Source organism: Microbispora sp. CA-135349, from assembly GCF_050947365.1.
Classification (GTDB): Bacteria; Actinomycetota; Actinomycetes; order Streptosporangiales; family Streptosporangiaceae; genus Microbispora.
Genome location: NZ_CP192001.1, coordinates 1,575,385 through 1,633,055, shown reverse-complemented (window position 1 = coordinate 1,633,055; position 57,671 = coordinate 1,575,385). Strand labels below are relative to the sequence as shown.

The window sequence follows — 57,671 nt, the reverse complement described above, 5'->3', positions numbered from 1 at the left end:
CCACAGCGAGAGGGGAGGGATCAGTGGCCCAGATCGATCCGGACAGCCCGGTGCCCAAATATTTCCAGCTACGGGAGATCCTGCTCGACCTCGTCGAGAGCAACGAACTGCCGATCGGCGCGGCGATCCCCTCCGAACGTGAGCTCAGCCAGCGTTACGACCTGTCCCGAATGACGGTACGGCAGGCCGTCGACCACCTGGTGTCCGAGGGCCGGTTGCACCGCGTTCCCGGCAAGGGCACGTTCGTCGCCCGGCCGAAGATCGAGCTGGCGCTTCAACTCACCTCCTTCACCGACGACATGCGGGCGCGCGGCATGGAGCCGGGCTCCCGCGACCTGGACCGGCGGGTGGTCCGGGCCAGTGCCCACCTCGCGCGGCAGCTCGGCATCCAGCCGGGGGACGCCGTCCATTTCATCGAGCGGCTGCGCACGGCGGACGGGGAACCGCTGAGCATCGAGCGCGCTCACATCCCGGTCTCGCTCGCGCCCGATCTCGATACCTACGACCTGACCGGACGATCCCTGTACGCCCTGCTCGAGTCGCGCTACGGGCTCGTGATGGACGCCGGGGAGCTGACCATCGACGGCGGCCTCGCCGATCCGAGCGACGCCGACCTGCTCAAACTGCCCCGGGGCGGGGCCGTGCTGCTGCTGCAGCGCCGGTCCTTCGCCGGCGGGGTCTGCGCCGAACTCGGCGTCTCCACCTATCGCGCCGACCGCTACCAGCTCCGGACGCTCCTCGGAGCCCCGGCCAGACGACTCTGACACTCCTCCCTGTTCTCCCCCACCCCCTGGAGGAACACCCCGATGAGTTCCACATCCGCCGACGCGGGCCTGCCCGCCGCACCTTCCACCAGTTCGCGCGTGATGGGCGTGCTCCAGCGGCTGGGGCGCTCCCTCATGTTGCCCATCGCCGTGCTTCCCGCCGCCGCGCTCCTCCTGCGTTTCGGCCAGCCGGACATGCTCGGCTCCAACGGCCCGGATCCGGGCGGTCTGGCCGACGTCGCCGGGTTCGGCTGGATGGCCAACGTGGCGAAGGTCCTCGCGAACGCCGGTGACGTGCTCTTCGGCATGCTGCCGCTGTTGTTCGCGATCGGTGTGGCCGTGGGCTTCGCCCGCAAGTCCGACGGCTCGACAGCCGTCGCCGCCCTGGTCGGTTACCTGGTCTTCGACCGGGTCTCCAAAGGCCTGTTCTTCGACGCACCCGCGACGGACGCGGTGCACAAACGCGTCGCACAGCAGGTGCTCGGCGCCGACGGCAAGCCCGCCGAGGTGATCAACTGGGCGGCGGGCAACCCCACCGGCGTGCTCGGCGGCATCGTCATCGGCATCACGGCGGCCCTGCTCTGGCAGCGCTACTACCGCATCAAACTCCCCACCTGGCTGGCGTTCTTCGGCGGTCGCCGCTTCGTGCCGATCATCACGGCCTTCGCGGCGGTCATCCTCGGTGTCGTCTTCGGCCTCATCTGGCCGCCCGTCGGTGAGTGGATCAACAGCTTCGGCAGGTGGCTCGCGGACAACAACGCGGCCGGAGCGGGCGTCTACGGCGTGGCCAACCGCCTGCTGGTGCCGGTCGGCCTGCACCACATCATCAACTCGATCGTCTGGTTCCAGGTGCCCGACTGCACCGTCAACGGCACCCAGTTCGCCGGCGACCTCACCTGCTACCTCCAGGGCGCGGACGGCTCGGGCGCCTTCATGACCGGCTTCTTCCCGGTCATGATGTTCGGTCTCCCGGCCGCGGCCCTCGCGATGTGGCGGGCGGCTCCGGCGCACCGCCGGCCTGCGGTCGGCGGCATCATGATCTCGGCGGCCCTCGTCTCCTTCGTCACCGGGATCACCGAGCCGATCGAGTTCGCGTTCATCTTCGTGGCCCCGCTCCTGTTCGCGGTTCACGCGCTGCTCACCGGCGTCTCGATGGCTCTGATGAGCTTGCTCGGCGGCAAGCTCGGCTTCGGCTTCTCCGCGGGTGCCACCGACGCGCTGTTGAACATCGGCAAGTCCAACACGCACAACTTCTGGCTCATCATGGGCATAGGCGTGATCTACGCCCTCGTCTACTACTTCCTCTTCAGCTTCCTCATCAAGAAGCTGAACATCATGACGCCCGGCCGGGAACCGGAGCCCGACGTGGACTCCGGAGAAGGCGCCGACACGGCGCCCGCCCGCGCCTGACGCGTCACGTCCCCTCTCAGGGAGCAGGGGCGCCCGGCGATCCCGGGCGCCCCTGTCGTGTTTCCCGTCATTGCGGATGCCGCTAATCGCCGATCAGTCCGTGCGAAAATCCGGAACGACCACGCCAACCCGGATGGACTTTCCCGACAAACGGCGGCGAAGACCCTCGCGGGTCGGCAAAGTTGGCGTTCCCCGTATCAGGAGGGATGACCGCAACCTCTATTAGGCGTCAGGTTCACGGCGCACGAGAGCGGAGTCCCCGATGCCCAAGCCCGTCCCCCTGCCGCGGCTCGCGTCCGTCCCCCCGGCCGACCCGCCGTACGACGAGCACGACGCCGGTGCCGTCACACGTCCCGGCCCGCATCCCGGCACCTATCCCGGCCCCTATCCCGGCACGTACGGCGCGCTCGCCCTGGCCCCGCCCCCGCGGAGTACGGGCACGCCCACGGACGAGCGCCGCCTGCGGGGGCTCGGCCAGGCCCTCGCGGAGATCCTGGCGGGTCGCAGGCCGCCGGAGACCGTCGCCGGCCGGCTCACCGAGCGGGCCTACCGCGAACTGGTCCGGGCCGGGAAGATGATCGAGGCCGAACGGCCGCCCTTGACGGGCCTCCCCCACGTGCAGCGACCCCGCGAGGGGGTGATCGAGATGTGCCTGCTCGTCCACTGCGGGCCGCGCAGTCACGTGCTCGCCGTACGGCTGGAGCGGCAGGGCGTGCAGTGGCTGGTCACCGAGTTCGAGACCGCATGACCCGAGACCGCATGACCCCGGCCCCACGACGCGAAGGACCCCGCCGGGCAGGCCCGGCGGGGTCCGTCTCAGGTCACGCACCCGGTCGCGTCACGCCTGCTGGTTGCGCGGGTCACCATGGCAGCGCTTGTACTTCTTGCCCGAGCCGCAGGGGCAGGGCGCGTTGCGCTCGGTGTCGCCGTACGCGGCGCGCTGCTCGGGGGTCGACCGCACCCGGCTGACCTCCACGTCGCCGCTCTCGCCCGGCGCGCTGTAGACCATCTCGGCCGGCCGCGACGGCTGCCGCAGCGCCCTGGCGATGATCGAGCCGGTCTCGGAGAGCTCCGCGTCGTCCTCGGCGTTCTCCTCGACGATCGGGTTGGCCTGCACCTCGACCTCGAGGTTGAACAGGTAGCCGACCGACTCCTCCTTGATGCCCTCGAGCATCGCGGAGAACATCTCGTAGCCCTCGCGCTGGTACTCGATCAGCGGGTCCTTCTGGGCATAGGCGCGCATGCCGATGCCCTCCTGGAGGTAGTCCATCTCGTAGAGGTGCTCGCGCCACTTGCGGTCGAGCACCGAGAGGATGACCCGGCGCTCCAGCTCACGCATCGCCTCGGAGCCGAGCTGCTCCTCGCGGCGGTCGTAGGCCGCGAGCGCGTCCTCCTTGACCTTCTCGGCGATGAGCTCCGCCGTCAGCTCCTCCCGGTCGCCGCCGACCTGCTCGATGAGCTCGTCGACGGTGAAGGAGATCGGGTAGAGCTGGCCGAACGCCTTCCACAGCTTCTCGAGGTCCCATTCCTCGGCGAAGCCCTCGGCGGTGGCGCCCTTGACGTACTCGTCGATGACGTCGGTGACGAAGCTGCGGACCTGCTCGTGCAGGTCGGCGCCTTCCAGCACCCGCCGCCGCTCGGCGTAGATGACCGTGCGCTGCCGGTTCATCACCTCGTCGTACTTCAGGACGTTCTTGCGGATCTCGAAGTTCTGCTGCTCGACCTGGTGCTGCGCGGAGGCGATGGCCTTGGACACCATGCCCGACTCGATCGGCACGTCGTCCGGGATGTTGAGCCGCGTCATGATCATCTCGACCCTGGCCGAGTTGAACAGCCGCATGAGGTCGTCCTCGAGCGAGAGGTAGAAGCGCGACTCACCGGGGTCGCCCTGACGGCCGGAACGGCCGCGGAGCTGGTTGTCGATGCGCCGCGACTCGTGCCGCTCGGTGCCCAGCACGTAGAGGCCGCCGGACTCGGTGACCTCCTCGTGCTCGGCCTTGACGGCCTCCTTGGCCTTCTCCAGCGCCTCGGGCCAGGCCTTCTCGTACTCCTCCGGAGTCTCGGACGGCGACAGGCCGCGCTGCTGGAGCTCCAGGTCGGCGCGGAACTCGGGGTTGCCTCCGAGCATGATGTCGGTGCCTCGACCGGCCATGTTGGTCGCCACGGTGACCGCGCCCTTGCGGCCCGCCTCGGCGACGATCGCGGCCTCACGGGCGTGGTTCTTCGCGTTCAGCACCTCGTGCGGCACACCCTGGCGCTTGAGCATCCGCGAGAGCTTCTCGGACTTCTCGACGCTGGTGGTGCCGACGAGGACCGGCTGGCCCTTCTCGTAGCGCGCCTTGATGTCGTCGACGCACGCCTGGAACTTGGCGTCCTCGGTCTTGTAGACGACGTCGGGCTGGTCCATGCGGACCATCGGCCGGTTTGTCGGGATCGGGACGACACCCAGCTTGTAGGTCTGGTGGAACTCGTTGGCCTCGGTGGCGGCCGTACCGGTCATGCCGGAGAGCTTCTCGTAGAGGCGGAAGTAGTTCTGCAGCGTGATCGTGGCGAGAGTCTGGTTCTCGTCCTTGATCTTCACGCCTTCCTTGGCCTCGATGGCCTGGTGCATGCCCTCGTTGTAGCGGCGGCCGTGCAGGACGCGGCCGGTGAACTCGTCGACGATCAGGACCTCGCCGTCGACGACGATGTAGTCCTTGTCCTTCTTGAACAGTTCCTTCGCCTTGAGCGCGTTGTTCAGGAACTGCACGAGGTGGGTGTGCTCGGGCTTGTAGAGGTTGTCGATGCCGAGCCAGTCCTCGACCTTCTCCACGCCCGCCTCGAGGATGCCGACGGTGCGCTTCTTCTCGTCGACGACGTAGTCGCCGGTGCTCTCCTCGCCGTCCTTGCCCTCGGTGCCGCGCCGCAGCCTCGGCACGATCTTGGCGAACTCCTGATACCACTTGCCCGACTGCTCACCGGGACCGGAGATGATGAGCGGAGTCCTGGCCTCGTCGATCAGGATCGAGTCGACCTCGTCCACGATGGCGAAGTTGTGGCCGCGCTGGACGCACTCCTCCATCGACCACGCCATGTTGTCGCGGAGGTAGTCGAAGCCGAACTCGTTGTTCGTGCCGTACGTGATGTCGGCGTTGTACGCCTTGCGGCGCTCCTCCGGCGACATGTTGGCCAGGATGACGCCGACCTCCAGGCCGAGGAACCGGTGGACGCGGCCCATGGTCTCGGCGTCGCGCTTGGCCAGGTAGTCGTTGACCGTGACGACGTGGACGCCCTTGCCCGAGATCGCGTTGAGGTACGCGGGAAGCGTACAGGTGAGCGTCTTGCCCTCACCGGTGCGCATCTCGGAGATGTTGCCCATGTGCAGGTTGGCGCCACCCATGAGCTGCACGTCGAAGTGGCGCTGACCGAGGACCCGGCGAGCGGCCTCGCGGACGGTCGCGAACGCCTCGGGCAGCAGGTCGTCGAGAGACTCACCGTCGGCGTGGCGCTGCTTGTACTCGTCGGTCAGGGCGCGGAGCTCGGCGTCGGACAGGCTCTTGAAGTCCTCTTCGATGGAGTTGACCTGCTCGGCGATGCGCTTGAGCTTCCGCAGAGTCTTGCCTTCGCCGGCGCGAAGGATCTTGTCGAGAATGGCTGGCACTTTTAGTAAAGCTCCTCGCAGGTCTACCCCGGCCGATCACCGGGGTGTGAGGACGAGACATACTTCCCCGCTAGCCATCGTAGGCGGTTCCCGTACCAGACACACCCACCTGCAATCGACGGAGCGCCGCGGCACAATCGCGTATCCCATAAGGGAAAACCGCGCCCAAGGTTCCCCCGATGTTCGGACCACCTCCGTCATCAGGTAGAAAACGGGGTATGGCACAGAGCGGACACCAGGGCAGCCACGCGGGAAGCGCCAAATCATGGCTTGCCGTCATCGTCATCCTCATCGGCTTCACATGCGGGGGCGTGGCGCTGACCCTCGGCCCGAACTGGCTGTTCGTCTGGGTCGGCGTGGGCATCTGCGCCGTCGGCGGGCTGCTCGCGCTCGCGTTCGACATCTTCTCGGACGTGATCGTGGACGCTCCCCGGGAGATCCCGGTGCAGGAGCACCACTCTCCGTTCGAGCACCGGTCGATCAGCTCCTGAGGTCCGCGGCGCCTGCGACCGAACCGGCGTAGGCGTTTTGTCGGTCACCGCGTCTAGCATCTTCGGCTGTGACCGATCTGACCGCCGACCTCACCGCTGACGAGGCCCGCAGGATCATCCTCCGGGCCCAGGGTTTCCTCGGCGCCGCCGCCCGCGGCGGCGGCGTCCCCGCCATGTTGCGGCGCATCGGCGCCGTCCAGCTCGACACCATCTCCGTCCTCGCCCGCTCCCACGAGCTCGTCGCGTACGCGCGCCTCGGGCCGGTCGGTCGCGCCGCGGTCGAGCGGGCCTACTGGGACGACCCCGCCCGGGCCTTCGAGTACTGGTGCCATGCCGCCTGCGTCCTGCCCATCGAGCAGTGGCCGCTGTACGCCTTCCGCCGCCGCGCGTACCGGGAGCGGCGGTTCCGCTGGCACGAGGTGCCGCCGGTCGTCGACAAGGTCCTGGAGCAGGTGCGCTCGGACGGCCCGCTGACGACGGCCGACATCGGCGGCGCCAAGAATGGAGGCCCGTGGTGGGACTGGTCGGACACCAAGATCGCCATCGAGTTCCTGCTCGACATCGGTGAGGTCGTCTGCACCCGCCGCGTCGGCTGGCGGCGCGTCTACGAGCTGGCCGAGCGCGCGGTGCCGGCGGAACTGCTCGCCCAGGACCTGTCCGACGAGGAGTGCGTGACCCGGCTGACCGCGATCGCCGGACGGTCGCTCGGTGTGGCGACCAGAGCGGACCTGGTCGACTTCACCCGGGTCAAGGGAAGGCACGCCGCCCTGCTCGACGAGGCGCTGCTGAGCGGCGCCGCCGGCCTCGTGCCCGTCAGCGTGTCGGGCTGGCCCGCTCGGCGCGGCGCGGGCGCCGGCGGTCCCAGCGCGGCGCCGAACGCCTGGGCCGACCCCGCCGCGCTGGAGAGCGAGCCGCGCGGGCGCCACCGCACCACGCCGTTGTCGCCGTTCGACTCGCTCATCTGGGAGCGGTCGCGGGCCGAGCGCGTGTTCGGTCTCAACCACCGTCTGGAGGCGTACGTCCCGAAGGACAAGCGGGTGCACGGCTACTTCGCGATGCCGGTGCTCGCGGGCGGGCGGATCATCGGCCGGGTCGACCCGGCCCGCGAGGGCGCCACGCTGGTCGCCCGCCAGGTCGGATTCGAGCCGGGCGGCGGCCGCACGAGGGCCGTGGAAGCGATGAGCGAGGCCCTGTGGGAGGCCGCGAGCTGGGTCGGCTGCACCGACGTGCGGGTGGAGCGGGTCGGCACGCCGGACCTGGAGGCCCCGCTACGCGCCGCCATAGCCGCGCGGTAGCGTCAGGTGATCTCCAGCAGCCGCTCGCGAACGGCGTAGACCACGGCCTCCATGCGCGAGTGCAACTGGAGCTTCTCCAGGATGTTGCGGACGTGGTTCTTCACCGTGTTCTCGGAGATGAACAGGTCCTTGGCGATCTCGCGGTTGTTCATGCCCTTGGCGACGAGACGCAGGACCTCCATCTCCCGATCGGTCAGGCGGGGAACCGGGAGCTGAGGGGGCCGCTCGGCCTCCTTGCGGCTCATGTTCGCGAACTCGCTGATCAGCTTGGCCGCCATGGCGGGGTTGATCAGCGACTGGCCCTCGTGGACGCCGCGCACGGCGTCGGGCACCTCGTCGATCTGGACGTCCTTGAGCAGGTAACCGGTCGCACCCGCCTTGATCGCCTCGAAGAGGTCCTCCTCCTCGTCGCTGACCGTCAGCATGATGATCCGGGTGCTCGGCACCGATTCCTTGATCTTCCGGGTCGCCCCGATGCCGTCCAACCTCGGCATGCGCACATCCATCAGGACCACGTCCGGCATCAGGCGATCCGCGAGCTCGACGGCCTCCTGGCCGTCGCTCGCCTCGCCCACCACCTCGATGTCCGCCTCCGCGGCCAGCGCGAGCTCCAGGCTGCGGCGGATCAACGCGTGATCGTCGACGATCAGCACACGGATCGGCTCGCTTCGACCGGCTGCGCGGGCCGCCTCGTCGGGTCGGGTCACGGAACCTCCTTGCGGGGGTCAAGGACGCTGTCGTTCCGCCCCGGCGAACCGTGGCGGTCAGCGCGCTGACCGCCATCATGGCACGGTTCCGGACCCGATGCGGATCTTCGTCGCGGCGTTACTACCCCCGACACCAGGACATACCTGGGCGAACGACACCTCACATCGCACGCATGCGTACCGCCTCACGGTACGTGCCCGCACCCCCGGCTCACGCGCTCAGACTCGGCGTCATACGGCCAGGCTCCGTCAGAGGATGTCGTACCTGGCGAACACGTCCACGACGATGGGACCCACCGGACTTATCTGGCGGAGAACCTTCCTCAGCAGGTCCTGCCGGGACATCAGCGACTGCAGCGGGAGCTCCGGCGTGACCGTGTCGGTGACGGCCGCCGCGGCGCCCCTGAGCGCCGCGGCCCGCTCACGCAGGCTGCCGCTGACCGCTCCCGTGCCGCGCCGCATCGCCCCCAGCTCGGCCTGCACCCGGTCCCGATGCGGGCCCTTCCACTGCATCCGGTCCATCAGTGTGCCGACCGGCTGAAGCACCTCGTCAATGGCCTCGGCCAAATCCTCGTGTTCATGTGCCAACCGGATCAAATCATCACGCAGCGTCATCCCCGTTATTCCATCCGATTGAGTCGGGCGGTGTAAGAATACTTCCACATCGTGTAAAGACGAGCTAGGTTCTTGTCTCGTGGATCCGGAACGGGTGGCCGACGCCGACGAACTGGAAATGTTGGCCAAGCTGCTCACCGACAAACGACAACTCGCGGAGCAGTACTACACCCGGGCCTGCCACCTCGTCGGACAAGCCCAGGCCACCTCGCTGGCGGCCATGCTGCGATGGGCCCGGAACACCGCCACCGAGCTGGGCAACCGCGCCGCGATCGTCCGCGCCGGGGAAAAGGGTGGAGACCCGTTCGGCGCATTGTCGGCATTCGGCCTCACCACCGCGATCGGCACAGTTTCCGGCCAGGATCGAACACGGCTGGAAAAAGACCTCAAATCAGTCCTCGACCGCAATCCGACGGTCCGCCCGGAACAACGCGCGGAGGCGATCAGGAAATTCTTCGGGAAACTGACCGCGGCCGAGCGGGCCTCGCTCGCCATAGAGCAGCCCGAGATGGTCGGGCGACTGGACGGCGCGCCGGCCACGGTGCGCTACGCCGCCAACCGGCTCCTGATCGAGCGTGCCCTCGCGCATGACCAGAAGGACCTGACCGCGTTGAAGGCCACCGACCCCAAAAATGCGCAAGTGGCACTCCTGGAGAAGCGGGTGGCCCGGATGACGGAGTTTCTGCAACCCCGGGTGACCGGCGACGGCCGATCGGTGCCGCGCCAGTTCCTGCTGTTCGATCCGGCCGGCGACGGCCGCGTCGCGGAGGTCTTCGGCGACCTCGCCAAGGCCAAGCACGTCGCCGTCATGGTGCCCGGCATCACCAACAGGCTCGACAACTACGACAGCATCGCGAAAGACGCCAGGTGGCTCGTCATGGACCCCAACACCAAGAAGGATCTGCCGGAGACCGCGGTGATCACCTGGCTGGGGTACGACACACCTGAGTTCGGCGACTCTGTATTGCCCAGCAAAGCCGAAGCAGGGGCTCCCGCTCTCCATTCGTTCCGGGCGGGGCTCGATGCGGCCAAGGGGGCGAAATTCGCGTTGTTCGCTCACAGTTACGGCACACTGCTGTCCAGCAAGGCCCTGCAGGAGGGGACTCCGTTCGACTCGGTCGTTTTCATGGGGAGCCCCGGACTCGGCCCCACCATCAATAGCGCGGCCGATCTCAAGCTGGAGTCCGGCACTCAGGTGTTCGCCATGCGCGCTCCGGGCGACTGGGTCTCCTACACCGAAGCGCACGGCAGGGACCCCGCGGACATGACTGACATCCGACGCTTGGCCACCGGCCAGTCGTCCGGTCACTCCCAGTACTACATGCAGAAGAACACGGGCTTGCAGAACTTACAGACCGTCCTCACCGGCGATGGGTGTGTGCAGACCTTCATGGGGTCGCCGAAGCTGGATGACGAGCAGTTCGGCGCCGGCAACGTACGGGTTCTGGTGAAGGAACTGCAGAGCAGGGTTCCGCAGTGGAAGGCCGGCGAACTCGCCACGGCGTTCGAGCCGATAATCAAAGGGGCGATGGACGGTAGCGCCGACGTATCCACGCTCACGGCCCTGACAGCGACAACGCTCGCCGATTCCGGTCTCGGTGGTTACTTCACCAAGCAGGACATCGCACAGATCGTCGTCAGGTCCCTCAAGGAATCCGGACTCGGCCAGAGATGACCTCTCCACTCAGGCTCCGCCTCCTCGCCACAGTGTTGGCCTCGTCCGCGCTTGTGAGCGCCTGCACACGTGAACCGGAGATGAAAATGACTCCTGAAGAATCCCGTCAAGTTCTCATCACCGAGGCCAAGGCCATCATTCAGGCCGTCTTTCCCGATGCGAATGCCAAGACCGTCGTGATGGTGAAGGACGCACCCTGTGGTGGGCCGGTCGGCACCGAACACACCAGCGTCACAAGTGCCCTCACAGTCCGCAGCGACGCGACCGACAAAGAGCTGAACCCGGACGACGTGTTCCAGAAAGTCCTCACAGTGCTGCGCCAACGAGGCTGGACCATCAATTACGCGGCAAACCACGTAGCCGGCGCCGAGCGCAAGGGTGTGGGTGGCATTAGCGTAGGGGTGCCGGATTCGCCTGTCGGCATCAGCATCGGGGGCGACACGGAATGCGTGAAGAACCCCGACGAGTGACCTGACGGCGGCTGGCCGTCGAAGCGACCGTGCGGCGACCCCCGATTCCGCCTCCAGGGACCGGGGAAGAGACGCCGGACGCCGGATCCAACCGGGCGCCGGGGGCGGGAAGCGTTCCGCCGGCCGAACGGTCCGGCTCACGCGGGAGTACGGGACGTGGGCCGGGCCCCGCTGGCGCGAGGTCCGGCCCACGAAGGGTGAGGTGTCAGCTCTCGACGAGCCTGAGGACTCCGTAGTCGTAGCCGCGCCGCCGGTAGACGACGCTCGGCTGGCCGCCTTCCTTGTCCCGGAAGAGGTAGAAGTCGTGCCCCACCAGCTCCATCTCCAGGAGCGCCTGGTCGATCGTCATGGGGTCGGCCTTGTGGAACTTCTCGCGTACGATCAGCGGTCCTTCGCCGTCCATCTCGATCGGCACGATGGGCTCGGAGCCTTCGCTCATCTCCGCGGCGGACTCCTCCGGAATCTCGGCGACCGGCGACGGCTCCGGTTCCACCCGGAGGGTCTTGAGCTCCCCCTCCTGGACCTCCGCCACCGCGGTGTACGAGGCCACCGAGCGAGGATAGTTCTTCCCATGGTGAATCTTGCGGCGGTCGGCGAGGCGCCGAAGCCGCTCCTCCAGCTTGCCGATGGCGATGTCCAGCGCCGAGAACCGGTCGTCCGCACAGGCCTCGGCGCGGATGGCGGGGCCCCGCGAGTGGATCGTCAGCTCCACCCGTTCGCGCTGCCCGCTCTGCCGGTGATTGGGCTCCTTCGAGACCTCTACGTCGATCTGGATGAGCTTGTTGTTGAGCTTCTGGATCCTGGCCAGCTTGGACGTCACTTGATCGCGGAACCGGTCACCCACAGTGGTGTGCCGCCCCTTGACGATGATTTCCACGCAAAGCCCCCCTTCGCACATCGACGGTGGTACACGTGCTCGATGGACACCCGTCCGGCCGACCTGGTCTTCGTCCCCACATCCGCCTGCTGAGGGGTTCGCAGCTCACTCGCCACTACTGCCCTTCTCCTCTTGCGGGGGACATCTGGACCCCCGGGAGGGCAGGACTTACCTCTAAGCCGCACCGTGATCGGTCGACCAAGAGTCGCCTTACGTGGGCCGTTTCGCCTGCGGCTGGCATCGGCTAACCAGGCCGGACTCCACGGGGGAGTCGGCCCGGCGCAACCACGGACCCGAACGGGTGCCATGTCTGAACGCTAGTCGCTACCACCTTGGATGTCAGCCAGGAGATCGGCTAAACGATCACTTTGCGTGATCCGGGTTGCCGTCTCGCCGATGGAAAATTCGCGGTCATGTTCTGGGAATCCCCACTGGCGCGTCGCCCACACCTGGATTGAGCAGGCAAGTCGCCACGAATGCGGCCCGCGACCGCTCCCCTGCGACACACCTCAGGCTTGCCCCAGTATTTACTGTCTGTGATATTCAGCATTCCGACGTATCCGGCGTCTCCGGCGTGTCGCGGCGACCGTCACCGCCACGGCGGGCTCGGTGCCCGCGGCGCGCAACGCCCTGGCCGCCTCCGCCAGCGTCGTCCCCGTCGTCACGACGTCGTCCACCAGGACCACGGCGACGTCCTCCAGGCCCCGGCCACGGGGCCGTGGCCGCGCCGCCGCCCCCCGCCCGGCCTCGAAGGCGCCGGAGAGGTTGGCGGCCCGCTCCGCCGATCCCAGCCCCGCCTGGTCGGCGACACGCCGGCTGTGCCGCAGCAGGGGTGCGAGGGCGGCGGGCCGGCCTCGCCGGCACAGCTCGCGGGCCGCCGCCGCGGCGACGGCCCGCACAGGATCGTGCCCGCGGCGCCGGGATGCGGCCCTGGCGCTCGGCACCGGCACCAGCCACATCTCGCGGGCCGCTCCCCCGGCCGGTCGTCCCCCGCCCGGCGGCAGGGCGGCCGCCCACGCGGTCACGCAGGCGCTCACGGACGCGGCCAGGACCGGCACCAGGGCCGTGCGGCCGCGTTCCTTGCAGGCGAGGATCATGCGCCGGGCCGCGCCGTCATAGGCGGTGGCCGACCAGCACTCCGGCAGGCCCGGAGGCGGCGGGTCCGGCGGCCGGGGAGCGGGCTCCCGCAACAACTCGGCCGTACAGGACGGGCAGGCCACCGCGCCCGGCGCGCCGCATCCGGCGCATCTGGGCGGAAGGATCAGGTCGAGCAGGGCCGCGCGCACGCCCTCAGTGTGCCGCCCACCACTGACAAAACGCTTCCGGCAAAACGCTTCCGGCAGCTCAGCCGAGGGGATAGACGGGCGTGGCGGCGCCGTTCTCGGCACGCGGGGTCCAGGCGTGCTTGTCCACGCTGTAGATGAGCACCTGGCCCTCCTCGGCCGCCGCGAGGACGTGGTCGGAAACGGCGGCGATCGACTTGATCTTCGAGTCGAGCTTGATGGGGCCGTCGGTGGGGATGACGCCCTCCATGACCGACCAGGTGGCGAGTTCCTGGCCGCTCTTGCCCTCCGACAGCACGAGCAGGTCGGCGGCGTCCTGCCAGGCGATGTCCTTGATCTTCTGCGCGTCGCGCGGCTGGATGAGGGTCTGTACGGACTCGATCCGCGTCTGCTGGCCGTTGCGGACGATCGTACCGATCTTCACGGATGTGCCGAGACCGTCGTCGACGATCGCCGCGATCCGGGCTCCGTCGCGGGAGACCCGCAGCTTGACGATGCGCCCGTACGCCAGCTCGTCGTTGATGTCCACACGGTGGGTCCGGCCGTTCTCGGCCGTCCACACGCGGCTCTCGTGCGGGCTCGCCCTCTCGGCCGACCAGACGGTCCCGTAGCGGTCCCAGGAGGGCGGGCTCATGTCTCCGCCCGCGATCCACCGCTGCCACCGGCCGCCCGGGGTCATCGGGGCGACGTAGACGCCGTCGCCGTTCATCAGGGCGGCCACGAGGGGCGGGAACTCGTTGGTGCTGGAGACGGCCGGCTGGGAGAACTTCGCCGTCTGCTCGCCCGCCGCGCCGGGCACCGGCGTGCCGTCGCCCTTCTCCCTGAACTGCAGCAGCCTGCCGCCCTGCATGTAGTAGGCCTGCACGGAGCCGGGCAGCACGTTCGGGTCCCACCGCGCGTAGTCGGCGGGCCGGAACCGCATGCCGGACCCGCCGTTCACGCGGATCTCGACGGTGCGGCCGGTGACCAGTTCGCCGAGCGTCCACACGAGCTGCGCCTTCATCGCGTCGAGACGGTCGGAGGGCACCGACTCCAGCGCCGAGGAGAAGTCGAGCACGACCGTGTCGCCCTCGACGGTGATCCTGTTGAGCCCGGTGCCCGGCGGGAACGCGCTGCTGACCGCGTTCCTGATGGACGAAGTCGGCCCGGCGAGCAGGCGGCGGACCAGGGTCTCCGGCACCCCCCTGCTGGGTTCGATCGGCACCCACACCCGATCCGCCACGAGGCCGGTCTCCCGGGTGGCCGGCGGGTAGTACAGGTCCACCTTCCGGTACGCGCGCCACAGGTCGTCGTACGACAGCAGGCGGGCGTCGGGCAGCGTGTCGATCCGCCACTCGCCGTTCAGCTTGACCAGCGTGAACGGCTCGACGATCGGGCCGGCGGCCTGAGTGGACCTGCCCTCCGGGTCGATCGTGGCGACCGCGGTGCCCTTCAGCGTCACCGTCATCCGCGTGGCCTCCTGGAGGTCCTGCGTGCGGTCCCACTCGAGCTTGCCCTCGTAGATGCGGGTCTGCCGCCACGGGTTCCAGTGCTTGGCCGCTTCCGGGGTGAGGTAGTCCCTGGCGACGCTCAGCTCGCGGTCGTCGAAGGCCGCCATCGCCGCCTGGAAGCCCTTGACGACGTCTTCCGGCGGGGCGCCCTTCTTCGGCCGGGTCGCGATGAGCCGCACGTACGGCTGACTGAGCGTGTCCTTGCCGTGGTCCTCCTGGGCCGGGCGGGGGCTGCCGCCCGTGGGCACGGTGGCGCACCCCGCGCCGCCGGAGACCAGGACGAGCGCCGCGCCCGCGGCCGCGGTGAGACGGCGGGCGCCGAGCCGCTCACTCAGCATCGAAGGCTCCCGCGTCCACGTTCTCCCGCATCCTTGGTGCCGTCTCCACCGGCGCCGGGGTCAGGACCGGCGTGGCGTGGCCGCGCCACGTGCGCCGCATCTCGACCTCCGGCGGCACGAGCGGGAGCGGCGACCCGCGCAGCGGAGCTCCCGCCACGCGCGGCAGCGACAGGCGGAACTGGCTGCCCTCCCCCGGCGCGCCCCACGCCTGGAGCCAGCCGCCGTGCAGCATGGCGTCCTCCCGCGAGATCGCCAGGCCGAGTCCTGTGCCGCCGATGGTCCGCGCGCGGGAGGGATCGGCCCGCCAGAAGCGGTCGAACACCATCGTCTCCTCGCCCGATTTGAGGCCGACCCCGTGGTCGCGTACGGCCACGGCCACCGCGTCGCGGTCCGCGCCGAGCGTGACCACGATGTCCTTGCCCTCCCCGTGCTCGATGGCGTTGAAGAGCAGGTTGCGCAGGATGCGCTCGACTCTTCGGCTGTCCACCTCGGCCATGCACGGCTCGTTGGGCAGGCGCAGCTCGAACCGGGTGGCCTGCCGCTCGGCGAGCGCCTCGGAGTCGCCCACCGCGCGCAGGACCACGTCGCGCATGTCGACGGGATCCAGGTCGAGGGTGGCCGCTCCCGCGTCGTAGCGGCTGATCTCCAGCAGGTCGGCGAGCATCGACTCGAAGCGTTCGAGCTGGTTCTGCATGAGCTCGGCGGCCCGGGCGGAGGCGGGGTCGAAGTCCTCGCGGCCCTCGTACAGCAGGTCAGCGGCCATGCGGACGGTCGTCAGCGGCGTGCGCAGCTCATGGGAGACGTCGGAGACGAACTGCCGCTGCACCTGCGAGAGCTCCTCCAGCTGGTGGATCTTCACGGCGAGATTGGACGCCATCTCGTTGAACGAGGTCGCCAGCCGGGCGAGGTCGTCCTCTCCGCGCACCTTGAGCCGCTCCTCCAGCCGGCCGGCGGCGAGCCGTTCCGCCGCCTGGCGCGCGAGCCGTACGGGCGTGACCACCTGGCGGGTGACCAGCGAGGCGACTCCGGCGAGCAGCAGCACGAGCGCGGCTCCCGCGCCGAAGACCATCCGCTGGACGGTGAGCAGCGTCTTCTCCTCGTCGCCGAGCGGGAAGACGTGGTAGATCTCGTAGGCGCCGTTCACCCGGGCGCCGACCACCATGCCGCTCTCGGGCTGCTTCGCGCCGATGTAACGGATCTTCGTGAATGCCTTGGTGAGCGACTGCTCTTCGCTGTTCTGGACCTTCGCCCGCAGGGATTCGGGGATGCTCGTCCAGTCGACCTGCCCGGACGCCCGGCCCTCGCCGACCGAGCTCTCGTTGAAGACGACGACGTCATAGCGGCCGCCGGAGCGGTCGGTCAGGGCCTTGGCCGCCGCGTCGACGGGGTTGACCGTCTGTCCCTGAGCCGTCGCGTCCTGGGCCATGTCGGTCACGTCCGTGGGCTGCGTGAGGTAGCCGCTCGCGGTGGCGACGTTCGCCCGCGACTCCTCGACCGCGGCCACCTCGCTGGTGGTCAGCACCGACGCGCCGATCGACTGCATCAGGAAGACGCCGAGGACGACCACGACGGCCATCGACAGCACCAGCGTGCTGGTGACGACGCGAAGCTGGAGCGAGCGGCGCCAGACGCGCCGCAGCCGGCCCGCGAGGCGGCGCGCGCGTCTGCGGACCCCGCGGCCGATCTGGCCCGGGGTCCGGCGGCGGCGTTTCCTCGCGGGGACCGGCATGGCGATGACGTGCGGCTTAGGCCGGGCCGGCCTTGTAGCCCACACCCCGGACCGTCACGACGATCTCCGGGTGCTCGGGGTCCTTCTCGATCTTCGCGCGCAGGCGCTGGACGTGCACGTTGACCAGGCGGGTGTCGGCGGCGTGCCGGTAGCCCCAGACCTGCTCCAGCAGTACCTCGCGGGTGAAGACCTGACGGGGCTTGCGGGCCAGCGCGACCAGCAGGTCGAACTCCAGCGGCGTGAGGTTGATCGTCTCCTCGCCCCGCTTGACCGAGTGGCCGGCCACGTCGATGGTGATGTCGCCGATCTGCAGGATCTCGGGCGTGGGCTCGTCGGTGCGGCGCAGGCGGGCACGCACGCGGGCGACGAGTTCCTTGGGCTTGAACGGCTTGACGATGTAGTCGTCCGCGCCGGACTCCAGGCCGAGCACCACGTCGATGGTGTCGCTCTTGGCGGTGAGCATCACGATCGGGACCCCGGACTCGGCGCGGATGCGACGGCAGACGTCGATGCCGTCGGCGCCGGGGAGCATCAGATCGAGCAGGACGAGGTCCGGCCGGGCGTCTCTGAAGGCGTCGAGCGCCTTGTCGCCATCGGACACGAACGACGGTTCGAAACCCTCCCCGCGCAAGACGATGCCGAGCATCTCGGCGAGAGCGGCGTCGTCGTCGACGACCAGCACGCGTCCTTTCATGGCCCCTCATTCGTACGCGTATGGGAGATTTGGGCGTTTATCACAGGTTCCCCCGCAGGCTACCGTGGCGACGGCTTTGGTGTTACCCGACCATGACAGTGGATGGAGTTTAGGCGCAGCAGACGAAGCGCGCGATTACCTGACCAGATGCGGTCACACCGGCGGGAACCCCGTGGTGCGGTCACGTTCCAAGTGTGCGCCCGTACCCCCCGTTTCGGCCATCCCCGAGGACCTTCCGCCCGAGAGCCTTGACGTTCGCGCGGCAGGCCCGTACATCATGCCAGGATTGGGACATGACAGACGGCCCCGGCTCTACCCCCGACGTGCCCTCCGGCTGGGCGGCCGAGCAACCTCCCCCGTACGGCGGGGCAGCCGGGTCCTCCTGGACATCTCCCGGTGCACCGGGAGGTCCCGCCGATGCCCCCGGTCCGTCGCAGAGCGCGTACCCGTCCGCGCCGTATCCGTCCGCGCCGTATCCGTCCGCGCAGTATGCGCCCCAAGCGGGCGGGCCGTACGGATACCGGCCGCCGGACGCGCCGCGGCCGGGCGTCATCCCGCTGCGGCCGCTGGCGCTCGGCGACATCCTCGACGGCACGATCAAACTGATCCGGTCCAACCCCAAGGCGACGCTCGGCCTGTCGGCGATCGTCGCCGCGATCACCGCGATCCCGACCGCCGTCGGGCAGGCCTTCTCCTTCGGTGCGATCGGTGAGTTCGTGACCGACCCGTACACCGCCGGCACGGCGGATGATCCCCTCGCCGGAGGGGCGTCACAGCTCATCGGCGGGGTCCTCGGCTACGTCATGACGTTCGTGGGCACGACGATCCTCACGGGCGTCCTAACCCGGGTGCTCGGCCGGGCGGTGTTCGGCGGGCGCATCACGGTGGGCGAGGCGTGGCGCCTGGCGCGGCCGCGGGTGCCCGCGCTGTTCGGACTGGTGCTGCTGCAGGCGCTCATCCTTCTGTTGCCGCTGCTGGCGCTCATCGCGGTGCTCGTGGGTGTCACGGCGGCCGGCGCGTTCGACGGCGCGGACAGTGCCACCGTGGGCGCCGTGGTCGTCGCCGTCCTGCTGTTCTTCGTGGCCTACGTCCCTTATCTGCTGTTCCTTTACACGCGCCTGTCGCTGGCGGCCCCCGCGATCGTGCTGGAGGGGCGCGGGGTCACCGACGCCATGAGCAGGTCGTGGCGGCTGGTGAAGGGCGACAGCTGGCGGGTCCTCGGCATCCTGCTGCTCACCTCCCTGCTCGGGGGCATCATCAGCAGTGTGCTGGCGATTCCGTTCACGTTCGGCGGCACGCTCCTCGGGATGCTGAACGGCACCGCCGCCGGGACCGCGGCTGCGGCGTTCCTCCTGGCGGTCGGCCAGGTCATCGCCTCCATGATCGCCTACCCCTTCCAGGCGGGCGTGACCGGGCTGTTGTACGCCGACAGGCGGATGCGGGCCGAGGCGTTCGACCTCGTGCTGCAGACGGCGGCGGCACGGGACCAGGCGCAGGGCTGGGTCCACGCCGGGGTCGACGACCTGTGGCACCCGAGTTACGCCCTCGGGGCCGGGCCCTACTACGGGACTCCGCCGAACGGACCTTATGACCAGCACGGGCCGTACGGACCGTATGGACCGTACGGGCCACAGTCGTGACGACCGTGCGGGCGGCGGCGTTGCTCGCCTCGCCCGTGGACGTCGGCCGCGGCCAGGCCGCGCGGGAGGCGGCGCGGGAGCTGTCCGGGGCGGGCTACCAGCACGAGTCGCTGGTCGACCGGCTGCAGCGGGAGATCTCGCAGGTCCTCGGCGACCTCATGAACGGCGGCACGGGCGAGGGCGGCGTGGTGTCGCTCGTCGTGATCGTCGTCGTTCTCGCCGTCCTGGCGATGCTCGTTCTGTGGGCCCTGCGCCGCTTCTCCGGAGGCCGACGTACGGAGAGCGGAGCGGTGTTCGGGCAGCGTGAGCGCACGGCCGCGGAACATCGCGCCGAGGCCGAACGTCTGGCGGCCGAGGGCGCATGGGCCGGCGCCATCCAGGAGCGGCTGCGTGCGGTGGCCCGCGAACTGGAGGAACGCGCCGTCGTCCGCCCGATGCCCGGCCGAACCGCCATGGAACTGGCCGAGGTCGCCGGTCAGGCGCTGCCGCCCCACGCTGCGGACCTGCGCACGGCCGCGCGTCTGTTCGACGACGTCACCTACGGCGGGGCGGGCGGCACCCGGGAGGGTTATCTGACGCTCACCGCCCTGGACGAGCGCCTGCGGTCGGCCCGCGCGGGCGTGGCATCGTGACCGCGGCCAACGCCACGAGGGGGCGGCGGGCGGCCTGGGCCACGCTGCTGGTGGTGCTCGTGCTCGGCGCGGCGGCGCTGCCGGTGCTGCTGACCGGGGGACAGTCCGCCGGCCGCGCCCTCGACCCGGCCGACACCTCCCTCAACGGAGGCGCCGCCCTCGCCCGGCTGCTGGAGGCGCACGGAGTGGAGGTGGCCCGCGTGGAGACTCCCGCCGCGGCCGTGTCCGCCGCCGGGCCGTACACCCTGCTGCTGGTCACCGAGGCGAGCTTCCTGGACCGCGGCACCGCCAGCCGCCTCGCCGTGGCTTTCGGCGACCGGCTCGTCGTCGGCTTCGTGCCGTACCTCGACGTGCTCGCCCCCGGCGTACGCGAAGACGGCCAGGCGCGTACCCGCTCCCGGTCCCCGCGGTGCGTGCTGCCGGAGGCGGTGCGGGCCGGCGACGTCTACACCGGCGGCACGTCCTTCACAGGCCCCCCGGGGTCCACGGGCTGCTACCCGGCCGGAGACGGCCACACCCTGGTCCGCTACACGACGGACGGGCACACGGTGACCGTGCTGGGCGACGCGTCGTTCATGACCAACCTGCGCCTCGCCGAGGACGGCAACGCGGCGCTCGCGTTGAACCTGGCCGGGGCACGGCCGAAACTGGTCTGGCTCGCCGAGCCGGACGACCCCGCCGAGGCCGGTGCCGGGACGGACGAGCAGACCCGTTCGCTCGGCGACCTCATTCCCGGCGGCGTGAAGTGGGCGGTCCTCCAGCTCGTCGTCGCGGTGGCCGTGGCCGCCCTGTGGCGCGGACGCAGGCTCGGGCCCGTCGTGGTCGAGCGCCTGCCCGTCGTCGTACGGGCCGCCGAGACCGTCGAGGGGCGCGGGCGCCTGTACCGGTCCCGCCGCGCCAGGGACCGGGCGGCCCTCGCGCTGCGGGCCGCCGCGGCCGACCGGCTCGCCCCCCGCCTCGGACTGCCCGCCACCGCGACCGCTGAGGAGGTCGCCGTCGCGGCGGCGGCGCGTACCGGCCGGGACCCCGAGCCCGTGCTGGCGCTGCTGTGCGGCCCGCCGCCCGGCGACGACACCGCGCTGGTGACCCTCGCCGCCCACCTGGACACACTCGAAAGGCAGGTACGAGACTCGTGACCACACCTGATTCGGACGCGGACGCCGCCCGCGAGGCGCTCGCGGCGCTGCGGGCGGAGGTGGCCAAGGCGGTCGTGGGCCAGGACCCGGTCGTCACCGGCCTGGTCGTCGCGCTGCTGTGCCGGGGTCACGTGCTGCTGGAGGGCGTGCCCGGCGTGGCCAAAACCCTGCTCGTACGCACGCTGTCGGCCACGCTCGCGCTCGACTTCAAGCGGGTGCAGTTCACCCCCGACCTGATGCCGGGCGACGTCACGGGATCACTCGTCTACGACGCGCGGACGGCGGAGTTCGAGTTCCGCGAGGGACCGGTCTTCACCAACCTGCTGCTCGCCGACGAGGTCAACCGCACTCCGCCGAAGACCCAGGCCGCTCTTCTCGAGGCCATGGAGGAACGGCAGGTCAGCGTCGAGGGCGAGGCCCGCGCGCTGCCCGATCCGTTCATCGTCGTGGCGACGCAGAACCCCGTCGAATACGAGGGCACCTATCAACTCCCCGAGGCGCAGCTCGACCGGTTCCTGCTCAAGCTCACCGTGCCGCTGCCGCCGCGCGAGCAGGAGATCGCCGTCCTCGAACGGCACGCGCTCGGTTTCGACCCGCGCGACCTCACGGAGATCAAGCCGGTGGCGTCCGCGGCCGACCTCGCGGCGGGACGCCGGGCCGTCGCGCAGGTGCACGTGGGCCCCGAGGTGCTCGGCTACATCGTGGACGTCGCACGGGCCACCCGGCAGTCGCCCTCGCTCCAGCTCGGCGTCTCACCCCGGGGGGCCACCGCGCTGCTCGCCGCCGCGCGGGCGTGGGCATGGCTGTCGGGCCGGTCGTACGTCACGCCGGACGACGTGAAGGCCCTGGCGCGGCCCGCCCTGCGCCACCGGGTGGGGCTGCGTCCGGAGGCCGAACTGGAGGGCGCCACCCCCGACGGCATCCTGGAGGGCATCCTGACCGCCGTACCCGTTCCCCGGTGAGGGCCACGTGGCGCTGACCGGACGCGCGGGCCTGCTCGCCGCCCTCGCCGCGATCGTCGTGCTCCTCGCCCCCGCGCCCGGCCTGGTCGTGACGGCCGCCGCGCTGGTGCTCGCCGTGCTCGTGGTGGCCGACCTGCTGCTCGCGGGCGGCGTACGCGGGCTGCGGTTCGAGCGCGACGGCGAACGGCGGGTGCGGCTCGGGCAGCCGGTGACGATCGGCCTCATCGTGGACAACCCCGGCTCGCGGCGGGTGCGGGGCGTGCTGCGCGACGCCTGGCAGCCCTCGGCCGGAGCCGCTCCGCGCCTCACGAGGCTCGACGTGCCGCCCCGCGAGCGGCGGCGCCTGGTCACGACGCTGACGCCCACCCGCAGGGGCGACAGGGAGGCCGTGGCCGTGACGGTCCGCTCGGTCGGGCCTCTCGGCCTGGCGGCGCGGCAGCGGACGTTCCACGTGCCGTGGACCGTCCGGGTGCTGCCGCCGTTCCTCAGCCGCAGGCATCTGCCGGCGCGGCTGGCCCGGCTGCGCGAGCTCGACGGACGGCATCCCGCGCTGGTGCGCGGGCAGGGCACCGAGTTCGACTCGCTGCGCGAGTACGTGGTGGGCGACGACGTCCGCTCGATCGACTGGCGGGCGAGCGCCCGGCGCAACGACGTCGTCGTACGCACCTGGCGGCCCGAGCGCGACCGCCGCGTGCTGATCGTGCTCGACACGGGCCGCACCTCGGCGGGCCGGGTCGGCGTGGCGCCGGTGCCCGGTTCCGGCCCTTCCGGGTGGCCCCGGCTGGACTGGTCGATGGACGCCGCGCTGCTGCTGGCCGCCCTCGCCTCGCGGGCCGGCGACCGCGTCGACTTCCTCGCCTACGACCGGGCCGTACGGGCCCAGGTGTCCGGCGCTTCGCGTACCGAACTGCTGTCGTCGCTGGTCGACGCGATGGCGCCGATCGAGGCGGAGCTGGTCGAGGCCGACGCGGCCGGGATGGTGGCGGCCGTGCTGTCCAGGGCCAGGCGGCGCTGCCTCGTGGTGCTGCTGACCGACCTGAACGCGGCGGCGATGCAGGAGGGCCTGCTGCCCGTGCTGCCCGGTCTGTCGTCCCGGCACATGGTTCTGGTGGCCTCCGTCGCCGATCCGCGGGTGGCCGGCATGGCGGCCGGGCGGGGCACCGCCGAGGCCGTCTACGACGCCGCGGCGGCCGAGCGGCTGCGCGGCGAGCGGCGCGAGATCACCGCCGTGCTGCGCCGCCACGGCGTGGAGGTCGTGGACGCCCTGCCCGAGGACGTCGCCCCCGCGCTCGCCGACGCGTACCTCGCGCTGAAGGCCGCCGGCCGGCTCTGAGCTCCTGCAGCCGGTTTTCGGGCGGGGCTCTTCAGGCGGTGGTCTTCGGGCGGCGGTCTTCAGGCGGTGGGCGCGAGGTCGGGGGCGTGCTCGATGTCCCCCGTCTCGTTCGCGCGTTCCGCGCGGCGGCCGAAGACGATCACGTACGCGAGAAAAAGCGCCTCCGCGAGCGCCCCGATGGAGATGCGGGCCCAGGTCGGCAGGCCGGACGGGGTGACGCCCGCCTCGATGAGCCCGGAGACGAGCAGCACCACGACCAGGCCGAGCGCGACGCTCATCACGGCCCTGCCCTGCTCGGCCAGCGCCTCGCCGCGCCGCCTCGGGCCGGGATCGACGATCGTCCAGCCCAGGCGCATTCCGGCGCCCGCCGCCAGGAAGACCGCGGTGAGCTCCAGCATGCCGTGCGGCAGGATCAGGCCCCAGAACACGTCCGCCTTGCCGTGCGAGTGCATCAGGCCGCCCATGAGCCCCACGTTGGCCGCGTTCTGGAACAGGATCCAGGGGATGGGCAGGCCGAGCAGGATCGCCGAGACCACGACCTGCACGGACAGCCAGGCGTTGTTCAGCCACACGTGCCCGGCGAACGACGCCGCTGGATTCTCGGAGTAGTAGTCGGCGAAATCGTGTTCGACGATCTGCCGGATCTCCTCGGGCGTGCCGATGAGGCTCTGCACGGCGGGATCGCGCGCCACCCACACGCCCACGACGTACGCGACCGCGAGTGAGGCCAGCGTGGCGCCGATCCACCACCGGCGCGCCCGGTAGGCCACCGCGGGGAACGACACCGTGAAGAACCGGGCCACCTCCCGCCAGGCCGGGCTGTGGGCGCCCGTGACGGCCGACCGCGCCCTGGCCACCAGCGACGACAGGCGTCCGACGAGAAGGGCGTCGGACGACCCCGACCGCACGATGGACAAGTGGGTCGCCGCCCGCTGGTAGAGCTCGACCAGTTCGTCGACCTCTTCTCCACGCAGCGAGCGCCGCCGCCGTACGAGATCGTCCAACCGGTCCCAGGACGGCTTGCTCGCGGCGACGAACGCATCGATGTCCACGATCGGACCCTATCGCCGGCGCGCGGTGCGCCGCCGTGTCCGAACCGGGGAGCGCGGGCCGAGCGGCGACGGGGGCCGCTCACGCCGGGCGCCGCCGGCGCGAACGCGGGCTTCCGGCCGGTCGCAGGCCGCCGAAGCGCGGCGGTTGGAGCCGGTGATGAAGACAGTAGGGTGCGCAGTGTGTCCGAAGTCGTGACCGGCGAGGCCGTCGTCGTCGAGGTTCGCATCGCCCAGTTCTCCAGCCGCGCCCTGGCCTTCCTCATCGACTGGGCCGTCCAGTGGACCGTGATCATCCTCGCGACCGTACTGGTCGCGCAGGCGTCCCTGGTGACCGACGAATCTCTGGCCGTCGGGCTGCGCATCCTGTTCGTCGTGCTGGTCACGGTGGGCTACCCGGTCGCGTTCGAGACGATCAGCCGGGGCCGCTCGCTGGGCAAGCTCGCCCTCGGCCTGCGTGTGGTGAGCGACGACGGCGGACCGGAGCGCTTCCGGCAGGCGCTGTTCCGCGGGCTCGCCGGGTTCCTGGAGTTCTGGACGTTCTTCGGCGCCCCCGCGCTCATCACCTCGCTACTCAACCAGCGCGGCAAGCGCCTCGGGGACGTGTTCGCCGGGACAACCGTCATCGGGGAGCGCACGCCGGGCCAGGCCCCGCCGCCGGAGATGCCTCCGCCGCTCGCCTCGTGGGCCGCGACCCTGGAGCTGTCCGGGCTGTCCGACGACCTAGCCAACACCGCGCGGCAGTACCTGTCCCGGTGGCACCAGCTCAGCCCGCGTATGCGGGATGAGATGGGGATGCGCGTGGCCGGACAGATCAGCGCACAGGTGGCACCGCCGCCCCCGCCCGGTGTTCCGCCGTACGCCTACCTGGCCGCCGTACTGGCCGAACGCAGACGCCGCGAGGAGATGCGGCTCGCCCGAGCCCGTTCCACGCCCCCGCCGTACGGCCGGCAGGCGTACGGCCGGCAACCGTACGGCCCGCAGGGGCACGAGATGCGGGGACACGGGATGCAGGGGCACGGGGGGCAGGGGCACGGGGGGCCGACGCCGACGCCGCCTTCGCCGCCTCCGGCGAGGGAGGCGGGACCGCCGCGCGGAGAGGCTCCGACGACATCGGGAGGATTTGTTCCGCCCATTTAGGTGTAGACCCGGATTTGCGGGGCACCTGTGGTCATTGCAGGTCATGGGGCATACCTGCAGTGGGGTTGAGGCGGGCATCGCCGGTGCGTGAGGGAGAGGCCGCACCGGAGGTGCCCGCCTCCTTGTCCGTGTCGCTCGTGTATGTCCACGCCCTTTGCCGGCCTGGTCTCACTGCGGAACCCGGTGTCCTCACTCCCTTACACTCCGCTCGCTGAACCCCGGTGAACGCTTCTCGACGGCGCACCGGCTTGTTCTGTGTGGGCTGGTGCCCGCCGGGCCCCACCCCTCCTGCCGTGCTCGCGATACGAGCCCTGGCTCTTGCCTGTCGAGCATGTCCAGGGCGTTGGCCCGCAGGTCGCCGACTCCTTTGTCGGGCGATCACCGAGCGGCTTGCCGGGATCCGGCGGTGCGCGAGATACGGAAAAGCCGGCCCTCCCCGAGGTGAATCGCCTGGTCGGCGCCTCGGCGGGGTTCGCCTACCTGACTGGTAATCGACGCACCGCGCCTTCGGCCACGAGAGTTTCGGCATGAGCAGTGACACTCGTGACGTCGTCGAAGAATTGCTCCGCCGGATGGCCGAGGGTGACCACGACCGTACGGCGCGCTTGTTCGCCGAGCCCGTCGACTGGCAACTTTCCTGGCCCGCCGAGGGGCATGCGGCGGTCCCCTGGATCCGGCCTCGGTCGAGCCGGGCCGAAGTGGCAGACCATTTCCGGTCGCTGGAGGACCACCATGTGCCGGAGCTGAACGGCACATCGGTGACGCGGGTCCTCGTCGACGGGGCGCACGCCGTCGTGCTCGGAGAGATCGCGCAGACGGTTCGGGCCGACGGCACCGCCTACGTCTCGCCTTTCGCACTCCATCTCACTGTCGAGAACGGGCTCGTCACTCGCTACCACGTTTTCGAGGACAGCCTCACCGTCGCGCGAGCTCTCAGCGCCCGGCGCGGAACGACCGGACCGCGGGCAGACGAAGCCGAGCCGACCCGACTGTAGGACCTCTCCCTGTTCCTTGGTGGGCCTTCAGCGTCCTTCCGGGGCGGACGGACGCTGAAGGCTCCACACGTTCCAGGTTCCCGGCATATCGGCGACAGCGACCAATAGCCAGGCAATTCAAAAAATTGCCGTGATTAGCAACATATTCGGCCGTAATGCCGTCAGCGCCCTTTTCTGTGACTCCAAGAAATCCCCAGGCGAACTTGCGCCCCGCTCTCGATGGATGACAGAATTCATACAAGCTTTCGAATTCAGGAGTGATTGAGGACAGAGGGCGTGATGGATCTGTTTGAGTTCGATCATAATCGCCCTCGCCACTCGAACAGCATCGATGACGGCTGGTGGGACCGCCTGATCGCCGGTTCCCCTTTCTGGTCGTCGGAGGGTTCGCTTGCCCGTGACGAATTCCCCGGTGGTCATCTTCTGAGCGGGAACCCTGAAAGGCGGGGTTCCAGGAGCCCACGCAGCACTTCAGTCGATGACAGTTCCGTCAATGACCGTTCGACCGATGCGCAGGGCGACGTGACCACTGATGGCTGTGCCGCGCGTGGCGGTGCTGTCGGCACCAGAGCCGGAAGTTCCGGGGCCGGAAATTCTGCTGCCGGAAGCACCAGAGCCGGAGAGGCTGGAGCCGATAGCGCCTTCAGGGCTGGCGCGGCGGATGCCGCCGGTCCTGTTGGCGACGATTCCGGGGCCGCTTCCGCGGCTGGTTCCAGTGGTGCCGCGGGTTCCGATGGCGCTGGTGCCGCCGGTAGCGGTGGTGCCGGGGCTGGTTCGGCTGGTTCGGCTGGTTCGGCTGGTGCCGGGTCTGTCGGGGATGCGGGTGGTGGTGCGGGTCGGGGCCGGGGCCGTTCGTCGGGGGTCCGGTCGTCGTGGGTGTTGGTGGCCTCGTTGCGGGAGTCGGCGCAGGCGTTGGCGCTGGCGCCGGTTCCAGACGATGCCGGTGTTTGCCTGGCCGAGGCCGAGGACTTGATGTTCGCCCGCGATCGGATCACGTCGGCGTTGGCGGATCGGGTGGGGCGGGTGCATCGGGCGGGGCAGGCTAGGCAGCATGGGCATGCCTCGACCCGCAGTTGGTTGCGCACGGTGGGTGGGTTGAGTGTGGCGGGGGCGGGCCGGCTGCTGACGTTGGGCGTGCAGTTGGCGCGGTTGCCGCGGGTGCGGGAGGCGTTTGCGGGCGGTGAGCTGTCGGTGGGGGTGGTGGAGGCCATCTGTATGGCTACCGAGCATCTGACCGGTGAGCAGGTGGGGCTGGCTGAGCCGATTTTGTTGGAGTTGGCGGGCCGGGCGGGGCCGGCGGAGGTGGCCAGGGCGGGCCGGTATCTGCGGGCGGTGCTGGACCCTGATGGGGACGAGCGTGATGAGCGGGCCGATTACGGGCGGCGGTTTCTGCGGGTCCGCCCCGGCAGAGGTGGTGGGCTGGAGGGGGAGTTTTATCTGCCGCGTGAGGCGGCCGCCCGGTTGCGGGCGTTGCTGGACGCCTATGCCCGGCCCCGGGCGGAGGGTGATGACCGGCCGCTGCGGGTACGTCAGGCCGATGCGTTGATCGCGTTGCTGGAGCAGAAGATCGTCGCTGAGCTTCTGGTACTGGTCAACGCCGAGTCCCTCCCCACCGACCCGGTCACCGACCCCGCCACCGACACCGCCCCTGACCCCGCTACCGACCCGTCCAACGACCCGGTCCCCGACCAGGGCGGCCAGCGCGACCAGGACGACGACGCCAACCACCCCGGGGACCCCACCACCACCGACACCGCCCCTGACCCGGCCACCGACCCGGTCAACGATCCCGCCCAGGGCGACCAGGGCGACGACGTCAACCACCCCGGGGGCGCCACCGACGCCGGTGACACCGAGGACGTCGGCGCCAGCGACACCGAGGACATTGAGAACCCCGAGGACACCGGCACCAGCGACGCCGCTGGCTTGGATGGCTCGGATGACGTGAGTGACGCGAACGATGCCTATGGCGTCGGCGGTGGTGACGCCGTTGGTGCTACCGGCCGGGGTGACGACCTCTGTAATCGCATCCAGCCCACCGAGCCCACCGAGTCCATCCGGCGGGCCGAGGCGGTGTGTCCTGTGCCCGGCGAGGCCGAAGGGACGGACGCGGTCGCCCCCGGTCCCGGTGCTGCGGGGCATGGTGACGCGGCCGGATACGCGCAGCCGGAGGGCAAGGACGCGAAGGGGACGCAGTCGGAGGGGACACGGTCCAGGAAGCCTCAGCAGCGCGAGCCGCAGCAGTGCGAGCCACAGTCGAGGAAGTCACGCTGGGACGATTGGCAACGACCTGATCCCCCTCCCGGGGACACCGCTGCCCGTCACGCCCACCCCGGGCCCCGGCCTGCGGGGGAATCCCGGCATGGGCTTGGTACGCCTGAGGACCACCGCGACGGGCGCGATACAGACCCCGGCCCAGGGGCGAGGGCACTGTTCGGGACGGCGCTGGGGACCGCACTGGGAACGGTGCCGGGGTTGCTGCTGGCCACGGGGCAGATGCTGCCGGTCTCCGGCGTGCACCGCCTGGCCCGCACCTCCGCCCTGGTACGCCTGGTCATGAACGCCGACGGACAGGTGCTCGACATGGGCCGAAAAGTCAGACTGGCCACCCCGGCCCAGCGACGGGCGGTCTTCGCCCGCTACGCCACCTGCTGGATCGACGGCTGCCCCCTGCCCGCCACCATGTGCCAGATCGACCACGCCGACAACTGGAGCACCGGCGGGCTCACGGACCTGAAGCTCCTCGGCCCGGCCTGCCAGTTCCACAACCGCGACCGCTACCAGCACCCCGAGCGCTACACCCGCCGCACAACCGGCAAAGACCGCTGGGCCTTCACCTACCACCACCCCGCCCGAGCGCCGAGGCGGCGCCAGTGAAGGGGCGATACCGGGCGATCGGCGAGAGCGGCGGCCGACCACGCTTCGGCAGGGCCCGTGTCAGGGTGCGCGCCTGTGCCGGTTCGCGCGACGAGCGCGCCGGCAGAGAATCGTCCATGGTGCGAAAACACCCGTACCGAGAGTCCACCTCGCGGAAACAACACCACAGGCAGAACGTCCCCACACGCAGGGCACAACCGCAGGCAGGGCACAACCGCAGGCAGGGCACCACCGCAGGCAGGGCACCACCGCAGGCAGGGCAGCGTTACTTCGTCCGATCAGCGGGCGTCCACGTATGCAGAGCTAGCGGCACGGGGGTCAGGACCCGAGGCGCCAGGAGTGGAGGTACTCCTCCTGTTCGTCCGTGAGTGTGTCGATGGAGATCCCGGCAGCCGCGAGTTTCAGGCGGGCCACCTCGGCGTCGATGTCGGCCGGGACGTCGTACACGCCGGGAGCCAGCCGGGCGGACTCTCGCACCAGCCACGCGACGGCGAGTGCCTGGGCGGAGAACGACATGTCCATCACCGCGGCCGGGTGGCCCTCGGCGGCGGTCAGATTCACCAGGCGCCCCTCGGCGAGCAGCAGCAGCCTCCGGCCGTCGTCCAGGACGTATTCGTCGGTGTTGGGCCGAATTGCGAAGCGCACCTCGCGGGCCATCTCCTCCAGCGCCCGTACGTCGATCTCGACGTCGAAGTGGCCCGCGTTCGCGAGGATCGCGCCGTCTTTCATGACCGCCAGGTGCTCGGCGCGGATGACGTCGCGGTTGCCGGTGACGGTCACGAACACGTCGCCGGTCTCAGCGGCCACGCTCATCGGCCGCACGTCGTAGCCCTGCAGTGCGGCGTCGAGAGCCTTGACCGGGTCGATCTCGGTGACGATGACCCGCGCGCCGAGGCCCTTGGCCCGCTCCGCGACGCCCCGGCCGCAGAAGCCGAAGCCCGCGACGACGACGGTGCGGCCGGCCAGCAGGACGTTCGTGGCCCGCATGATGCCGTCGAGCGTCGACTGGCCGGTGCCGTAACGGTTGTCGAACATCCGCTTGGTCCGGGTGTCGTTCACCGCGACCATCGGGAAGCACAGCGCGTTCTCCGAGGCCATCTGGCGCAACCGGATGATCCCGGTTGTGGTCTCCTCGCAGCCGCCGATCACGTCGTCGAGGAGTTCGACCCGCTCGGTGTGCAGGATGTTGACGAGGTCGCATCCGTCGTCGAGCACGACGTTCGGCGCGATGTCGAGCGCCTGGTGGATGTGCCGGTAGTAGGTCTCCTTGTCCACCCCGGCGCGGGCGTGCACGGCGATGCCGTACGTTCTCAGCGCCTCGGCGACGTCGTCCTGGGTGGACAGGGGGTTGGACGCGGCCAGGGCGATCTCGGCGCCGCTCTGCCGCAGCGCCCCCATGAGCACGGCCGTCTCGGCGGTGACGTGCATGCAGGCGGCGATTCGCAGGCCGTCGAGCGGCCGATCGACGCCGAATCCGGCGCCGATCGCCTGAAGGACCGGCATCGACCGGGCCGCCCACTCGATGCGCCGCTCTCCGGCCTCCGCGAGGTCCGCCGCGATGTCCGGCTGAATCACGCCGTTGTACCTCCTGACGAGAGAGCGCGGGCCGGGCCCGCGCCCCTCGTCGTGTACCCCGCCGTCAGTAGCGGTAGTGGTCCGGCTTGTACGGGCCCTCGACGTCGACGCCGATGTACTCCGCCTGCTTCTTGCTGAGCGTGGTCAGCTTCACGCCGAGCGCGTCGAGGTGGAGACGGGCGACCTTCTCGTCGAGGTGCTTGGGCAGCACGTAGACGCCGGTCGGGTACTCGTCGGTCTTCGTGAACAGCTCGATCTGCGCGATCACCTGGTTGGTGAACGAGTTCGACATGACGAACGACGGGTGGCCGGTGGCGCAGCCGAGGTTCATCAGACGGCCCTCGGCCAGCACGATGATCGAGTGTCCGTCGGGGAAGACCCACTCGTCGACCTGCGGCTTGATGTTGATCTTCTTGATGCCGGGGATGCGGCCCAGGCCGGCCATGTCGATCTCGTTGTCGAAGTGGCCGATGTTGGACACGATCGCCTGGTGCTTCATCTGCGTCATGTGCTCGGCGCTGATGATGCCGTAGTTGCCGGTGCAGGTGACGAAGATGTCCGCGATGCCGACGACCTCCTCCAGGGTGGTGACCTGGAAGCCGTCCATAGCGGCCTGCAGCGCGCAGATCGGGTCGATCTCGGTGACGATGACCCGGGCGCCCTGACCGCGCAACGCGTCGGCGCAGCCCTTGCCCACGTCGCCGTAGCCGCAGACCACGGCGACCTTGCCGCCGATCAGGACGTCGGTGGCCCGGTTGAGGCCGTCGATCACCGAGTGGCGGCAGCCGTACTTGTTGTCGAACTTCGACTTGGTCACCGAGTCGTTGACGTTGATGGCCGGGAAGAGCAGCGTGCCCGACTTGTGCATCTCGTAGAGCCGGTGCACACCGGTCGTGGTCTCCTCGGTGACGCCCTTGATGTCCTCGGCCACGCGGGTCCACCACTTGTCCTCGGAGACCGTACGGCGGAGCGTGTCGAGGATGACCGCCCACTCCTCCGGGTCGTCCTCACCGGCGACCGGTACGGCGCCGGCCTTCTCGAACTCCGCACCCTTGTGCACGAGCAGGGTGGCGTCACCGCCGTCGTCGAGGATCATGTTGGGGCCGGAGCCGTCGGGCCAGCGGAGGGCCTGCTCGGTGCACCACCAGTACTCCTCCAGCGTCTCGCCCTTCCAGGCGAAGACCGGCACGCCCTTGGGGTCGTCGGGCGTCCCGTCGGGGCCGACGACGACCGCGGCGGCGGCGTGGTCCTGGGTGGAGAAGATGTTGCAGCTCACCCAGCGGACGTCGGCGCCGAGCGCGACCAGCGTCTCGATCAGCACGGCGGTCTGGATCGTCATGTGCAGCGAGCCCATGATCTTCGCGCCGCGCAGCGGCTGCGCCGCGGCGTACTCCTTGCGGGTCGCCATGAGGCCCGGCATCTCGTGCTCCGCGAGGCGGATCTCTTTGCGGCCGAATTCCGCAAGCGAAAGGTCGGCGACCTTGAAGTCCATGAGTGTGTCTCCTCAGTTGTCCGTCGCTGCGAGTTTAGGCGCCGCGGACGCCGGAGCGCATACGGAGGTGCGCAAACCTGACACAAGAATGTGAGATTTCCGCGCGGGCGGGTGCCAGAGGCCCGGCGCACTGTCTAGCGTGGACCCCAGGAACGGGACCGGAGGCACGATGCGCATCACCGAGGCGGCCAGGCGACTCGGCATGTCCCCCCGGATGCTGCGCTACCGGGAGGCCCTCGGCCTGTTGCCTCCCATACGGGACAAGGGCGCCCACAGGCGTTTCGGGCCCGACGAGCTGGAGGCGGTACGCCAGGCGATGGAGCTGGAGCGCCGGTTCGACGTCTCACCGGCCGAGCTGGCCTTCGCGCTCCGGGCGCTGTCCGAGCCCGCGGTGGCCCAGGCCGTACGCGACCTCGGTGTGCGCATCGGGCGCATCCAGGCGCCACGCCGCGCGCTGGACTTCGAGAAGGAGAAGGCCCTGCGGCTGCTGAGAGGTCGATGAACCAGGAGTTCACTCCTGGGAGTGACGATCTCCCCTCCGAGCGGAGACAGACTCTCCCCGTGGACATCACTTCGAAGCTCGGATCGATGGAGCGGCGGGTGGCGGCCTTCGACGTCCGGAGAGCCCTCGACTCGCCGCTCCTCGACGTCGCCATCGGCCTCGGCCTGTTCCTCCTCGCGCTGGTCCAGCTCGGCGCGTTCAGCGGTTACCTCAGTCACGTGGGGATCCCCGCCGCCGGGCTCGCGACGCTGCCGCACGCCCTGCGCCGCCGTCACCCCGTCGAGGCGGTGGCCCTGACCGCCATCGGAGCGATCGCCCTGCTGTTCTTCGAGCGCAGCATCGACGGGAACATCTTCGGCCTCACCTATCCCGTGTACGCGTCGGGACTGCTGTCCGCCTACACGATCTTCCGCGTGGCCGGCCGGTGGACCGCCTGGCTCCTCGCGGCGGCCTCGTCAGCCGGAGCCTTCCTCGCCGTCTGGTATCTGGGCGAGCACCGGATCGATCTCGCCCTGGGCGGGGCGGCGTTGCCGGCCGCGACGGCGCTCCTCGCCGACCTGCGGCGGAGCCGGAACGAGGTGCGTGAAGCCCGGGTGGACAATCTGGAGGCGCTGCGCGAGCAGGCGGCCATGGCGGAGCGGGCCCGCATCGCCAGGGAGATGCACGACATCGTGGCGCACTCGATCTCGATGATCGCCGTGCAGGCGGAGACCGCGCCGTACACCATCGCCGACCTGGGCGACGACGGCAGGAAGGAGTTCGCGGAGATCGCCGCGACGGCCCGTGGCACGCTCACCGAGATGCGCAGGCTCCTCGGCGTCCTGCGGGCCGACGCGCCGCCGGAGACCGCGCCGCAACCGGGCCTGGCGCGGCTGCCGGAGCTGATCGAGCGGCACGGCGGCGAGGTCGACCTCGACGTCGTCGGGGTCGAGCGGGAGCTCCCGCAGGCCGTGGACGTCTCGGCGTACCGGATCGTCCAGGAGGCCCTGACGAACGCCAGGCAGCACGCGCCGGGATCCCGCGTGTCGATCGAGATCGCCTACCGGCCCGTGCTGCTCGCGCTCCGCATCGCCGACAACGGACCGGGCCCGGCCCCGGCGGAGCAGACTCCCGCGGAGCGGACGCCGACGGAAAAGGCGTCCGGCGACGCGACCGGCGGACACGGGCTGGTCGGCATGCGCGAGCGCGCCACGGCTCTGGGCGGCTGGTTCGTCGCCGGGCCGGGTCCGGACGGCGGCTTCCTCATTCAGGTGGGACTGCCCACCGAATGATCAGAGTGCTTGTGGCCGATGACCAGCCGGTGGTGCTCAGGGGGTTCGCCGCCGTGCTGGCCGCCCAGCCGGACATCGAGGTCGTCGGCGCCGCCGCCGACGGGCGGGAGGCCGTACGGCTGGCCCGCGCCGAGCGGCCGGACGTCGCCGTGCTCGACATCCGGATGCCGCTGCTCAACGGGATCGAGGCCGCCCGGGCCGTCACCGAGATCGGTGTCAGGGCTCTGATGATCACGACGTTCGACCTGGACGAGTACGTCTACCAGGCGCTCCTGGCGGGGGCGAGCGGCTTCCTGTTGAAGGACGTACGGGCCGGGGACCTGGCCGAGTCCGTACGGATCATCGCTCGCGGCGACGCCCTGCTCGCCCCCAAGGTCACCCGGCGGCTCATCGCGGAGTTCACACGACGGCGGGCCGCCGAGCCCCCGCCGACCGCACCGCGACGCGCGCGGGCGCAGCTGACCGCGCGCGAGTCCGAGGTGCTGCGGCTCGTGGCCCGTGGGCTGTCCAACGCCGAGATCGCGGCGGTTCTGGTGGTGACCGAACACACGGTGAAGACGCATGTCGCCCGGCTGCTGGCGAAGCTCGGCCTGCGCGATCGCACCCAGGCCGTCGTCCACGCCTACGAGACCGGCCTCGTACGGCCCGGGGACCTCGGCTGATCGTGGGCGCTCAGGCGCCGACCACGAGGTGCAGGTCGTCGGCGCGCAGGGAGTCGGCCGTGACGTACGGCTGCTCGCTGACGACGTCGGTCATCGTCAGCGGGACGTTCAGGGACGGCACCAGTTTGAGCGCCCTGACCAGGAGGTTCGGGTTGTCGGCCGTGAACTCCTGAGGCAGGCCGAGGAGTTTGGCGGTCATCTTCGTCGTGCAGATCACCACGTCGCCCTCGAAGGTGAACGTGCTGCCGGTCAGCGTCGTCGAGCCCATTGTTTGCGTGGGCTGCTCCAGCACGGCCTTGTCCATCGTGAAGCGGAGCATCTTGACCGAGCCGGTCGCGGTGGGCATCTCGACCACACCGGTGAACTTCATTCCGGTCATGGTCAGCGAAGGCGCGCGGACCGCGGCCGTCTCGGTCGCGACCGCCACCGCCCCCGGCGCGGAAGAGACCCCCGGCTCGTGGTCACCGCCCTCCGCGGGCGACGGCGAGGGACTCCTCCTGCCGGTCAGCGACCCCACGGCGTCCTGCAGGCTCGTGGGCAGGGCGGTTGGCAGGGCGGTTGGCAGGGCCGTGGGCAGGGCCGTGGGGACCGCGCTGGGCAGGACGCCGTTGAGGACGTCGGACAGGCCGCTGGGAGCGGCGCTCGGGAGGACGCCGGGCAGGAGGGAGCCGCCCTGCCCGCCTGGCACGGGGTCCTCCCGCGCCATGGCCGTTCCGGTCGCCAGGATGACAGGAAGCACGGCGATGGCCAGCGCTCTGGCCGCCGGACCCGGCCCCGCGTCTCCGCGCCCGCCGTCGCCCGGTCGCACACCCCCGTCGTCAGGGCCGCCTTGGGGGCCGTCCTGTGAGTCGTTCGGCACGTCGTCGTCGGGGTCCTCCGGAGAGGGCCCGGCCGCCGGTCCGGCTGCGGCCTCAACCTCGGGATCGGGGTGACGGCGAACCCGGGCGACCAGGAACTGCCGGCCTTCGCCCCCGGACTCGGCGGCGGATTCGGCTGCGGACCGCTGCGGCCGGGTCGCGTCCAGCAGTTCCTCGCCGCTGACCACCCGGCGCTCGGTGAAGGTCATCTCCCCTGCCGACGGCCCGGGCGGCCCGGGTGGCACCGGTGACACGGATGGCCTGGCGGTCTCGGTGGTCTCCGCGGGCGCCCAGGCGACCGCGAGCGCGCCTCCGACCAGGCCGAGCAGCATGCCGACCAGGAAGCCGCCCAGATTGGCGTAGACGAACGACGCGATCGAGACCACCACGGCGACCACGCCGAGGAAGGCCCGCTGGTTGGGCTGCAGCCAGACCATCAGGCCCAAAATGATCAGCACCAGCGCGATCAGGTAGGTGGCGCCGACCGTGCCCGACTGGATGACCAGCGGCAGGGCCTGGGTCGCGAACGGAATGCTCAGCAGTTCCAGGCCGGCCGCGAGCACCAGCAGACCACCCCAGAACGGCCGCGACCGCCGCCAGGATCCGCTCATCGCCGCCTCCCGGCACGCGGCCGCTTTACCATGGGCCGCTCCACGCACGGCACCCGCATCAGAAGCACTCGTGCTCGCCCGGCTCCACCGCCAGCTTCAACCCCGGCAGCTTGAACGTCGCCGCGTTGACCGACCAGGAGACCTGCCGGAAGTCCTTGATGGTGACCGCACTGGCCTGCTGACCGAACATGCCCGCCGCGCCCACGGCGCCCGGCACCTGGTCGAGGGAGGCGGCGTCGCGGCCCGCCTCCAGCTTGGTGAAGACCGCGTTGCCCTCGATCTGGGAGGCGTCGACGATCATGTTCTCGGCGGTCACCGGGTCCTTGCCCGTGCCGGCGGTGATCCGGATGGTCACGGCGCCGACGGGCGACTTCACCAGGACCGTCTGGCACATGTTGGTCAAGGTGGCCTTGCGGATGCCGGAGACGGCGACCGGGATCTTCTGACCCTTCTTGTTCTCCACCGTGCTGCCGTACTGGACGAAGCCCTGGCCCTGCAGGGTGTCGGCGGAGACCTTGAACGTGTCACCCGAGACCACGAACGACGCGCCGATCGCCCCCTCGGCCGTCGCGCCGACCAACACGGAGGCGACCGCGAGCGCCGGCACGAACACGAGCGCGAATCGCTTCCATCGCACGCGTCCCTGCCGGACACGTCCCTGTTGAGCCATGAGTCACCTCTGGGGGGAACCAGTCAAATGTAAAAGCAAAGTTACCGACCGGTACCACCGAGGTTGAAGTGACTCACCATCACATTTCAATTACGGTGCGCAGTGAGAACTGGCGGACCGTAACGAGAATCACGCGCCGGCGTGCTGCTCCGAGGCCGCGTCCGCCCGGTAGAGGTCCGGCTCCAGGTAGATCACCCGGGCCATCGGAACCGCCTCGCGGACGCGCCGTTCGGCCTCGTCGATGCCCCGCGCCACCTCGCCGGCGGTGTCGTCGTGCTCCACCGCGATCTTCGCGGCGACCAGCAGCTCCTCCGGGCCCAGGTGCAGGGTGCGCAGGTGGATGACCCGGCTGACCTCGGGGGCGGCCTCGAGCGCGGCGCAGATCTTGTCCTCCACCTCGGGGGTCGCGCTCTCGCCGATCAGCAGCGACTTGGTCTCGGTGGCCAGGATGACCGCGATCACGGCGAGCAGCACACCGATCATGAGGGTGCCGACGCCGTCCCACATGCCGTTGCCGGTTATGACGGCCATCGCCACGCCGAACAGCGCGAAGACCAGGCCGATCAGCGCGCCGAAGTCCTCCAGCAGCACGACCGGGAGCTCGGGGGCCTTCGCCCTGCGGATGAACGCCACCCAGGATTGGTCGCCCTTGAGAGCACTCGACTCCTTGATCGCCGTACGGAACGAGAAGCCCTCGGCGACGATCGCGAAGACCAGCACCGCGAAGGCCCAGACCGGCGACTCCACGGGCTGCGGCTCAGCGATCTTGTGCCATCCCTCGTAGAGGGAGAACAGGGCGCCGATCGTGAACAGCACCACGGCCACCACGAACGCGTAGAAGTAGCGCTCCCGGCCGTAGCCGAAGGGGTGCTTGCGGGTGCGCCGCTTCTCGGCGCGCTTGCCACCGAGCATCAGCAGCGCCTGGTTGCCGGAGTCAGCCACGGAGTGGACCGACTCGGCGAGCATCGACGACGACCCGGTGAACAGGAACGCCACGAACTTCGCCACGGCGATCGCCAGGTTGGCGCCGAGCGCCGCGAGGATCGCCTTGGTACCGCCACCCGCACTCACGATGAACTCCTCATATCAATCGGCCGAGGCGATCCTATTGGGAAATCCCGGAAATCCTGGCCCGGAGTTCCGTGGCCGCCGTGGCCGATGCCGGGTCCATCCCGTACCCGAGCGCGAGGTAGGCACTCGCGTAGTCGCACAGGCCGACCAGAGCGGCGAGGCGGTCCAGCGGGTGCACACCCTCGGCCAGGATCTCGGACACCGGAACGCCCCGGTCCTCGGCCAGCCGCACGGCGGCCGCGCGGGACCTGGTCACCTGCGGGTGCTCCTCCACGTCGCGCAGCAGGAACAGGCGCAGGCGCACGCCCTCCCCCGGCTCGTCGGCGAACGGGTCGGCGAAGACGTCCCGTCCGGCCAGCGGACCATCGAACGTCACGATCTGGTTGTGAGTGGCCTCGGGCAGTTCCCCCCAGATCGCCGGGTAGCCCGCGTCCTCGCTGAGCCGGTCGGCCAGGCGGCGGGCCGCCACCGCGGCCAGCGGCGAGGTGCCCCAGATGACCGGAAGCGTCCCGGCCAGCTCCATGGCCAGCGTCTTGCCGGGGTTGATGAACGACTCGCTCGACGGGCGGCACCGATGGGCCAGGTCCTCCAGCCGCTTGGCCACCGACTCGAACTCGCTCTCCCCCGCCGGGACCAGCCCGAGCGCGGCCGCCGCCAGGATCGGCGGCACCAGGAGCGACCACAGCGTGGCCTTCGGCTGTCCGGCCACCCCGGTCGCCCCGCCCACCGGCACGTACGGCCCGCCCGCGCGCGCGACCAGGGCCGACAGCGGCGAGTCGGGGGCGCCCACGCCGACGAGCGCGCACCCGCGCCGTACGGCCTCGGCGGCCACGGCGACGGTCTCCTCGGTCCCGCCGGAGCGGGAGACGGCGATGACGAGGTCGGCGGCGCCGGTCCAGCCGGGCAGCCGATGCCCGCGCACCGTCACCACCGGGACCGGAGCGCCGTACCGGCACAGCGCCTCGAGCACGTCGCCCGCGAGGGCGGAGACGCCCACGCCCGCCACGACGATCGCCCGGGGGCGGCCGTCGCCGCCGATCCGCGCCAGGCCGCTCTCCACCGCCGACCGGTACGCCGCCCGCACCTGGGCGGCCGACGACGCGACGGAACGGAGTATGCCGGAGGGGTCGCCCTCCACCAGGTATGCCTGGTCGTCGAGCCGGTCGGGCTCGAACCGGGCCCCTCCGGCACCGGTCATGCCTTGCGTGCCTCGTCGACGAGGAGCACCGGGATGTCGTCACGCACGGGATAGACCAGCCCGCACGACTCCGAGGTGCAGGCCAGCTCGTCCGTGTCGGGCACGGCGCGGAGCGGGGACTTGCACGCCGGGCAGGCGAGGATGTCCAGCAGCCAGTCGTCGATCTTCAACTCGTCAGCTCCTTACCACGGCGAGCACTTCGTCACGGACTGCGGCGACCTTCTCCGCGTCGGCGGCCTCCGCGTTGAGCCGGAGCAGCGGCTCGGTGTTGGACGGACGGAGGTTGAACCACCAGTCCGGACCGCTGACGGTGAGTCCGTCCAGCTCGTCGAAGGTAACACCCTCCCGGCCCGCGAAGGTCTCGCGTACCCGGTCGAGGGCGGCGGCCTGGTCGTCGACCCGGCTGTTGATCTCGCCGGACGCGGCGTAGCGCGAGTAGCGGGACAACACCTCCGACAGCGGCCGGTCCTGCTCACCCAGCGCGGCGAGCACGTGCAGGGCGGCCAGCATGCCGGAGTCGGCGAACCAGAAGTCGCGGAAGTAGTAGTGGGCCGAGTGCTCGCCCCCGAAGACGGCGCCGCTGCGGGCCATCTCCGCCTTGATGAACGAGTGGCCGACGCGGGTGCGGACGGGCTTGCCGCCGTGCTCGGCGACGATCTCCGGAACGCCCTTGGAGGTGATCAGGTTGTGAATGATCGTGGCGCCGGGGTTCTTGGCCAGTTCCCGCACCGCGACCAGTGCCGTGATCGTGGACGGCGGGACCGACTCGCCCCGCTCGTCGATGACCCAGCACCGGTCGGCGTCGCCGTCGAAGGCGATGCCGATGTCCGCGCCCTGCGAGACGACCGCCTTCTGCAGGTCGCGCAGGTTCTCCGGCTCGATGGGGTTGGCCTCGTGGTTGGGGAAACTGCCGTCGAGCTCGAAATAGAGCGGGGTCAGCTCGATCGGCAGGCCCTTGAAGACCTCCGGCACCGTGTAGCCGCCCATGCCGTTGCCGGCGTCCACGACCACCTTCAGCGGCCGGATGCCCGACAGGTCGACCAGCGTCTTGAGGTGGGCCGCGTAGCCCTCCAGCAGGTTCCGCTCGGTCACCGTGCCTTTGCCGGGCTCGCCGCCCAGCCCGGTGTCGAGCAGTTCGGCCGCGCGGTCGCGGATCTCCAGCAGGCCGGTGTCGGTGCCCACCGGCACCGCACCCGCCCGGCACATCTTCATGCCGTTGTATTTGGCCGGGTTGTGGCTGGCGGTGAACATGACGCCCGGCAGGTTCAGACTGCCGCTGGCGTAGTAGAGCATGTCGGTCGAGCCGAGACCGGCGTTGATCACGTCGGCGCCCCGGGAGGTCGCGCCCCGGGCGAACGCCGCGGCCAGCGGGCCGGACGAGGTGCGCATGTCGTGCGCCATCACCACCGAGGTCGCACCGGTCAGCTCCACGAAGGCCGCCCCGACGGCCTGCGCGATCTCCTCGTCGAGCTCGTCCGGCACCACGCCGCGCACGTCGTACGCCTTGAAGATCCTGCTGAGGTCGGCCACTGCACGCCCCTAAAAGTCGTTAAGTTTCGCACCTGAGCCTATAGCGCCTGATTGCCCACCCAACGAGCCCTCCAACGCGCGATTTCGCCTGGGCTCATCGCTCCCTGTTGGGCTGGGCGGACTTGAGCACCCGCAGGTGCCCCCGGCGGCCCACCTCGACCGCCTGGCCGACGGGCTCGCCGGCGGCGGGAGCGGGGCGTGCGGCCTCCCGGACCGCGTTCGCCAGGGCCTCCAGGTCGTCGCCGCTCGGGGCGACGGAGTCGGACGGAAGGCGCACGACCTCCCATCCCCTGGGCGCGGTGAGCCGTTCCGCGTGCTCCGCGCACAAGTCGTAACAGTGTGGCTCGACGTACGTCGCCAGGGGGCCGAGTACGGCGGTCGAGTCGGCGTAGACATACGTGAGTGTGAAGACGGCAGGCTGCCTGCAGGCGGTACGGGAACAGCTGCGGACGGGGCTCACGGAGGGACCGTATCCGGTCCGCGTTCACATTGCCACCACCCCGCCGCTCTTATTGAACGTGTCGCCACAATTCACTGTTCTCAGAAGTCGACATGACGTTGACGGGCAAAGCGGACACCCCCGCGGGGATCCACCGCACCGGCGGCACACGCCTTAAGCTGGCTGCGTGAGCGAGCGGAGCGGTGACAGGCCGGATCCTGTGCGGCGGGTGCGCCGGCGCGACCGGCACGGCCGCGGCATGCGCGGCCCTCTCGCACCCTCGCACGTTCCCATCGCCAAGTCGCGCGGCGAGCGGTTCGACGACCTCGTGCTCGACGCGGTCGACCGGCTCAAGCCGCGGTGGGGCACCCAGCTCGCGTCGGTGGAGTTCGCGGTGGAGGAGGTGCCGCCGGCGGCCGAGCTGGTGGACGGCCCCGCCCGGCTGTCCTCCGATCCCATCCCGCTGGGACGGGCGGAGTCGGCCTCAGGGGAGGATCCGGCCACCGTCGTGCTGTACCGCCGCCCTCTGGAGGCCCGGGCCCGCGACCGGGACCAGCTCGGCACGCTGGTCCTGGACGTGGTCGTCGAACAGGTGGCCAGCCTGCTCGGCCTCACGCCGGAGACGATCGACCCCGGCTACGACGACCGCCACTGAAGCTTCACGGGAGCACGACGCCCGGCGCGTCGACGGTCGGGGGCACCAGCGCCCAGGTCCTGGCCATGGCCAGCGGCTGCGTGGTGACCATCTGGCCGTCCTTGACCGACTCGTCGAGGACCCGCCCGCCGTACACCGGCCCGGAGCCCGGCATCGGCCGTACGACGACGCTGAAGCCGCCCTTGGCGCCCTTCGGGGGAGTCAGCCTGATCTCCTTGGTGCGGGCGGCGGGCACCTTCACCTCGACCGGGGCCGGCGCCTCCCCCTTCGTGGGCAGCAGCCGCACCTCCACGGTGGCCGCCCCGAACGGCGCCGACAGCACCAGCCACGAGGTCTGCTTGCCTTCCGCCCGGCCGTCGGCGACGACGCTGCCGAGGTCGACGGAGGCGGCGCCGGCCGCGAAGGCGACGTCCTGCCTCGCCCCCGTTCCGGTGATCTTCATGCCCGCCACGATCGGGACGTCGGACTCCAGCACCAGTGCGGCCGGCTGCCCGCCGATGCCCGTGGACAGGTCGAGCGAGGCCGCCGAGCCGGCCGGCACCTCGATCGTCTCCTTGTTCTTCAGGGCGTAGGAGCCGTCCTCCAGCACGGCCTTGATCCGCACGACCGTGTCCTGCTCCCCCGGCGCGGCGACGTACAGCTCCCGCTGACCGGCGGTGCCGGGGATGCCGGGGACGACGACCCGGGTGGCGGGGGCGGCGGCGACGGGCAGCCAGTCGACGCCCCTGCCCTCGCCCAGCACGGCCTTCACCGCGGCGGCCACCCGGCCGCTCCGGGTGCTCACCTGCAGAGCCATGATCAACGGGGAGGGTGCGAGGTCGCGCAGCCTGATCACGCGGTGCTGGCCGGGCTTGACGACGACGCCGTTGCCACGCTCGCTCAGCACCGGGCCCTCGCCGGAATAGACCATGAACGAGACGTTGGCCGGGGCCGAGTCGGGGTTGGCGAGGTAGAGCGTCATCTCCGCCGCGGCCGGCCCCGGCCCGACGAACCAGCTCTCGGCGCCGGGCTCGACGCACCGCACCCCGGCGAGCCCCCGCTGGGTGCCCGACGTCTCCCGGGCGGTCTGGGCGCTCTCCAGCCCCGCGGCCATCGAACCGGTCGCGTCGACCACGAGGGGGCCGCCACCCGCGGCGATCTCGCGCTGCCACAGCAGGCCCGGCCGGTCGATCACGTCGTCCTTGCCGCCGCCCTTCTCCTCCCCCGGGGCCCTGATCGCCGACAGGGTGGCGCTCCCGGGGGTCTGGGCGCGCTCGGGGTCCGCCGGGGTCACCACGCTCACCCGGCTGCCGGACGGCGCCGGGCACACGGCGGTCACCGACTCGACCGGCACCTTGACGGCCTGGGGGCGCGCCTGCGCGGCCGGCGCGGGACGGCTGACGAAGGCCACGCCGTATAGCGCGCCCAGCGCGACCAGCACCAGGGCGAGCAGGCCGAAGCGGTTCTCGATCAGTCTCCTCACGCGGGCACCCGATCTTTCCTGCCCTTGTCTTCCTTCGCTCGCCGGCGGCCCCGCGGCCCTTCCTCCACGGGCGCGTCGCCGTAGTCGCCCTCCGGCTCCTTCGTACGGGCTCCGGGCGAGGCCAGGATCAGCACGAGCACGAGCAGCGCGCCCTGGGCCCACAGCCAGCCCCGGTGCAGCGCCCCGGCGGTCGCCGGCGGCGGGGGCACCGTCACCTGGCCCGCCACACGCCACAGGCCGCCCGTCTCCGAGAGGCTCAGCCGGGCCAGGGCGGGCTGAGAATCGAGCGCCCGTTGCAGGGCCGGGTCGACGGGGCCAGGGACCGTCACGAAGCGGACCCCGTACGACGCGAGCGTCTGGACGTAGGTGTTTCCCCGGCCCGAGGCCAGCCCGGAGACCGCGGTCGCGAAACGGGGAATCGCGTCCCGGGGCGGTTCGAGGTCGGACTCGCCGATCAGCGGGCCCCGGCCGCGCAGCAGCGTGTAGCCGACCCTGCCGTCCCTGGGACGCAGCAGAAGCGTGCCCTCGCCGGGCGCCGACTGGAGCGCGGCGAGCACCGGCACCGGGTCGCTCAGGTCACCGCGCAGCGGGTCGCCGGCGCCCCTGGTCACCCACAGCCCGGCGGCGGCGAGCGGGGTCGCGAAGGCGACCACGACGATCAACATCGCTCCCAGGCGGCGCAGCCCGCGCGCGGCGCGGAACTCGGCGATGCGGTGCGCCTGGTGTCCCGCGGCCACCAGCAGGCCGGTCGCCGCGAAGGCCAGCGGCACCCCCGGCCAGGCCGCGCCGTCGATCCGGCTGACCACGATCGCCACCAGCAGCCCGAAGAGCATGACGCCCCAGCCGATCGCGACGACCATCTGGTGACGCCGCAGCAGCAGCGCGGCCAGCGCGACCGCGATCAGGCCCGCCGTCGCCCACATGGGCGGCACCCCGGGCCCGCCGGGGCTGAGCATGAGCAGGGAGTCGGCGCCGAGGCGGGGGTCGATCAGCCGCGCGTCATGCAGGCCGGACTCGAGCAGGATCCGTCCCGGCTCCCTGACGATCTGGGCGAGCCACGGGAACAACAGGACGACCGGGGTGCCGAGACCGATCACGAGCGACCGCCTGACGCCCCTGCGGATGCCGCCGAACGACACCGCGGCGAGCCCGCCGAGGATCGCCACCAGCACGTACACGAGCGGCACGAAGGCCGTGCCCACGGTCAGCAGCAGGCCGAAACCCCAGGCCGCCCGCCGCGATCCGGCGATCACCCGCGTGGCGAGCGCCGCGTAGACGGGCAGCAGCACGATCACGATCGCGGTGCCGAGGCGCCCGCCCGCCACCGCGCCCGTCGCGACCGGCAGCAGGGCGTAGGTCGCGCCCAGCCAGACGCGCGCCGGCGTGTACGAGATCATCCGTTTCGTCGCCGCGTACGCCGAGATCCCCGCCAGCGGCACGCAGCCGAGCAGCACCACGGCCACGGCCAGCCACGTCTTGCCCAGCGCGACCGCCGACAGCCCGGCCAGCACGGCGACGTACGGCGGGGCCCAGGTCTGCGAGCCGAGCCCGGCGGCGTGATGGTCCTCGACGTAGAACCGCCACAGGTCGGACGCACCTCCGGTGACCGGCACCAGAGCCCCGCCGCCCAGGTGTCCGCCGGAGGACAGGAGCTGGGGCAGCAGCGCCCTTTCGGCAGCCAGCGTGATCACGATGAGGATCAGGCAGAGCACCACGCCGGGGCTGCTGAGCACGCGCTGGACGCCGCCCGAGTCGGTCAGCAGTTCGTCGCCGTCGTCCTCCTGGGCGCGATCCGCGCCCGCGTGGTGGCGGCCCGCCGAGTCCACCGGACCGGCTCCGGCGAGGAAACCCTGCACCATGTCGGCCAGCCGCCGCAGCGCGGCGCCCGGCGGAGTGAGTTTGCGCCGGATCGCCGGCCAGCCCTGCTTCCTGCCCTTCTTCCTGGCCTTGCGGGCCCGGCGCAGGCGCATCGGATGACCGATGACCGAGCCGAGCGCGGCCAGCTCGTCGAGCGCGTTGGCCGGCTGCTTGGCCAGCAGGAACAGCAGGGCCCGCAGCGTGGACCCGAAGACGTTGCGCAGCACCGACCGCACGAGCGCGCCGAACGGCAGGTTCGCCATCAGGACGAACAGACCGTTGCGCCGGTCGAGCCTGCGCGGATGCTCGTCGCTGGTGGCGATCCTGCGGCGCCGCCGCGCCGACGCCTCGGCGTGCCAGGCCACCGCGTCGCTCACGTTGAGCACGCGATGCCCGGCCGTACGGGCCCGCCAGCACAGGTCGAGGTCGTCGCGGAACAGCGGCAGCGCGGGGTCGAGGCCGGACAGCTCGTCCCAGACGTCCCTGCGGATCAGCATGCCCGCGGTGGAGACCGACAGGACGTCGGCGATCCCGTCGTGCTGGCCCTGGTCGTACTCCCTCGGCTCCAGGCCGGTGTCGCGCCGCCCCGACCTGCTGACGGTCACGCCCATCTCCAGCAGCACCCGCCGGTCGAGCCAGTCGCGCAGCTTGGGGCCGAGGATGGCGGCCTTGGGATCCTGCTCGGCGGCCCACAGCAGGGCCTGCAACGCACCGCCGTCGGGCACGCAGTCGTCGTGGAGCAGCCAGACCCATTCCTGACCGGGCGCGGGCGGCAGCCGCCTCAGCACCTCGTGGACGGCCTCACCGAACCCGGTCGACCGAGGCAGGGTGAGCACGTTGCCCGCGCCGAACGCCTCGGTCAGCATCTTCCCGCTGCCGTCACGGCTGCCGTTGTCGACGCCCACGACACGGTCGAGAGGCCGGGTCTGGCGCAGCACCGCCGCCAGCGTCTCCTTGAGCCAGCGGGCGCCGTCGTGGGCGACGACGATCGCGGTCACCGAGTGCACGTCGAGTCCTAGGGGGGTCGTACGGCTGAGCGCCGACAACGATACGGCAACCCGGACTCACCCGATCACATCCAGGCGAAACAGGCTGTCAGCAGCACCCCAGACATGAATACGGGACCGCGCGCCGAGCGCACGGCCCCGTGCCGGGCTACGACCTAGACGGCCTGGCGCTTGATCTTGCGCCTCTCCCGCTCGGACAGGCCGCCCCAGATGCCGAAACGCTCATCATGCTGCAGCGCGTATTCGAGACACTCGGCGCGCACCTCACACGAGCGGCACACCTTCTTGGCTTCTCTGGTGGAACCGCCCTTCTCAGGAAAGAACGCTTCAGGGTCGGTCTGCGCACACAGAGCGCGCTCCTGCCACCCGAGATCTTCACCATCGAGCGCCTGTGCCATGACCAGATCGGTCATTGCACACCTCCCTGTCGCTCGCCCGCCCACATGGAGCCCCCCATAAAACGCCTGCCCTATACCCACCCTTGGGAAGGCGTAACAACATGTCTGTAATTACACGCGCGTGGCGCGTGTGGCGTCAAGCGGCATACCGATACCCGGGGAAAGACCTGCTCGCCCCGGTTCGTACGCCCCGATCTACGGTCCTATCAGCGTTCGGAACCATACCAAGGCAGGTTGGGGTCGGTTCCGCGGCCTGCCTGATCGGGGGCGGAACCTTCCTCATACTTTGCCTGCGACCGATCCGGCGTGTAGATGGCCGTCGGGTCGAGTGGCTCCTCCCTGCGCAGCGGGTCGCTGAGCGGGTCCCCGTGGTAGGCGGAGGGGTCGAACCGGACGGTCTGTTCGGCGGGACCGGCTGCCGGGGGCTGGAACGGCGCGGGCTCGGACTGGGGGTGGCCGAGCGGGTTGTCGTAGTACTCCGGCAGGTCCTGAGGGCCGGTGGGGTGGTCGGGCAGGGCGCCCTGCCGGTAGCTCTGCGCCTGCTGGTAGGCCTGCGCGAGCTGCTGCTCCCTCGGGTCGGCCGGGCCCTCGTACGCGGGGGGAGCGTCGAAGGCCGGGCCCCCGGCCGCATGGCCGGGCGTGTGACCGGGCGTGTGACCGGGCGTGTGGCCGGGCGTGTGGTCGGCCGCATGGCGGGCGAACTCCGGACCGGAGTACCCGGAGAAAGGCGACCCCTGCCCATACTGCCGGTCCTGCCCGTACTGCTGATTCTGCTCGTACGGCCTGGCCTGGTCGTAGGAGGGCTGGCCGTAATCGGGGGCACCGGGGCCGCCCGGCGCGCCGGGGGAAGCGCTCGGGAACTGGCCGTAGCCGCCGCCGTCGGTCTGCTGGCCCGCGTAGCCGTACTGGTCGAACACCGGGCCCTGGGGCGGCGGGGAGTAATCGGCCCGCTGGGGCGCCGGCTCGGGCTGCGTGCCGTACGCGCCGGTCGGGGGCCGCTCCTGCTGGTAGCCCTGCTGACCGTAGTCGGAGTAGTGCGCGCCGGTCTGGACGTTCTGCAGTGACGGCGCGGGCTGCTGCGTCTGTCCCTGACCATGCCCCTGGGCGGGGGCGGGGGCGGGGGCGGAAGCAGCGGGCTGGCCGTACGGCGGAGGCTGCGGGGCGGTTGGTGCGGGGTTGTAGACGTCCTGTGGCCGCTCCTGGCCGAAGGCGCCCTGGCTCCGCTCCTGCGCCGCGTACTGCTGCTCTGGGGCGTACTGCTGCTCTGGGGCGTACTGTTCCTGGGCGTACTGCTGCTGGTGCTCGGCGTACCGGTGCTCGGCGGGCGGCAGCGCGGGGTGGGCCGGCGCGCTCTGCCCGTACGCGGGCCCCTGCGGCTGGCCCTGGCTCTGGGGCTGGCTCTGGGGCTGGCCCTGCGGCTGGCTGTGGTGAGGGGCGTCGTACTGACCCGGCTGAGGAACGGCCTGGGGAGCGTTGTGCGGGTCGCCCGGAGCGGGGTGGCCGAACTGCTGCTGACCGGGGCCCTGCTGGCCTGGGCCCTGCTGACCGCTGTTGGGGTTGTGCACGGGCATGCCCGCTCCCGGCGCCTCGCCGTACCCCTGCGGCACCTGCGGCGCATGGGGGGCATGCGGCGTCTGGGGGGCCTGCGGCGGCGCGGGCGCGTAGGACTGGGGCGGGTAGGCGTCCTCGCGCCTGCCGAAGTAGTCGCCCGCCGGCTCCCTGGCGGGCTGGAGCGCGGAGGCCGTGCTCAGCGCGAACAGCGCGCCGAGGACGGCGAGCGCGATCATCGGCAGTCCGGTGATCAGGATCTCGAACCGGTCGCGGAACGTGGGCAGGTCGCCCACGAGCACGCCCAACAGGGCGATCACGCCGAAGACGACGCCGAGACCGAGCGACCCGGCCGCGCCCAGCGCCACCAGCCGGGCCCGGGGGGTGGGTGCGCCGGCCTTGGCGACGAGCAGCACGGCGCCGGCCACGAGCGCGCTCGAGACCGGGGACACAAGGGAGTGCAGGTTCGCCGCCGCGCGGAGGCCGAACGTGCTGCTCGACGAGGAGCCGATCAGCAAGTGCGCGATGCTCACGAGGACGGTGGTGATCACCACCGCGAGCATCGTCCATGCGGCCGGCTCGCGGAGCCGGCCGGTATCGACCTTGAGCACGACTACCCCCATCGGTCCAAAAGGCACTCGGGGAAGTTTCGCACATGCCTGACTTATGTGTTGGCAGACCCAAGAACCTCACAAGACGAACACACCCTACATTTGGCTGTTCATCCCGTTTTCGGGGTGGGGGGTCGGCGATGCCTCGGGCGGCCGGTGGAAGACTGACGGCATGCGCATCGTGTCCCTCGCCGGAGGAATCGGCGGCGCCCGATTCCTCCGAGGTCTCAAGGCCGCGGCCCCCGATTCCGAGATCACCGTTATCGGCAACACCGGCGACGACATCACCCTGTTCGGCCTTCGTGTCTGCCCCGACCTCGACACCGTCATGTACACACTCGGCGGCGGCATCGACGAGGAGCAGGGCTGGGGACGGGCCGGTGAAACGTTCACGGTGAAGGAGGAGCTCGCGGCGTACGGCATGGAGCCGCAGTGGTTCGGCCTCGGCGACCGGGACTTCGCCACCCACATCGTCCGCACCCAGATGCTGGCGGCCGGATATCCGCTCTCGCAGGTGACCGAGGCCCTGTGCGACCGGTGGCGGCCCGGGGTGCGGCTGCTGCCGATGTCGGACGACCGCACCGAGACCCACGTGGTCGTCTCCGACGAGGCCGGCAGGAGGGCCATCCACTTCCAGGAGTGGTGGGTGCGGCTGCGCGCCTCGGTGCCGGCCGAGCAGATCGTGCTCGTCGGCGCGGACGAGGCCCGTCCCGCGCCGGGTGTGCTCGACGCCATCGCGGCGGCGGACGTCGTGATCCTGCCCCCGTCGAACCCGGTCGTCAGCATCGGCACGATCCTCCAGATCCCGGGCATCCGGGCGGCCCTGGAGGACAAGACCGTCGTCGGCGTCTCCCCCATCATCGGCGGCGCGCCGGTGCGCGGCATGGCCGACGCCTGCCTGACCGCGATCGGCGTGGAGACGAGCGCCCAGGCGGTCCTGGAGCTGTACGGCTCCGCGCTGCTCGACGGCTGGCTCGTGGCCGAGGAGGACAAGGGCGTGACGCTCGACGGCGTCGTGGTGGAGGCCCGGCCGCTCCTGATGAGCGACCCCGAGGCGACGAGGGACATCGCCGCCGCGGCCCTCGCCCTCGCCGAATCCCTCCGCTGACCCCCTCCCCGTGATCTCGTAGACCAAGAGGACCAATGGCCCACATCACCGTAAGCGGCGTCGCCGGGATCCCCGAGGTCGCGCCCGGCGACGACATCGCCCTGCTCGTGGCGCAGGCCGCGCCCGACCTGGAGGACGGCGACATCCTGGTCGTCACCTCCAAGATCGTGAGTAAGGCCGAAGGCCGCATCCGCCGGGACAGCAGCCGTACGGCCGCGATCGAGGAGGAGACCGAGCGCGTGGTCGCGCGGCGCGGCGACACGGTCATCGCGCAGACGCGGCACGGCTTCGTGATGGCCGCGGCCGGCGTCGACGCCTCCAACACCTCCCCCGGCACGGTGCTGCTGCTCCCCGAGGACCCGGACGCCTCGGCGGCGCGGATCCGCCGGGGGCTGCGCGAGCGGCTCGGCGTGCGGGTCGGGGTGATCGTCTCCGACACCTTCGGCCGGCCCTGGCGGCACGGCCTGACCGACGTCGCCATCGGCGCGGCCGGCGTACGGCCGGTGGAGGACCTGCGCGGCGGCGCCGACGGCTACGGCAACCCGCTCAACGCCACCGTCACGGCGCTGGCCGACGAGATCGCGGCGGCGGGCGATCTGGCGAAGGGCAAGCTGTCCGGCGTGCCGGTGGCCGTCGTCCGCGGGCTGGGCGACCTGGTGACGGACGAGGACGGCCCCGGCGGGCGGGCCCTCGTCCGCCCCGCCGACGAGGACATGTTCCGGTTCGGCTCGGCCGACGTGGTCTTCGCGCGCCGCACGATCCGCGAGTTCTCCGGCCGCGAGGTCGACCCCGCGGCCGTACGGCGGGCCGTGGCCGCCGCCGTCGCCGCGCCCGCCCCGCACCACACCACCCCCTGGCGGTTCGTGCTGCTGGAGACGCCGGCGGCGCGTACGGAACTGCTCGACGCCATGCGGGACGCGTGGATCGAGGACCTGCGCTCCGACGGCTTCTCCGAGGAGTCGATCGCGCGGCGGATCCGGCGCGGCGACGTGCTCAGGAACGCGCCCTACCTGGCGGTGCCCTGCCTGGTGATGGACGGCTCGCACACCTACAGGGACGACCGCAGGAACGCCGCCGAGCGCGAGATGTTCGTGGTGGCCACCGGCGCCGGAGTGCAGAACTTCCTGGTCCAGCTCGCCGTGCAGGGCCTGGGCTCGGCGTGGGTGTCGTCCACGATGTTCTGCCGCGACGTGGTGCGCAAGGTGCTCGGCCTGCCGCACAACTGGGACCCCATGGGCGCCGTGGCCGTCGGTCATCCCGCCGCGCCGCCGAAGGACCGGCCGCCGCGCGACCCGGCCGACTTCTACGTCACGAGGTGAGCGCCGGGATCACTGCCGCTCCGTGAGGTGGCCGCGGCGGAGGCGGGCGCGGCGACAGACAGCTGCGGACCGTCCGCTCACCCCTGTGGGAGCCCGAGCTCCAGCTCGATCCAGTAGACGCCGGTCATGACGGGGGTGAAGTCGGCGACGACCTCCTGCGCGTAGTCGGCAGCGCCGCGGAGCTTCACCGCGAGCGGGCGGCCCTCGTAGTCGGCCGTGATCCGGTAGCGGCCGATGGGCACGTCCTCCAGGCCCGAGCCGTCGCCGTTCCGGGTGGCCGTCCGCACGATCCGGCTCCCCTCGGAGCCGTCGATCAGCGGACCGTCCGGCACGAGGGTGAGCCGCACCTTCTCGTCCTCCAGGAAGGCGCCCGTGTCGAGCTGGTCGTTCAGGTCGACGCGGAACAGCACCTTGCCGCCGTAGAAGCCGAGATCGTCGGGCTTCTTCCCCGTGAGTCTCCAGGTGAAGTTCCTGATCGCGCCGCTCGGCCCGGCGAACGGCGCGTCGTCGTCGGGCGCCAGGCCCAGCGAGTACTCCCGGCCGTTGTAGCGCCTGGTGATCGTCGCCGACGCGTGGAAGGTCGCCCCGATGTTCGTGGCGACGCGGTAGCGGCCGTCGCCATCGGTCCGCACGACCTCGTTGCTGTCGTAGAGCAGCTGATTGTCGGCGACGATCTCGGCCCCCTCGATCGGCCTGCCCTGCGCGTCGACCACCCGCCCCTTCAGCACGCCGCGCTCGACCTCTCCGGGTTCGGCCTCCCCGGGTCCGGCCTCCCGGGGATCCTCGTCCCGCCCCTCGCTCACCGAGCCGCTCATCACGCCCTCTTCAAGGACCCCGCATCCGCCGAGGACCGTCATCAGCAGGACACCGAGCACCAGCCGTCTTTCCATGCCGACTGATATTAAGATCACGATCTTGCAATTGGCTTGGAGATCACGCGGCGGCGGACGGGCTACCCGATCGGCTGCCGCCCGGTCTGGGGCGTCTCGAGGGGCGTCTCCAGGAACTGGACACGGCGGACCGACTGGCACACGCCGTCGCTGCGCCTGGCGGCCTCGGCCCGTTCCTCACTCGGCCGGCCGTACGACGTGGTGCGCTGGCGCAGCGGACGGCCGGTCGGGGCGACCATGGCCGCGATCTCGGTGATCGTCTTGTAGGAGCCGTTCTCGGATCCGGCCATCCGGCTGATCGTCTCCTCCATGAGCGTGCCGCCGAGGTCGTTCACGCCTCCGGCGAGCACGTCACGGCACAGGTCGTCGCGCAGCTTCACCCAGGAGCACTGGATGTTGCGAATCGCGCCGTGCAGCATGATCCGGGCCAGCGCGTGGACCGCGCGGTTCTCCCGGGCGGTCGGCCCCGGCCGGGAGATCCCCGCCAGGTAGATCGGCGCGCTGTGGTGAACGAACGGCAGCAGCACGAACTCGCTGAACCCGCCCGTCTCCTCCTGGATCGACCGGATCAGCCGGATGTGGCGCACCCAGTGCTCGTGGGTGTCCACGTGGCCGTACATCATGGTCGAGGTCGTCGGGATGCCGACCCGGTGCGCCGTGGTGATGACCTCGATCCACTCCCTGGCCGGGAGTTTGCCCTTGGTGAGCACCCACCGGACGTCGTCGTCGAGGATCTCGGCGGCCGTTCCGGGCAGCGAGTCGACGCCCGCCTCCCGCGCCGCGTGCAGCCACTCCTCGACCGACAGGTTCGTGCGGCTCGCGCCGTTGACGACCTCCATCGGCGAGAACGCGTGCACGTGGATCTCGGGGCAGCGCTCCTTGACGGCCCGTGCGATGTCGAAGTAGGCCGTGCCGGGCAGGTCGGGGTGGATGCCGCCCTGCATGCACACCTCGGTCGCCCCGGCCTCCCACGCCTCCTGCGCCCGGTCGGCCACCTCGCTCAGCGACAGGGTGTAGGCGTCGGCGTCGGTGCGCCGCTGGGCGAACGCGCAGAACCGGCAGCCGGTGTAGCAGACGTTGGTGAAGTTGATGTTGCGGTTGACGACGTAGGTGACGTCGTCGCCCACCGCCTCGCGGCGCAGCCCGTCGGCGATCCGGCACAGCTCGTCGAGGCCGGCGTCGTCGGCGCCCGCCCCCGACTGGTCCCCGGCGAGATCGAGCAGTGTCAGCGCCTGCTCGTCGGTCAGCCGCGCGGGGTCCGCCTCGGCCTGCCGCAGCGCCTCCCGCACGTCCGCCCCGACCGTGCGGTTCCGGGCGCCCGGCAGGCGCTCGCGCAGGGCGTCCCAGTCGCCGTACACGCTGTCGAAGTCGGCGCGGCGGTCGCTCGTACGGCCCTCGGCGTCGACGGCCGTGTGCAGATCGGCCCGTCCGCCGGTGACGAGACCGCCGAGGCCGCCGTCGGGCTCCTGCCAGGGACGGCCGAGGAGAACCGCGTCCTCCCGGGCGAGCCCGGTGGCGGGGTCGGCCAGCGCCGCCACGTGCTCGCGCAGCCGGGGGTCGAGCCACGGCTCCCCCGCGACGACGTACTCGGGATAGATCGTGAGGCGCTCGCGCAGCGTGAACCCGGCGGCGGCGGTCCGCGCGGCGAGGTCGTCGATCTGCGGCCACGGCCGCTCCGGGTTGACGTGGTCGGGCGTGAGCGGGGAGACCCCGCCCCAGTCGTCGATGCCCGCCCGCAGCATCAGCGCGTACTCCTCGCCGATCAGGTTGGGCGGCGCCTGCACGCGGACCTTCGGCCCGAGCACCAGCCGTGTCACCGCGATCGTCGCGGCCAGCTCGTGCAGGTCGGCGTCGGGCATGCCGCGCATGGCCGTGTCGGGCTTGGCGCGGAAGTTCTGGACGATGACCTCCTGGATGCCGCCGTACTCCCTGGCCACCCGGCGGATCGCGAAGATCGACTCGGCCCGCTCCTCGATCGTCTCGCCGATGCCGATCAGCAGGCCCGTCGTGAACGGCACGCTGGAGCGGCCGGCGTCCTCCAGCACGCGCAGCCGTACGTCGGGGTCCTTGTCGGGAGAGCCGTAGTGGGCCTCGCCCTTCTCGGTGAACAGCCGCCGTGAGGTGGTCTCCAGCATCATGCCCATCGAGGGCGCGACCGGCTTGAGCCGCTGCAGGTCCTTCCAGGTCAGCACGCCGGGATTGAGGTGCGGCAGCAGTCCTGTCTCCTCCAGCACCCGGATCGCCATCGCCCGGACGTACGACAACGTGTCGTCGTACCCGTGGGCGTCCAGCCACTCGCGCGCCTGGTGCCACCGGTCCTCCGGCCGGTCGCCGAGCGTGAACAGCGCCTCCTTGCAGCCCATCGCCGCGCCCTGGCGGGCGATCTCCAGCACCTCGTCCGGGGACAGGAAGGCGCTCGGCAGCTTGTGCGGGGCGGTGGCGAACGTGCAGTAGCCGCACCTGTCCCGGCACAACCGGGTCAGCGGGATGAACACCTTGCGGCTGTAGGTGACGACGCCGGGCCGTCCGGCGGCCTCCAGGCCCGCGTCCCTGACCCGCGATGCGTGCGCGAGCAGGGCGTCGAGGTCGTCGCCGCGGGCGCGCAGCAGGATCGCCGCCTCGGCGAGGTCGAGGGCCTTGCCGTCCCTGGCCCGCGCGAGTGCCCGGCGGGTGCCGCTGTCGGAGCTGACGTTCGGGGGTCGCTTCGCCGTCATACGCCGCACCCTACGGGGCGTGGGTCCGTCCGCCGTACCCAGCCCCCGGCGGTCCGAACGGAAGAAGTCATGGCGTACGCCCATCGGGGCCTTTGCGGCCGGAGGGTATGAGCGGTGAGCGAGATCGACGAATGGGCGAGGAATTTATGGCCGCTATCAGGGCAAATGGTGCGTTTTGTCTAGCCTCGGGGATCGCGGCGGTCCTCATGGGAGTGTCGGCGCCGGCGGCGGCCGGCGTGCTCGCGGCGCCGCACGCGGGGCACGGCGGCGGATCGGGCAAGGGCCACGCGAAGCAGGTCACGGACGGCCGCAACACGGCCAACGCCCCCACGATCACCAGCGCCGTCCGCCAGGTGTCCACGGGCAGGCGCAACGTGAACGCCGCAGCGGGCAACAACGGTGTCGCGGTCACCGGCCTCCAGCAGGAGGCGAGCGTCAGCTTCTTCACCGACACCCTCAACGGCAACTGCAAGGAGGGGGTCGCGGACTGCGAGATCAACCAGAAGCTGCGCCCGCGCGAGGCCGGTCACCCCCGGCGCGGCGGACACGGTCAGAAGGCCCGGTAGTCGCGCGCCGCCATGCGCGGGCCGCGTGCCGGCGGCCTGAGGCCGCTGAGCTCGATCAGCCTGACCACGCGGTGGCGGTGCCCCCGGAACGGCTCGAGCAGTTCGAGCATGCCGTCGTCGTCGGTCTTCCGCCCGGTCAGCGCGTAGCCGACGATGCCCGGCAGGTGGAAGTCGCCCACGCTCGGGGCGTCCGGGTCGCCGTGGGCCCGCTGGCGCACCTCGGCGGAGGTCCACACGCCGATCCCCGGCAGCGCCCGCAGCAGGTGATCCGCCTCCGCCGACGCCTCCGTGATGGTGGTGGCGGTGCGCTCCAGCTTCTCGGCGTGCCGGGCCGCGTTGACGATCGTCCTGGCCCGTACGGCCTCCGCGCCCGCCCGATGCCAGTCCCACGACGGGATCGCCCGCCACACCTCCGGCGGCGGGACCACGTACATGCCCTCGGGGGCCGGGCCGGGGGCCGGCTCGCCGTACCGGCGCAGCAGGAACCGCCAGGCCCGCCATGCCTCCCTGCCGACCACCTTCTGCTCGAGCACGGCGAGCGCGAGCGCCTCGAACACCCGCAGGGAGCGCCCGATCCGCAGCCCGGCGGCCCTCCCGGCCAGGCCCGCGACGAACGCGGCGACGCCGGCGTGCCGGTCGTCGCCCGAGCCGGCGAGCCGCGCGAGCATCGCGGCGAAGCCGGCCACGTCGTCGTCGGCGCCCAGCAGCGACGGGAGCGTCTCCAGCAGCCAGCCGGCTCCCGGCCCCCACGCCTGCCCGAGGACCTCGTCGCCGCTCACCGTCACGCGCAGCGTGCCGGGCCCTTCGGGGGTGCGCGAGGTGCGCCAGATCGCCCCGTCAGGCGTACGCCTCCAGGCCGGGTCGCCTCCTCCGCGCCGATGTGGGGACAGCGTCAGCGCGACGTCGAGCGGCCCGGACGGCCGCCACCGCCGCTCGCTTCGCCGTTCGGTGGAAGCCGCACGGACCATGTCAGACGTCACTGACCGTTTCAGACGTCGCTTGAGAAGCGGACCGCGCACTCGGGCAGATTTACCCCGGGCCAGACGCGCATACCGGAGATGAGCTCGTTGCCCGGGCCGATCAGCGCGCCGTCGCCGACGACGACCTCGCGCAGCACGGCGCCGGAGGCGACGCGGGCGCCGACGCCGACGACCGAGTCCACGATGGTCGCGCCGGACGCGACGTGGCAGTCCTCGGACAGCACGCTGCCGCGCACGCTCGCGCCGGCCTCGACCGTGGCCCTGGCGCAGACGACGGTGCCGCCGGTGACCTTGGCCTCGGGCGACACGACCGCCCCGTCCAGCAGGAGGCGCTCGCCCGCCGGGCCGGGCAGCGCGGGCGAGCCGAGCCTGCCCAGCACCAGGTCGGCCGAGCCCCGCACGAACGCCGCCGGTGTGCCCACGTCCAGCCAGTACGAGCTGTCGGCGAAGCCGAGCACCAGCTCGCCGGCCGCGATCAGCCCGGGGAAGGTCTCACGCTCCACCGAGACCACCTGGCCCTCGGGGATCGTGTCGATGACCGAACGCTGGAACACGTAGCACCCGGCGTTGATCCGGTTGGTCACGGGATTGGGCGTCTTCTCCAGGAAGGCGCTGACCCTGCCGTCGCCGTCGGTCGGCACGCAGCCGAACCTCGACGGGTCGTCCACCTCGGTGAGGTGCAGGGTCACCGCGGCGCCCCGCGCGACGTGCAGCTCCACCTGGGCGGCGATGTCGTGACCCGACAGGATGTCGCCGTTCAGCACGAGCACCGGCGCCCCGGGCGGGCAGGTCAGGGCCCGCGCGGCGTTGCGGATCGCGCCACCGGTCCCGAGGGGGGTCTCCTCGGTCATGTAGACGATCTCCAGGCCGAAACCCGACCCGTCGCCGAACGCCTCGCTGAACATCGACGCCCGATAGGACGTCGCGAAGACCACCCGGCGCACCCCGTACGCCCGTGCCTTGGCCAGCTGGTGCGCGAGGAAGGGCACCCCCGCCGTCGGAAGCAGCGGCTTGGGCGTGCTGAGCGTCAGCGGTCGCAGACGTGTGCCCTGGCCGCCCACGAGAAGGATCGCCTCGAGACCATCCGGCGACCGCACAGAACTCTCCCTCACAGCCGCGAGGGTAGCCTAGCCGCGCCCTCCGCATGGCTCGCCGCCGCCGACCGTTGCGCGGACGTTTCCCGACGGGCGCGCAACCTCCGTTCACGAACTTCGAACCGGGGATATGCGGACCATTTCAGGGACTGAAGAGAAATAGCCCTTTTACGGCGGTTTGCCATTGCGCGGTGCGTTGATCGTTTAGATTGGGGACCGCGTGTCAGACAGTGTCTCGTGGTGTGCCTTAGGAGGATCTGATGAGTGAGGATGCTTCGATTGAGCAGAGATCGGCGCGTATCAACACCTCCGTTCCGCATTCGGCCCGCGTTTGGGACTACT

49 protein-coding genes (1 of these 49 running past the window's edge) are annotated in these 57,671 nt (G+C 71.1%); 23 read left to right on the top strand and 26 right to left on the bottom strand.

Translation table 11 applies throughout. The annotated features are described in order from the left end of the window. Window positions 1-23: 23 nt before the first annotated feature. From ACQPZZ_RS07950 to ACQPZZ_RS07940, 3 genes are all read left to right on the top strand, one after another. On the top strand, window positions 24-764 hold the full coding sequence (locus tag ACQPZZ_RS07950) for a GntR family transcriptional regulator (protein ID WP_432930308.1): 741 nt from the start codon (window positions 24-26) through the stop codon (window positions 762-764). 42 nt (window positions 765-806) lie between these two features. Next, on the top strand, window positions 807-2,174 hold the full coding sequence (locus tag ACQPZZ_RS07945; RefSeq protein ID WP_432930306.1) for a PTS transporter subunit EIIC: 1,368 nt from the start codon (window positions 807-809) through the stop codon (window positions 2,172-2,174). A gap of 262 nt (window positions 2,175-2,436) precedes the next feature. Further along, the gene (locus ACQPZZ_RS07940) at window positions 2,437-2,922 is read left to right on the top strand and encodes an Rv3235 family protein (RefSeq protein WP_432930304.1); all 486 of its coding nucleotides are present in this window, start codon (window positions 2,437-2,439) and stop codon (window positions 2,920-2,922) included. A gap of 90 nt (window positions 2,923-3,012) precedes the next feature. On the opposite strand, the gene secA is transcribed toward ACQPZZ_RS07940, so the two are convergent. Further along, entirely contained in the window at window positions 3,013-5,814 is a 2,802-nt protein-coding gene (gene secA / locus ACQPZZ_RS07935) for a preprotein translocase subunit SecA (protein ID WP_363646025.1), read from the bottom strand. Window positions 5,815-6,032: 218 nt separating this feature from the next. On the opposite strand from secA, the gene ACQPZZ_RS07930 reads away from it, so the two are divergent. Together ACQPZZ_RS07930 and ACQPZZ_RS07925 are read left to right on the top strand one after the other, a co-directional pair. Then, window positions 6,033-6,305, top strand: a complete 273-nt coding sequence (locus tag ACQPZZ_RS07930) for an HGxxPAAW family protein (RefSeq protein WP_363646026.1) — start codon at window positions 6,033-6,035, stop codon at window positions 6,303-6,305. 68 nt (window positions 6,306-6,373) lie between these two features. Continuing rightward, complete coding sequence (locus ACQPZZ_RS07925) at window positions 6,374-7,600, top strand: winged helix-turn-helix domain-containing protein (RefSeq protein ID WP_432930301.1); 1,227 nt, start codon at window positions 6,374-6,376, stop codon at window positions 7,598-7,600. 2 nt (window positions 7,601-7,602) lie between these two features. On the opposite strand, the gene ACQPZZ_RS07920 is transcribed toward ACQPZZ_RS07925, so the two are convergent. Further along, complete coding sequence (locus tag ACQPZZ_RS07920; protein ID WP_142623623.1) at window positions 7,603-8,307, bottom strand: response regulator; 705 nt, start codon at window positions 8,305-8,307, stop codon at window positions 7,603-7,605. A 249-nt stretch (window positions 8,308-8,556) separates the two neighbouring features. Further along, a complete protein-coding gene (locus tag ACQPZZ_RS07915; protein WP_432930298.1) occupies window positions 8,557-8,874 on the bottom strand; it encodes a hypothetical protein in 318 nt (105 codons plus the stop codon). Between the two features lie 127 nt (window positions 8,875-9,001). Between ACQPZZ_RS07915 and ACQPZZ_RS07910 the strand changes: the two genes are divergently transcribed. Beyond that, window positions 9,002-10,597, top strand: a complete 1,596-nt coding sequence (locus tag ACQPZZ_RS07910; protein ID WP_432930296.1) for an alpha/beta hydrolase — start codon at window positions 9,002-9,004, stop codon at window positions 10,595-10,597. A gap of 86 nt (window positions 10,598-10,683) precedes the next feature. After that, complete coding sequence (locus ACQPZZ_RS07905) at window positions 10,684-11,067, top strand: hypothetical protein (RefSeq protein WP_432930294.1); 384 nt, start codon at window positions 10,684-10,686, stop codon at window positions 11,065-11,067. 205 nt (window positions 11,068-11,272) lie between these two features. Here ACQPZZ_RS07905 and hpf read toward each other — a convergent pair whose 3' ends face one another. The 5 genes from hpf to mtrA form a co-directional block, all read right to left on the bottom strand. Then, window positions 11,273-11,944, bottom strand: a complete 672-nt coding sequence (gene hpf, locus ACQPZZ_RS07900) for a ribosome hibernation-promoting factor, HPF/YfiA family (protein ID WP_363646031.1) — start codon at window positions 11,942-11,944, stop codon at window positions 11,273-11,275. A gap of 527 nt (window positions 11,945-12,471) precedes the next feature. After that, complete coding sequence (locus ACQPZZ_RS07895; RefSeq protein WP_432930292.1) at window positions 12,472-13,230, bottom strand: ComF family protein; 759 nt, start codon at window positions 13,228-13,230, stop codon at window positions 12,472-12,474. A gap of 58 nt (window positions 13,231-13,288) precedes the next feature. Next, entirely contained in the window at window positions 13,289-15,055 is a 1,767-nt protein-coding gene (locus ACQPZZ_RS07890; RefSeq protein WP_432930290.1) for an LpqB family beta-propeller domain-containing protein, read from the bottom strand. Beyond that, window positions 15,045-16,784: an MtrAB system histidine kinase MtrB gene (gene mtrB / locus ACQPZZ_RS07885; RefSeq protein WP_432930287.1), complete on the bottom strand. Its 1,740-nt coding sequence runs from the start codon at window positions 16,782-16,784 to the stop codon at window positions 15,045-15,047. The genes ACQPZZ_RS07890 and mtrB overlap by 11 nt, the downstream gene beginning before the upstream one ends. A 16-nt stretch (window positions 16,785-16,800) precedes the next feature. Beyond that, entirely contained in the window at window positions 16,801-17,478 is a 678-nt protein-coding gene (mtrA, locus tag ACQPZZ_RS07880; RefSeq protein WP_363646035.1) for an MtrAB system response regulator MtrA, read from the bottom strand. Window positions 17,479-17,771: 293 nt separating this feature from the next. Between mtrA and ACQPZZ_RS07875 the strand changes: the two genes are divergently transcribed. From ACQPZZ_RS07875 to ACQPZZ_RS07855, 5 genes are read left to right on the top strand one after another with little or no spacing between them, the layout of a single operon-like run. Then, window positions 17,772-19,118, top strand: a complete 1,347-nt coding sequence (locus ACQPZZ_RS07875) for a glycerophosphoryl diester phosphodiesterase membrane domain-containing protein (protein ID WP_432930284.1) — start codon at window positions 17,772-17,774, stop codon at window positions 19,116-19,118. Beyond that, complete coding sequence (locus tag ACQPZZ_RS07870) at window positions 19,115-19,750, top strand: DUF4129 domain-containing protein (RefSeq protein ID WP_432930282.1); 636 nt, start codon at window positions 19,115-19,117, stop codon at window positions 19,748-19,750. Before ACQPZZ_RS07875 ends, ACQPZZ_RS07870 begins: the two co-directional genes overlap by 4 nt. Next, a complete protein-coding gene (locus tag ACQPZZ_RS07865; protein ID WP_432930280.1) occupies window positions 19,747-20,886 on the top strand; it encodes a DUF4350 domain-containing protein in 1,140 nt (379 codons plus the stop codon). Before ACQPZZ_RS07870 ends, ACQPZZ_RS07865 begins: the two co-directional genes overlap by 4 nt. Next, window positions 20,883-21,848 (top strand): AAA family ATPase, encoded by a 966-nt coding sequence (locus tag ACQPZZ_RS07860; RefSeq protein WP_432930278.1) that lies wholly within the window; start codon window positions 20,883-20,885, stop codon window positions 21,846-21,848. The genes ACQPZZ_RS07865 and ACQPZZ_RS07860 overlap by 4 nt, the downstream gene beginning before the upstream one ends. Window positions 21,849-21,855: 7 nt before the next feature. Next, window positions 21,856-23,181: a DUF58 domain-containing protein gene (locus ACQPZZ_RS07855; protein ID WP_432930276.1), complete on the top strand. Its 1,326-nt coding sequence runs from the start codon at window positions 21,856-21,858 to the stop codon at window positions 23,179-23,181. Between the two features lie 59 nt (window positions 23,182-23,240). Here the strand turns inward: ACQPZZ_RS07855 and ACQPZZ_RS07850 are convergent, their stop codons facing one another. Then, window positions 23,241-24,233: a stage II sporulation protein M gene (locus tag ACQPZZ_RS07850; RefSeq protein ID WP_432930274.1), complete on the bottom strand. Its 993-nt coding sequence runs from the start codon at window positions 24,231-24,233 to the stop codon at window positions 23,241-23,243. 180 nt (window positions 24,234-24,413) lie between these two features. Here ACQPZZ_RS07850 and ACQPZZ_RS07845 point away from each other — a divergent pair, with 180 nt between their 5' ends. The 3 genes from ACQPZZ_RS07845 to ACQPZZ_RS07835 all read left to right on the top strand — a co-directional run bounded on the left by ACQPZZ_RS07845 (window position 24,414) and on the right by ACQPZZ_RS07835 (window position 29,242). Beyond that, window positions 24,414-25,370 (top strand): RDD family protein, encoded by a 957-nt coding sequence (locus tag ACQPZZ_RS07845; RefSeq protein ID WP_432930272.1) that lies wholly within the window; start codon window positions 24,414-24,416, stop codon window positions 25,368-25,370. Window positions 25,371-25,897: 527 nt separating this feature from the next. After that, a complete protein-coding gene (locus ACQPZZ_RS07840) occupies window positions 25,898-26,365 on the top strand; it encodes a nuclear transport factor 2 family protein (RefSeq protein WP_432930270.1) in 468 nt (155 codons plus the stop codon). A gap of 279 nt (window positions 26,366-26,644) precedes the next feature. Then, window positions 26,645-29,242, top strand: a complete 2,598-nt coding sequence (locus tag ACQPZZ_RS07835; protein ID WP_432930268.1) for a DUF222 domain-containing protein — start codon at window positions 26,645-26,647, stop codon at window positions 29,240-29,242. A gap of 318 nt (window positions 29,243-29,560) precedes the next feature. Here ACQPZZ_RS07835 and ACQPZZ_RS07830 read toward each other — a convergent pair whose 3' ends face one another. After that, window positions 29,561-30,817: an adenosylhomocysteinase gene (locus tag ACQPZZ_RS07830; RefSeq protein WP_432930266.1), complete on the bottom strand. Its 1,257-nt coding sequence runs from the start codon at window positions 30,815-30,817 to the stop codon at window positions 29,561-29,563. Between the two features lie 64 nt (window positions 30,818-30,881). Beyond that, on the bottom strand, window positions 30,882-32,309 hold the full coding sequence (ahcY, locus tag ACQPZZ_RS07825; protein ID WP_363639820.1) for an adenosylhomocysteinase: 1,428 nt from the start codon (window positions 32,307-32,309) through the stop codon (window positions 30,882-30,884). A 169-nt stretch (window positions 32,310-32,478) separates the two neighbouring features. Here ahcY and ACQPZZ_RS07820 point away from each other — a divergent pair, with 169 nt between their 5' ends. From ACQPZZ_RS07820 to ACQPZZ_RS07810, 3 genes are read left to right on the top strand one after another with little or no spacing between them, the layout of a single operon-like run. Further along, a complete protein-coding gene (locus ACQPZZ_RS07820; RefSeq protein WP_432930263.1) occupies window positions 32,479-32,811 on the top strand; it encodes a MerR family transcriptional regulator in 333 nt (110 codons plus the stop codon). Window positions 32,812-32,870: 59 nt separating this feature from the next. Continuing rightward, on the top strand, window positions 32,871-34,082 hold the full coding sequence (locus ACQPZZ_RS07815) for a sensor histidine kinase (protein ID WP_432930261.1): 1,212 nt from the start codon (window positions 32,871-32,873) through the stop codon (window positions 34,080-34,082). Further along, window positions 34,079-34,744: a response regulator gene (locus tag ACQPZZ_RS07810; RefSeq protein WP_432930259.1), complete on the top strand. Its 666-nt coding sequence runs from the start codon at window positions 34,079-34,081 to the stop codon at window positions 34,742-34,744. Before ACQPZZ_RS07815 ends, ACQPZZ_RS07810 begins: the two co-directional genes overlap by 4 nt. A 10-nt stretch (window positions 34,745-34,754) precedes the next feature. On the opposite strand, the gene ACQPZZ_RS07805 is transcribed toward ACQPZZ_RS07810, so the two are convergent. The 7 genes from ACQPZZ_RS07805 to ACQPZZ_RS07775 all read right to left on the bottom strand — a co-directional run bounded on the left by ACQPZZ_RS07805 (window position 34,755) and on the right by ACQPZZ_RS07775 (window position 41,141). Continuing rightward, window positions 34,755-36,212, bottom strand: coding sequence for a DUF6114 domain-containing protein (locus ACQPZZ_RS07805; protein ID WP_432930257.1), 1,458 nt, complete (start codon window positions 36,210-36,212; stop codon window positions 34,755-34,757). A gap of 58 nt (window positions 36,213-36,270) precedes the next feature. Continuing rightward, window positions 36,271-36,849 carry a DUF6230 family protein gene (locus tag ACQPZZ_RS07800; RefSeq protein WP_432930255.1) on the bottom strand — a complete coding sequence of 193 codons (579 nt, stop codon included), beginning with the start codon at window positions 36,847-36,849 and terminating at the stop codon, window positions 36,271-36,273. A 162-nt stretch (window positions 36,850-37,011) separates the two neighbouring features. After that, window positions 37,012-37,953, bottom strand: coding sequence for a cation diffusion facilitator family transporter (locus ACQPZZ_RS07795; RefSeq protein WP_432930253.1), 942 nt, complete (start codon window positions 37,951-37,953; stop codon window positions 37,012-37,014). 34 nt (window positions 37,954-37,987) lie between these two features. Next, a complete protein-coding gene (locus ACQPZZ_RS07790; RefSeq protein WP_432930252.1) occupies window positions 37,988-39,151 on the bottom strand; it encodes an SIS domain-containing protein in 1,164 nt (387 codons plus the stop codon). Continuing rightward, window positions 39,148-39,321, bottom strand: coding sequence for a Trm112 family protein (locus ACQPZZ_RS07785; protein ID WP_357035272.1), 174 nt, complete (start codon window positions 39,319-39,321; stop codon window positions 39,148-39,150). The genes ACQPZZ_RS07790 and ACQPZZ_RS07785 overlap by 4 nt, the downstream gene beginning before the upstream one ends. A gap of 4 nt (window positions 39,322-39,325) precedes the next feature. Continuing rightward, complete coding sequence (locus tag ACQPZZ_RS07780) at window positions 39,326-40,681, bottom strand: phosphomannomutase/phosphoglucomutase (RefSeq protein WP_432930250.1); 1,356 nt, start codon at window positions 40,679-40,681, stop codon at window positions 39,326-39,328. Between the two features lie 94 nt (window positions 40,682-40,775). Continuing rightward, window positions 40,776-41,141, bottom strand: coding sequence for a DUF3499 domain-containing protein (locus ACQPZZ_RS07775; RefSeq protein WP_363469472.1), 366 nt, complete (start codon window positions 41,139-41,141; stop codon window positions 40,776-40,778). Between the two features lie 166 nt (window positions 41,142-41,307). Here ACQPZZ_RS07775 and ACQPZZ_RS07770 point away from each other — a divergent pair, with 166 nt between their 5' ends. Beyond that, entirely contained in the window at window positions 41,308-41,775 is a 468-nt protein-coding gene (locus ACQPZZ_RS07770) for a metallopeptidase family protein (RefSeq protein ID WP_363639804.1), read from the top strand. A gap of 4 nt (window positions 41,776-41,779) precedes the next feature. Here the strand turns inward: ACQPZZ_RS07770 and ACQPZZ_RS07765 are convergent, their stop codons facing one another. The 4 genes from ACQPZZ_RS07765 to ACQPZZ_RS07750 form a co-directional block, all read right to left on the bottom strand. After that, window positions 41,780-43,237, bottom strand: a complete 1,458-nt coding sequence (locus tag ACQPZZ_RS07765; protein ID WP_432930247.1) for a DUF5719 family protein — start codon at window positions 43,235-43,237, stop codon at window positions 41,780-41,782. Beyond that, on the bottom strand, window positions 43,234-46,101 hold the full coding sequence (locus tag ACQPZZ_RS07760) for a glycosyltransferase (RefSeq protein ID WP_432930246.1): 2,868 nt from the start codon (window positions 46,099-46,101) through the stop codon (window positions 43,234-43,236). The genes ACQPZZ_RS07765 and ACQPZZ_RS07760 overlap by 4 nt, the downstream gene beginning before the upstream one ends. Window positions 46,102-46,256: 155 nt before the next feature. Further along, complete coding sequence (locus tag ACQPZZ_RS07755; protein ID WP_079313297.1) at window positions 46,257-46,514, bottom strand: WhiB family transcriptional regulator; 258 nt, start codon at window positions 46,512-46,514, stop codon at window positions 46,257-46,259. 191 nt (window positions 46,515-46,705) lie between these two features. Then, a complete protein-coding gene (locus ACQPZZ_RS07750; protein ID WP_432930243.1) occupies window positions 46,706-48,658 on the bottom strand; it encodes a hypothetical protein in 1,953 nt (650 codons plus the stop codon). A gap of 172 nt (window positions 48,659-48,830) precedes the next feature. Here ACQPZZ_RS07750 and cofD point away from each other — a divergent pair, with 172 nt between their 5' ends. Beyond that, complete coding sequence (cofD, locus tag ACQPZZ_RS07745) at window positions 48,831-49,766, top strand: 2-phospho-L-lactate transferase (protein ID WP_432930241.1); 936 nt, start codon at window positions 48,831-48,833, stop codon at window positions 49,764-49,766. Window positions 49,767-49,801: 35 nt separating this feature from the next. Further along, window positions 49,802-51,085 carry a coenzyme F420-0:L-glutamate ligase gene (locus ACQPZZ_RS07740; RefSeq protein ID WP_432930240.1) on the top strand — a complete coding sequence of 428 codons (1,284 nt, stop codon included), beginning with the start codon at window positions 49,802-49,804 and terminating at the stop codon, window positions 51,083-51,085. Window positions 51,086-51,162: 77 nt separating this feature from the next. Here ACQPZZ_RS07740 and ACQPZZ_RS07735 read toward each other — a convergent pair whose 3' ends face one another. Continuing rightward, the gene (locus ACQPZZ_RS07735; protein ID WP_432930238.1) at window positions 51,163-51,975 is read right to left on the bottom strand and encodes a carboxypeptidase-like regulatory domain-containing protein; all 813 of its coding nucleotides are present in this window, start codon (window positions 51,973-51,975) and stop codon (window positions 51,163-51,165) included. Window positions 51,976-52,037: 62 nt separating this feature from the next. Further along, window positions 52,038-54,689, bottom strand: coding sequence for a bifunctional FO biosynthesis protein CofGH (locus ACQPZZ_RS07730; RefSeq protein ID WP_432930236.1), 2,652 nt, complete (start codon window positions 54,687-54,689; stop codon window positions 52,038-52,040). 206 nt (window positions 54,690-54,895) lie between these two features. Between ACQPZZ_RS07730 and ACQPZZ_RS07725 the strand changes: the two genes are divergently transcribed. Beyond that, window positions 54,896-55,255: a hypothetical protein gene (locus ACQPZZ_RS07725; protein ID WP_432930234.1), complete on the top strand. Its 360-nt coding sequence runs from the start codon at window positions 54,896-54,898 to the stop codon at window positions 55,253-55,255. Here the strand turns inward: ACQPZZ_RS07725 and ACQPZZ_RS07720 are convergent. Both ACQPZZ_RS07720 and ACQPZZ_RS07715 read right to left on the bottom strand, forming a co-directional pair. Then, the gene (locus ACQPZZ_RS07720) at window positions 55,240-56,223 is read right to left on the bottom strand and encodes a DNA-3-methyladenine glycosylase family protein (RefSeq protein WP_432930232.1); all 984 of its coding nucleotides are present in this window, start codon (window positions 56,221-56,223) and stop codon (window positions 55,240-55,242) included. The genes ACQPZZ_RS07725 and ACQPZZ_RS07720 overlap by 16 nt on opposite strands. Before the next feature lie 20 nt (window positions 56,224-56,243). Then, window positions 56,244-57,347 carry a sugar phosphate nucleotidyltransferase gene (locus ACQPZZ_RS07715; protein WP_432930230.1) on the bottom strand — a complete coding sequence of 368 codons (1,104 nt, stop codon included), beginning with the start codon at window positions 57,345-57,347 and terminating at the stop codon, window positions 56,244-56,246. A gap of 242 nt (window positions 57,348-57,589) precedes the next feature. Here ACQPZZ_RS07715 and ACQPZZ_RS07710 point away from each other — a divergent pair, with 242 nt between their 5' ends. Then, window positions 57,590-57,671: the 5' end (the start) of an SAM-dependent methyltransferase gene (locus tag ACQPZZ_RS07710; protein ID WP_432930228.1), read on the top strand. The gene runs 725 nt beyond the window's last position; 82 of the gene's 807 nt are visible here — the first part of the coding sequence; the start codon lies at window positions 57,590-57,592; its stop codon lies beyond the right edge, outside the window.

What these genes read in the sequence shown, in the direction of transcription:
- ACQPZZ_RS07945 (WP_432930306.1), top strand. Translation starts at nt 807, where the DNA reads ATGAGTTCCACATCCGCCGACGCGGGCCTGCCCGCCGCACCTTCCACC.
- ACQPZZ_RS07940 (WP_432930304.1), top strand. Translation starts at nt 2,437, where the DNA reads ATGCCCAAGCCCGTCCCCCTGCCGCGGCTCGCGTCCGTCCCCCCGGCC.
- ACQPZZ_RS07930 (WP_363646026.1), top strand. Translation starts at nt 6,033, where the DNA reads ATGGCACAGAGCGGACACCAGGGCAGCCACGCGGGAAGCGCCAAATCA.
- ACQPZZ_RS07905 (WP_432930294.1), top strand. Translation starts at nt 10,684, where the DNA reads ATGACTCCTGAAGAATCCCGTCAAGTTCTCATCACCGAGGCCAAGGCC.
- ACQPZZ_RS07890 (WP_432930290.1), bottom strand. Translation starts at nt 15,055, where the DNA reads ATGCTGAGTGAGCGGCTCGGCGCCCGCCGTCTCACCGCGGCCGCGGGC.
- mtrB (WP_432930287.1), bottom strand. Translation starts at nt 16,784, where the DNA reads ATGCCGGTCCCCGCGAGGAAACGCCGCCGCCGGACCCCGGGCCAGATC.
- mtrA (WP_363646035.1), bottom strand. Translation starts at nt 17,478, where the DNA reads ATGAAAGGACGCGTGCTGGTCGTCGACGACGACGCCGCTCTCGCCGAG.
- ACQPZZ_RS07875 (WP_432930284.1), top strand. Translation starts at nt 17,772, where the DNA reads ATGACAGACGGCCCCGGCTCTACCCCCGACGTGCCCTCCGGCTGGGCG.
- ACQPZZ_RS07840 (WP_432930270.1), top strand. Translation starts at nt 25,898, where the DNA reads ATGAGCAGTGACACTCGTGACGTCGTCGAAGAATTGCTCCGCCGGATG.
- ACQPZZ_RS07835 (WP_432930268.1), top strand. Translation starts at nt 26,645, where the DNA reads ATGGATCTGTTTGAGTTCGATCATAATCGCCCTCGCCACTCGAACAGC.
- ahcY (WP_363639820.1), bottom strand. Translation starts at nt 32,309, where the DNA reads ATGGACTTCAAGGTCGCCGACCTTTCGCTTGCGGAATTCGGCCGCAAA.
- ACQPZZ_RS07820 (WP_432930263.1), top strand. Translation starts at nt 32,479, where the DNA reads ATGCGCATCACCGAGGCGGCCAGGCGACTCGGCATGTCCCCCCGGATG.
- ACQPZZ_RS07810 (WP_432930259.1), top strand. Translation starts at nt 34,079, where the DNA reads ATGATCAGAGTGCTTGTGGCCGATGACCAGCCGGTGGTGCTCAGGGGG.
- ACQPZZ_RS07805 (WP_432930257.1), bottom strand. Translation starts at nt 36,212, where the DNA reads ATGAGCGGATCCTGGCGGCGGTCGCGGCCGTTCTGGGGTGGTCTGCTG.
- ACQPZZ_RS07790 (WP_432930252.1), bottom strand. Translation starts at nt 39,151, where the DNA reads ATGACCGGTGCCGGAGGGGCCCGGTTCGAGCCCGACCGGCTCGACGAC.
- ACQPZZ_RS07755 (WP_079313297.1), bottom strand. Translation starts at nt 46,514, where the DNA reads ATGACCGATCTGGTCATGGCACAGGCGCTCGATGGTGAAGATCTCGGG.
- cofD (WP_432930241.1), top strand. Translation starts at nt 48,831, where the DNA reads ATGCGCATCGTGTCCCTCGCCGGAGGAATCGGCGGCGCCCGATTCCTC.
- ACQPZZ_RS07740 (WP_432930240.1), top strand. Translation starts at nt 49,802, where the DNA reads ATGGCCCACATCACCGTAAGCGGCGTCGCCGGGATCCCCGAGGTCGCG.
- ACQPZZ_RS07735 (WP_432930238.1), bottom strand. Translation starts at nt 51,975, where the DNA reads ATGGAAAGACGGCTGGTGCTCGGTGTCCTGCTGATGACGGTCCTCGGC.
- ACQPZZ_RS07730 (WP_432930236.1), bottom strand. Translation starts at nt 54,689, where the DNA reads ATGACGGCGAAGCGACCCCCGAACGTCAGCTCCGACAGCGGCACCCGC.
- ACQPZZ_RS07725 (WP_432930234.1), top strand. Translation starts at nt 54,896, where the DNA reads ATGGGAGTGTCGGCGCCGGCGGCGGCCGGCGTGCTCGCGGCGCCGCAC.
- ACQPZZ_RS07720 (WP_432930232.1), bottom strand. Translation starts at nt 56,223, where the DNA reads ATGGTCCGTGCGGCTTCCACCGAACGGCGAAGCGAGCGGCGGTGGCGG.